The sequence below is a fragment of the Izhakiella capsodis genome, assembly GCF_900115045.1.
Classification (GTDB): domain Bacteria; phylum Pseudomonadota; class Gammaproteobacteria; order Enterobacterales; family Enterobacteriaceae; genus Izhakiella; species Izhakiella capsodis.
The window spans coordinates 1-57,671 of record NZ_FOVC01000013.1 but is presented as its reverse complement, the minus strand read 5'-3'; the positions used below and the strand labels follow the sequence as shown (position 1 = coordinate 57,671).

55 protein-coding genes and 2 pseudogenes (1 of these 57 running past the window's edge) are annotated in these 57,671 nt (G+C 43.0%); 19 read left to right on the top strand and 38 right to left on the bottom strand.

Features of this window, described 5'->3' with window-relative positions; genetic code table 11:
- On the top strand, window positions 1-1,863 hold the 3' portion of the coding sequence (glyS, locus tag BM191_RS14885) for a glycine--tRNA ligase subunit beta (RefSeq protein ID WP_092879550.1). The gene continues 207 nt to the left of window position 1, outside the view; 1,863 of the gene's 2,070 nt are visible here — the last part of the coding sequence; the start codon falls outside the window, past its left edge; it ends in the stop codon at window positions 1,861-1,863.
- Window positions 1,864-1,949: 86 nt separating this feature from the next.
- On the opposite strand, the gene BM191_RS17595 is transcribed toward glyS, so the two are convergent.
- The 22 genes from BM191_RS17595 to BM191_RS16855 form a co-directional block, all read right to left on the bottom strand.
- Window positions 1,950-2,111 (bottom strand): IS3 family transposase, encoded by a 162-nt coding sequence (locus BM191_RS17595; protein ID WP_407927885.1) that lies wholly within the window; start codon window positions 2,109-2,111, stop codon window positions 1,950-1,952.
- Between the two features lie 362 nt (window positions 2,112-2,473).
- Window positions 2,474-5,365, bottom strand: a complete 2,892-nt coding sequence (locus BM191_RS14875; RefSeq protein ID WP_092879547.1) for a hypothetical protein — start codon at window positions 5,363-5,365, stop codon at window positions 2,474-2,476.
- Window positions 5,366-5,884: 519 nt separating this feature from the next.
- On the bottom strand, window positions 5,885-6,145 hold the full coding sequence (locus tag BM191_RS14870) for an acyl carrier protein (RefSeq protein WP_092879545.1): 261 nt from the start codon (window positions 6,143-6,145) through the stop codon (window positions 5,885-5,887).
- A 338-nt stretch (window positions 6,146-6,483) separates the two neighbouring features.
- Window positions 6,484-9,342, bottom strand: a complete 2,859-nt coding sequence (locus tag BM191_RS14865; RefSeq protein ID WP_092879543.1) for an OTU domain-containing protein — start codon at window positions 9,340-9,342, stop codon at window positions 6,484-6,486.
- Between the two features lie 226 nt (window positions 9,343-9,568).
- Window positions 9,569-10,642, bottom strand: a complete 1,074-nt coding sequence (locus BM191_RS14860; protein WP_092879540.1) for an IpaD/SipD/SspD family type III secretion system needle tip protein — start codon at window positions 10,640-10,642, stop codon at window positions 9,569-9,571.
- A gap of 65 nt (window positions 10,643-10,707) precedes the next feature.
- Complete coding sequence (locus tag BM191_RS14855) at window positions 10,708-11,709, bottom strand: IpaC/SipC family type III secretion system effector (RefSeq protein ID WP_092879538.1); 1,002 nt, start codon at window positions 11,707-11,709, stop codon at window positions 10,708-10,710.
- 50 nt (window positions 11,710-11,759) lie between these two features.
- Complete coding sequence (gene sctE / locus BM191_RS14850; protein ID WP_092879536.1) at window positions 11,760-13,718, bottom strand: type III secretion system translocon subunit SctE; 1,959 nt, start codon at window positions 13,716-13,718, stop codon at window positions 11,760-11,762.
- 2 nt (window positions 13,719-13,720) lie between these two features.
- On the bottom strand, window positions 13,721-14,263 hold the full coding sequence (gene sicA, locus BM191_RS14845; protein WP_092879534.1) for a type III secretion system translocator chaperone SicA: 543 nt from the start codon (window positions 14,261-14,263) through the stop codon (window positions 13,721-13,723).
- A 129-nt stretch (window positions 14,264-14,392) separates the two neighbouring features.
- The gene (locus BM191_RS14840) at window positions 14,393-15,505 is read right to left on the bottom strand and encodes an EscU/YscU/HrcU family type III secretion system export apparatus switch protein (protein WP_092879532.1); all 1,113 of its coding nucleotides are present in this window, start codon (window positions 15,503-15,505) and stop codon (window positions 14,393-14,395) included.
- An 11-nt stretch (window positions 15,506-15,516) separates the two neighbouring features.
- Window positions 15,517-16,281 carry a type III secretion system export apparatus subunit SctT gene (gene sctT / locus BM191_RS14835; RefSeq protein WP_092879530.1) on the bottom strand — a complete coding sequence of 255 codons (765 nt, stop codon included), beginning with the start codon at window positions 16,279-16,281 and terminating at the stop codon, window positions 15,517-15,519.
- 12 nt (window positions 16,282-16,293) lie between these two features.
- Window positions 16,294-16,548: a type III secretion system export apparatus subunit SctS gene (sctS, locus tag BM191_RS14830; protein ID WP_092879528.1), complete on the bottom strand. Its 255-nt coding sequence runs from the start codon at window positions 16,546-16,548 to the stop codon at window positions 16,294-16,296.
- Entirely contained in the window at window positions 16,545-17,216 is a 672-nt protein-coding gene (locus BM191_RS14825; protein WP_092879525.1) for an EscR/YscR/HrcR family type III secretion system export apparatus protein, read from the bottom strand. The genes sctS and BM191_RS14825 overlap by 4 nt, the downstream gene beginning before the upstream one ends.
- Before the next feature lie 4 nt (window positions 17,217-17,220).
- Window positions 17,221-18,129, bottom strand: coding sequence for a FliM/FliN family flagellar motor switch protein (locus BM191_RS14820; RefSeq protein WP_092879523.1), 909 nt, complete (start codon window positions 18,127-18,129; stop codon window positions 17,221-17,223).
- Complete coding sequence (locus tag BM191_RS14815; RefSeq protein WP_143088845.1) at window positions 18,126-19,199, bottom strand: SpaN/EivJ family type III secretion system needle length determinant; 1,074 nt, start codon at window positions 19,197-19,199, stop codon at window positions 18,126-18,128. The genes BM191_RS14820 and BM191_RS14815 overlap by 4 nt, the downstream gene beginning before the upstream one ends.
- Window positions 19,200-19,463: 264 nt before the next feature.
- Window positions 19,464-19,820, bottom strand: a complete 357-nt coding sequence (locus tag BM191_RS14810) for a type III secretion system protein (RefSeq protein WP_230479609.1) — start codon at window positions 19,818-19,820, stop codon at window positions 19,464-19,466.
- Entirely contained in the window at window positions 19,804-21,099 is a 1,296-nt protein-coding gene (gene sctN / locus BM191_RS14805) for a type III secretion system ATPase SctN (RefSeq protein WP_092879518.1), read from the bottom strand. Before sctN ends, BM191_RS14810 begins: the two co-directional genes overlap by 17 nt.
- Before the next feature lie 17 nt (window positions 21,100-21,116).
- Window positions 21,117-21,524, bottom strand: a complete 408-nt coding sequence (locus BM191_RS14800) for an InvB/SpaK family type III secretion system chaperone (RefSeq protein ID WP_092879515.1) — start codon at window positions 21,522-21,524, stop codon at window positions 21,117-21,119.
- Between the two features lie 19 nt (window positions 21,525-21,543).
- Window positions 21,544-23,595, bottom strand: a complete 2,052-nt coding sequence (locus BM191_RS14795) for an EscV/YscV/HrcV family type III secretion system export apparatus protein (RefSeq protein WP_092879513.1) — start codon at window positions 23,593-23,595, stop codon at window positions 21,544-21,546.
- A 20-nt stretch (window positions 23,596-23,615) separates the two neighbouring features.
- Window positions 23,616-24,731, bottom strand: coding sequence for a type III secretion system gatekeeper subunit SctW (sctW, locus tag BM191_RS14790; RefSeq protein ID WP_092879509.1), 1,116 nt, complete (start codon window positions 24,729-24,731; stop codon window positions 23,616-23,618).
- Window positions 24,712-26,418, bottom strand: coding sequence for a type III secretion system outer membrane ring subunit SctC (gene sctC, locus BM191_RS14785; RefSeq protein ID WP_230479611.1), 1,707 nt, complete (start codon window positions 26,416-26,418; stop codon window positions 24,712-24,714). The genes sctW and sctC overlap by 20 nt, the downstream gene beginning before the upstream one ends.
- Window positions 26,419-26,467: 49 nt before the next feature.
- The gene (locus BM191_RS14780; RefSeq protein ID WP_092879505.1) at window positions 26,468-27,334 is read right to left on the bottom strand and encodes a helix-turn-helix domain-containing protein; all 867 of its coding nucleotides are present in this window, start codon (window positions 27,332-27,334) and stop codon (window positions 26,468-26,470) included.
- 597 nt (window positions 27,335-27,931) lie between these two features.
- Window positions 27,932-28,099 carry a hypothetical protein gene (locus tag BM191_RS16855; protein ID WP_177203356.1) on the bottom strand — a complete coding sequence of 56 codons (168 nt, stop codon included), beginning with the start codon at window positions 28,097-28,099 and terminating at the stop codon, window positions 27,932-27,934.
- A gap of 712 nt (window positions 28,100-28,811) precedes the next feature.
- Between BM191_RS16855 and BM191_RS14770 the strand changes: the two genes are divergently transcribed.
- The 7 genes from BM191_RS14770 to BM191_RS14740 are packed head-to-tail and all read left to right on the top strand — an operon-like array spanning window position 28,812 to window position 33,013.
- Window positions 28,812-30,089, top strand: coding sequence for a PrgH/EprH family type III secretion apparatus protein (locus tag BM191_RS14770; protein ID WP_092879501.1), 1,278 nt, complete (start codon window positions 28,812-28,814; stop codon window positions 30,087-30,089).
- Complete coding sequence (gene sctF / locus BM191_RS14765) at window positions 30,082-30,351, top strand: type III secretion system needle filament subunit SctF (RefSeq protein ID WP_092879497.1); 270 nt, start codon at window positions 30,082-30,084, stop codon at window positions 30,349-30,351. Before BM191_RS14770 ends, sctF begins: the two co-directional genes overlap by 8 nt.
- A gap of 22 nt (window positions 30,352-30,373) precedes the next feature.
- Complete coding sequence (gene sctI, locus BM191_RS14760) at window positions 30,374-30,694, top strand: type III secretion system inner rod subunit SctI (protein ID WP_092879494.1); 321 nt, start codon at window positions 30,374-30,376, stop codon at window positions 30,692-30,694.
- 2 nt (window positions 30,695-30,696) lie between these two features.
- A complete protein-coding gene (sctJ, locus tag BM191_RS14755) occupies window positions 30,697-31,464 on the top strand; it encodes a type III secretion system inner membrane ring lipoprotein SctJ (RefSeq protein ID WP_092879492.1) in 768 nt (255 codons plus the stop codon).
- Window positions 31,461-32,015 carry a type III secretion protein gene (locus BM191_RS14750; RefSeq protein ID WP_092879490.1) on the top strand — a complete coding sequence of 185 codons (555 nt, stop codon included), beginning with the start codon at window positions 31,461-31,463 and terminating at the stop codon, window positions 32,013-32,015. Before sctJ ends, BM191_RS14750 begins: the two co-directional genes overlap by 4 nt.
- Window positions 31,996-32,670, top strand: a complete 675-nt coding sequence (locus BM191_RS14745) for a type III secretion protein (protein ID WP_092879488.1) — start codon at window positions 31,996-31,998, stop codon at window positions 32,668-32,670. The genes BM191_RS14750 and BM191_RS14745 overlap by 20 nt, the downstream gene beginning before the upstream one ends.
- The gene (locus BM191_RS14740; RefSeq protein ID WP_092879486.1) at window positions 32,663-33,013 is read left to right on the top strand and encodes a hypothetical protein; all 351 of its coding nucleotides are present in this window, start codon (window positions 32,663-32,665) and stop codon (window positions 33,011-33,013) included. Before BM191_RS14745 ends, BM191_RS14740 begins: the two co-directional genes overlap by 8 nt.
- A 553-nt stretch (window positions 33,014-33,566) precedes the next feature.
- Here BM191_RS14740 and BM191_RS14730 read toward each other — a convergent pair.
- Window positions 33,567-34,031: pseudogene (locus BM191_RS14730) on the bottom strand (RNA-guided endonuclease InsQ/TnpB family protein); the annotation flags it as partial.
- Here BM191_RS14730 and BM191_RS14725 point away from each other — a divergent pair.
- Window positions 34,005-34,337, top strand: a pseudogene (locus tag BM191_RS14725) (transposase); the annotation flags it as partial. The pseudogenes BM191_RS14730 and BM191_RS14725 sit on opposite strands and share 27 nt — an antisense overlap.
- Window positions 34,338-34,389: 52 nt before the next feature.
- Here the strand turns inward: BM191_RS14725 and BM191_RS14720 are convergent.
- The 6 genes from BM191_RS14720 to BM191_RS14695 all read right to left on the bottom strand — a co-directional run bounded on the left by BM191_RS14720 (window position 34,390) and on the right by BM191_RS14695 (window position 38,595).
- The gene (locus BM191_RS14720; protein WP_143088844.1) at window positions 34,390-35,187 is read right to left on the bottom strand and encodes a hypothetical protein; all 798 of its coding nucleotides are present in this window, start codon (window positions 35,185-35,187) and stop codon (window positions 34,390-34,392) included.
- Window positions 35,188-35,201: 14 nt separating this feature from the next.
- Complete coding sequence (locus tag BM191_RS14715; RefSeq protein WP_092879477.1) at window positions 35,202-35,507, bottom strand: hypothetical protein; 306 nt, start codon at window positions 35,505-35,507, stop codon at window positions 35,202-35,204.
- 90 nt (window positions 35,508-35,597) lie between these two features.
- The gene (locus BM191_RS14710) at window positions 35,598-36,311 is read right to left on the bottom strand and encodes a hypothetical protein (RefSeq protein WP_092879475.1); all 714 of its coding nucleotides are present in this window, start codon (window positions 36,309-36,311) and stop codon (window positions 35,598-35,600) included.
- A 140-nt stretch (window positions 36,312-36,451) separates the two neighbouring features.
- Window positions 36,452-37,021: a hypothetical protein gene (locus BM191_RS14705; RefSeq protein WP_092879472.1), complete on the bottom strand. Its 570-nt coding sequence runs from the start codon at window positions 37,019-37,021 to the stop codon at window positions 36,452-36,454.
- A gap of 173 nt (window positions 37,022-37,194) precedes the next feature.
- Entirely contained in the window at window positions 37,195-37,854 is a 660-nt protein-coding gene (locus BM191_RS14700) for a hypothetical protein (RefSeq protein WP_092879469.1), read from the bottom strand.
- Window positions 37,855-38,232: 378 nt separating this feature from the next.
- Window positions 38,233-38,595 (bottom strand): hypothetical protein, encoded by a 363-nt coding sequence (locus BM191_RS14695; protein ID WP_092879468.1) that lies wholly within the window; start codon window positions 38,593-38,595, stop codon window positions 38,233-38,235.
- Between the two features lie 585 nt (window positions 38,596-39,180).
- Here BM191_RS14695 and BM191_RS14690 point away from each other — a divergent pair.
- Window positions 39,181-39,381, top strand: a complete 201-nt coding sequence (locus BM191_RS14690) for a hypothetical protein (protein WP_092879467.1) — start codon at window positions 39,181-39,183, stop codon at window positions 39,379-39,381.
- A 244-nt stretch (window positions 39,382-39,625) separates the two neighbouring features.
- On the opposite strand, the gene BM191_RS14685 is transcribed toward BM191_RS14690, so the two are convergent.
- On the bottom strand, window positions 39,626-39,916 hold the full coding sequence (locus tag BM191_RS14685; RefSeq protein WP_092879466.1) for a helix-turn-helix domain-containing protein: 291 nt from the start codon (window positions 39,914-39,916) through the stop codon (window positions 39,626-39,628).
- Window positions 39,917-40,466: 550 nt separating this feature from the next.
- Here BM191_RS14685 and BM191_RS14680 point away from each other — a divergent pair.
- The 8 genes from BM191_RS14680 to BM191_RS14645 all read left to right on the top strand — a co-directional run bounded on the left by BM191_RS14680 (window position 40,467) and on the right by BM191_RS14645 (window position 49,287).
- Complete coding sequence (locus BM191_RS14680; protein ID WP_092879465.1) at window positions 40,467-41,171, top strand: DUF3053 domain-containing protein; 705 nt, start codon at window positions 40,467-40,469, stop codon at window positions 41,169-41,171.
- A gap of 467 nt (window positions 41,172-41,638) precedes the next feature.
- Complete coding sequence (locus BM191_RS14675) at window positions 41,639-43,573, top strand: PTS mannitol transporter subunit IICBA (protein ID WP_092879464.1); 1,935 nt, start codon at window positions 41,639-41,641, stop codon at window positions 43,571-43,573.
- A 61-nt stretch (window positions 43,574-43,634) separates the two neighbouring features.
- Window positions 43,635-44,795 (top strand): mannitol-1-phosphate 5-dehydrogenase, encoded by a 1,161-nt coding sequence (gene mtlD, locus BM191_RS14670; RefSeq protein WP_092879463.1) that lies wholly within the window; start codon window positions 43,635-43,637, stop codon window positions 44,793-44,795.
- A gap of 69 nt (window positions 44,796-44,864) precedes the next feature.
- The gene (locus tag BM191_RS14665; RefSeq protein WP_092879455.1) at window positions 44,865-45,389 is read left to right on the top strand and encodes an MltR family transcriptional regulator; all 525 of its coding nucleotides are present in this window, start codon (window positions 44,865-44,867) and stop codon (window positions 45,387-45,389) included.
- Between the two features lie 85 nt (window positions 45,390-45,474).
- Window positions 45,475-45,837 (top strand): YibL family ribosome-associated protein, encoded by a 363-nt coding sequence (locus BM191_RS14660; RefSeq protein ID WP_092879448.1) that lies wholly within the window; start codon window positions 45,475-45,477, stop codon window positions 45,835-45,837.
- A gap of 340 nt (window positions 45,838-46,177) precedes the next feature.
- Entirely contained in the window at window positions 46,178-46,834 is a 657-nt protein-coding gene (locus tag BM191_RS14655) for a helix-turn-helix transcriptional regulator (RefSeq protein WP_177203355.1), read from the top strand.
- A gap of 18 nt (window positions 46,835-46,852) precedes the next feature.
- Complete coding sequence (locus tag BM191_RS14650; RefSeq protein ID WP_143088842.1) at window positions 46,853-47,344, top strand: hypothetical protein; 492 nt, start codon at window positions 46,853-46,855, stop codon at window positions 47,342-47,344.
- Entirely contained in the window at window positions 47,344-49,287 is a 1,944-nt protein-coding gene (locus BM191_RS14645; protein WP_092879435.1) for an FKBP-type peptidyl-prolyl cis-trans isomerase, read from the top strand. Before BM191_RS14650 ends, BM191_RS14645 begins: the two co-directional genes overlap by 1 nt.
- A 59-nt stretch (window positions 49,288-49,346) precedes the next feature.
- Here BM191_RS14645 and BM191_RS14640 read toward each other — a convergent pair whose 3' ends face one another.
- From BM191_RS14640 to BM191_RS14620, 4 genes are all read right to left on the bottom strand, one after another.
- The gene (locus BM191_RS14640) at window positions 49,347-49,625 is read right to left on the bottom strand and encodes a FaeA/PapI family transcriptional regulator (RefSeq protein ID WP_092879433.1); all 279 of its coding nucleotides are present in this window, start codon (window positions 49,623-49,625) and stop codon (window positions 49,347-49,349) included.
- A 509-nt stretch (window positions 49,626-50,134) separates the two neighbouring features.
- Window positions 50,135-50,752 (bottom strand): superoxide dismutase [Mn], encoded by a 618-nt coding sequence (gene sodA / locus BM191_RS14635; protein WP_092879432.1) that lies wholly within the window; start codon window positions 50,750-50,752, stop codon window positions 50,135-50,137.
- 441 nt (window positions 50,753-51,193) lie between these two features.
- On the bottom strand, window positions 51,194-51,970 hold the full coding sequence (gene fdhD, locus BM191_RS14630; protein WP_230479610.1) for a formate dehydrogenase accessory sulfurtransferase FdhD: 777 nt from the start codon (window positions 51,968-51,970) through the stop codon (window positions 51,194-51,196).
- A 603-nt stretch (window positions 51,971-52,573) separates the two neighbouring features.
- Window positions 52,574-53,020: a hypothetical protein gene (locus BM191_RS14620; protein ID WP_092879429.1), complete on the bottom strand. Its 447-nt coding sequence runs from the start codon at window positions 53,018-53,020 to the stop codon at window positions 52,574-52,576.
- Window positions 53,021-54,333: 1,313 nt separating this feature from the next.
- On the opposite strand from BM191_RS14620, the gene BM191_RS14615 reads away from it, so the two are divergent.
- Window positions 54,334-54,837, top strand: coding sequence for a winged helix-turn-helix domain-containing protein (locus BM191_RS14615; RefSeq protein WP_230479608.1), 504 nt, complete (start codon window positions 54,334-54,336; stop codon window positions 54,835-54,837).
- A 248-nt stretch (window positions 54,838-55,085) separates the two neighbouring features.
- Here the strand turns inward: BM191_RS14615 and BM191_RS14610 are convergent, their stop codons facing one another.
- Genes BM191_RS14610 through BM191_RS14595 form a run of 4 tightly spaced genes read right to left on the bottom strand, consistent with a single transcriptional unit; the run spans window position 55,086 to window position 57,454 of the window.
- On the bottom strand, window positions 55,086-55,568 hold the full coding sequence (locus tag BM191_RS14610; RefSeq protein WP_092879428.1) for a type VI secretion system baseplate subunit TssE: 483 nt from the start codon (window positions 55,566-55,568) through the stop codon (window positions 55,086-55,088).
- On the bottom strand, window positions 55,565-56,377 hold the full coding sequence (locus BM191_RS14605; RefSeq protein WP_092879427.1) for a type VI secretion system accessory protein TagJ: 813 nt from the start codon (window positions 56,375-56,377) through the stop codon (window positions 55,565-55,567). Before BM191_RS14605 ends, BM191_RS14610 begins: the two co-directional genes overlap by 4 nt.
- Before the next feature lie 14 nt (window positions 56,378-56,391).
- On the bottom strand, window positions 56,392-57,234 hold the full coding sequence (locus BM191_RS16630; RefSeq protein WP_143088841.1) for a TagK domain-containing protein: 843 nt from the start codon (window positions 57,232-57,234) through the stop codon (window positions 56,392-56,394).
- Window positions 57,191-57,454 carry a PAAR domain-containing protein gene (locus BM191_RS14595; RefSeq protein WP_092879425.1) on the bottom strand — a complete coding sequence of 88 codons (264 nt, stop codon included), beginning with the start codon at window positions 57,452-57,454 and terminating at the stop codon, window positions 57,191-57,193. Before BM191_RS14595 ends, BM191_RS16630 begins: the two co-directional genes overlap by 44 nt.
- Window positions 57,455-57,671: the final 217 nt, after the last annotated feature.

Genomic DNA, 57,671 nt, shown 5'->3' with positions numbered 1-57,671 from the left:
GTAGAAAAACGGGGCCCGGCCATCAGTGCCGCATTTGATGCTGAGGGTAATCCGACCAAAGCAGCCGAAGGCTGGGCGCGCGGCTGCGGCATTCGCGTTGATCAGGCTGAGCGGGTTCGCTCTGACAAAGGCGAGTGGCTGGTTTATCGCGCAGCGGTTAAAGGCGAGTCAGCACAGAAATTGCTGCCGGAAATGGTGAGCACGGCGCTGACTACACTGCCGATCCCCAAGCTTATGCGCTGGGGCGATAGCGACGTTCAATTTGTCCGTCCGGTTCATACGGTGACCCTACTGCTGGACGATGAGCTGATCCCGGCCACTATTCTGGGAGTTGCTTCAGATCGCGTCATTCGCGGTCATCGCTTCATGGGCGAACACGCGTTTACACTTGAGCATGCCGGAGACTATCCGCAACAGCTGCAACAACGCGGCAAGGTCATCGCTGACTTTGACACCAGAAAAGCACAGATTAAAGCTGACGCCGAAGCCGCCGCCCGCCGAATAGGCGGAATTGCTGATTTAAGCGACAGCCTGCTGGAAGAGGTCACCGCACTGGTGGAATGGCCGGTCGTGCTGACGGCTGAGTTTGAAGAAAAGTTTCTGGCGGTCCCCGCTGAAGCGCTGGTTTATACCATGAAAGGCGACCAGAAATATTTCCCGGTTTATGACCCGCATGGCAAACTGCGGCCACATTTTATCTTCGTCGCTAACATCGCGTCTAAAGATCCACAGCAAATTATCAGCGGTAATGAAAAAGTGGTCCGCCCACGCTTGGCCGATGCTGAGTTCTTTTTTAATACCGATAGAAAAAAACGCCTGGAAGACAACCTGCCACGGCTAGAAACGGTGCTGTTCCAAAAGCAGCTTGGCACGCTGCGTGACAAAACTAATCGTATCCAGGCTCTGGCCGGTTGGGTTGCTGCCCAGATTGGCGCAGACGTTAACCATGCCACGCGCGCCGGGCTGCTCTCCAAGTGTGACCTGATGACCAATATGGTGTTTGAATTCACCGATACTCAGGGCGTCATGGGGATGCACTACGCCCGCCATGATGGTGAAGCAGAAGACGTTGCCGTTGCACTAAACGAGCAGTACCAACCCCGTTTTGCTGGCGACGATCTTCCCTCAAACCCGATAGCGTGCGCCCTTGCAGTGGCTGATAAAATGGATACGCTGGCCGGGATCTTCGGCATTGGTCAACATCCTAAAGGCGATAAAGATCCCTTCGGATTGCGTCGCGCCGCGCTCGGCGTACTGCGTATTATCGTTGAAAAAAATCTGCCGTTGGATTTGCAAACGCTGACCCAGGAGGCGGTGCGCCTGTATGGCGATAAGCTGACCAATAAAAACGTGGTAGATGAGGTTATTGACTTCATGCTGGGCCGCTTCCGCAGCTGGTATCAGGAAGAGGGTCATCGCGTAGATACGATCCAGGCGGTTCTGGCCCGGCGGCCAACTCGCCCGGCGGACTTTGACGCGCGGATGAAAGCGGTGTCGCATTTCCGCACGCTTGATACAGCTCAGGCGCTGGCCGCGGCGAATAAGCGCGTTTCGAACATCCTGGCTAAAGCGACGGAACCTCTCAATGGAGAGGTTCAGGCTTCGCTGCTTAAAGAGAATGCGGAGATAAAACTCGCAACCTACGTCGCCGTGTTGAGCAGCAAGCTTGAACCGTTATTTGCCGAGGGGCGCTATCAGGAAGCACTCAACGAGCTGGCCCAGCTCAGGGAAGCTGTAGATAACTTTTTTGATAGTGTCATGGTTAACGCTGAGGATGCAGCCGTCAGGCTCAATCGTCTTACCCTGCTGGCTAAACTACGTGAACTTTTCTTGCAGGTTGCCGATATTTCGCTACTGCAATAATCGCGCAGATCTGGCCTGTATCGCGGATGGCCAGATATACAAAATCCACGCTTATGTCAGCTGCCCCCACAGGTTGGACAACGAGGCTAAGCGGCTAAATGGGGCGATGTTCGGTCTTTTACCGGATTCAGCCCTTTTAGTTTTAAACGCATCTGCTCGCCATTGTCGCAATGTAGGTACGCTGTAACTGCCTGTTTTAACTTTCTGACATTTTTATAGCGGATAAGGGAAAAGCATTCTGCTTTCAGCGTGCCGAAAAATTTTTTCGCGCCAACATTATCCAGACCGTTTCATCTGGATGACCTGCTTTTTAGAATGCCACGACTTTACAACTTCGTCTGATAACTACGCACCGGCTACTGCCCTTGCTAATCAGATATCTGTGATATGAAGATCAAGAGAGAGGGACAGCGACAACATTTTCGATGCCTGAACCCCCGGTAATTTAAAAAACTGTGTTTTTTAAAACATCGCGTAAACATACTTCTGGTTGAATATCTTTTCAAAGGGCTGAAGCAGCCCTTTCCTAAAAAATAAAGCATTTTTATTTATTCATGTAAGATGGTGATTTTCGATCAGTGCACATACTTCATATCTCACCACCTGATATTCAAGCCATTAACCCAAAAGCCGTTCTGATTTTACCTGGTTTCTCTTCTTGCAAGCTGGACAGGACATTTTTAAGAACGCTGTCGTGAATAATTTTACTGACTTCACTGATACTTTGATTTATTTCAGATGTGATATTTTCGACATAACTGGATTCATCTGCAGGCCCCTCACTGGGCGTTGAGTAAACATCAATACCGTATGGTGCGAGATCTGCTTTTATGGATTCCAGTAGTTTGTTAACCGCGCCCTGCACATTCGCTTTCAGCGCAGTAAAAGCATTGCTCAGTGTATGGGTATCCAGATGTCCGGTACAAACAGCGCTGGCGATAATATTCATTAGCTGGCCGCTGAAGCCCGTCAGCACGCCGACAAAATCACTGTCAAAGACGGAAAAGTTATCCTCCACCTGTTTCAGTATCGGTTGAAGCGCCTGCGGAAGCTCTTCCTGAAGAACTGCGGTAATTTTATTGCCCGCATAGGAGAGCAATTCCGCAATGTATTTTTGCTCAGATGCCAGCGCTTCGTGCCCGGTAGTTGCAACCACCGCGTTCATCAGTCTTTCAAGCGATCCCTGCAGATCTTCCTGCAGCTCAAAGAAGGCATTGCTCAGTGCATGGGTATCCAGATGTCCGGCACGCACAGAGTCGGCGATAATATTCACCAGATTGTCGCTGAAGCCCGTCAGCTCTCCGATAACGTCACTGTCAAAGGCGGAAAAGTTATTCTCCATCTGTCTCAGTAACGGCTGAAGCGCCTGTGGAAGTTCTTTCTGAAGGAGAGCGGTAATCTTATTGCCCGCGCAGGAGAGCAACTCCGCAAGGTATTTTTGCTCAGCTGCCTTAGCATCGTCTCCGGCAGTTGCAACCACCGCGTTCATCAGTCTGTCAAGCGAGCCCTGCACATCTTCCTGCAGTTCAATGAAGGCATTGCTCAGTGCATGGGTATCCAGATGTCCGGCACGCACAGAGTTGGCGATGATATTCATCAGATCGCCGCTGAAACCTGTCAGCACGCCGACGAAGTCACTGTCAAAGGCGGAAAAGTCATCCTCCACTTGTCTCAGTAACGGCTGAAGCGCCTGCGGAAGCTCTTCCTGAAGAAGAGCGGTAATCTTATTGCCCGCGCAGGAGAGCAACTCCGCAAGGTATTTTTGCTCAGCTGCCTTAGCATCGTCTCCGGCAGTTGCAACCACCGCGTTCATCAGTCTGTCAAGCGAGCCCTGCACATCTTCCTGCAGTTCAATGAAGGCATTGCCCAGTGCATGGGTATCCAGATGTCCGGCACGCACAGAGTTGGCGATAATATTTATGAGATTGCCGCTGAAGCCCGTCAGTACGCCGATAACGTCACTGTCAAAAGCGGAAAAGTTATTCTCCATTTGTCTCAGTAACGGCTGAAGCGCCTGCGGAAGTTCTTTCTGAAGGAGAGCGGTAATCTTATTGCCCGCGCAGGAGAGCAACTCCGCAAGGTATTTTTGCTCAGCTGCCTTAGCTACGTCTCCGGCAGTTGCAACCACTGCGTTCATCAGTCTGTCAAGTGAGCTCTGTACATCTTCCTCCATTGCAGTGAGGGCATTGCGCATCGCATGGGTATCCAGATGTCCGGCCTGCACAGAGTCGGCGATAATATTCATCAGATCGCCGCTGAAGCCCGTCATTACGCCGACAAAGTCAGTACTAAACTCGGCAAAGCATTCCTCGAAAGGTTGCAGCTGGATCCATAATTTCGTTGGCAAAACATCCTTAAGTAAATCGCTGATTTCTTTACCTAAGTTTGACAGTAATTCAGTCATGTATTTTTTATCAAGCTGAAGAACATCATCTTTAGCGGTAGTGAAAAGCTGATGCAGAAGATCACCGAGTTGCGAGCGTAGGCTATTTTTAACAGCTGCAAGAAGTTTTTCAATAGCGTCAGTTCCCATGCCCTGCTGGCTGGCAAAACTAAACACCATATTAATTACGTTGCCGCTAAATTGAGAAAAAGCCGCCTCAACATCTTGTTCAAAGGGTTGGAGTTGGTTACTAACACTAGCTGGTAATAATGTATTGATTTCTTTAAATACATCATCACTAATTGATCCTAAAATTTCACTGTCAGGCATGAAGTTTTGCTTTATGACTTCATAAACCTCCTCATAAACTTGATCGTCAATCAAATTACCCGATAATTGTAATGTAGCGATAGATATAGCAGCACAAATGATTTTAGCTAAATTTTCTGATACTACTTGTGCTGTTGGCTGACTAACGCCTAAATCAACCATAGCTTCGCTGATATATTTAGTCATATCATTAAGGAGAGGTTTTATCACATCACACTCTAACTTATCCTCTAATGAAACGCCCGTTATCATCTGTTGTATTTTATCAATTGCATCCGCTAATAGTAGGATAGAGCCTGGCGCACCCAATCCCAAACTTAACAAAGGAATAATATCTTTAAGAACTGGAGCCATTTCTTTTAAGTAATGTAACACCTTCGAGATTATGTTATCAGCTGGCGTTCCACTATTGGTATCACGAGACATTGATATATATTCAGCATTGCTTGCCTCTCTATTATTGATAATGTCAGAAACAGCTGAATTGGTTGCCACTTTATTAATCAGCAATAATATGTATAAATCACTATACTCAGTCGGGCAATCAGTTTTATTGGCTAAGCCTGAAGAGTTTGCCAGTTTAATTTTTAAGTTATTAATATCAACCTTCTCTGATTCAGGTTTGAAGATTAATGGGGCGCAACTATTGCTATGAAGATTAATCTCAGGGAGATCATCCAATCCAATGCTTTTAGCCAATCTATTAGTACATTCATTTTTACTGGAGTTTTTATTATCGTTAATTTTATTATCAATGTAATTTCTTGTTACAGCCCTTATATCTGCCATGTATCACCTCAATATATTATTTAGTTTTTCATTATGTACTGCGCAGTTAAAATTAAAGCCTATGAATATAATTAACCAGTAGCACTCGCTTAAAATAAGGACTACGAGCTACAATCAAAATATATCAACCACTCACTCTGAATGAACGTGTAGATAAATCATTCCTATTGAAATTTACACATTAACATTTAACACGTCTATTTTCTTAATTCTTATGACCATACATTCAAAATTTATTTTAAAAAAATACCGTAAAAACTTTCAATGAAAGAGCTAAGCCACAACGATGATAAAGTCAGTGAATGATAAATAATACAAAAAAACGATTTGCTTTAAATATATCTGGTCAGCTCTCTTACGTATGATTCTGGAATTAAAAATTTCTCAGGCGGCCATCGTTCCTGGAGTAAATATCCGCCTGAGCTGCAACCTAAGCATTAGCTGACACGGTAATAACTTGGAAAATCATTATAAGAAGATGATATCTATAATGAATTTTCGATAATTACATATTTTCTGTTAATCCTTGTTGTTAATTTTATCATTCACATAAAGAATAACATCTCCGACAGTAAGGTTACTACTGATATCGGATTCAGAAATAGTTACTCCTATTTCCTCTAGCCGCATCAAAAAATCAATAATTTCTACAGAGTCCATTGCCAGATCCTTGATTAAGCTATCCTGTTGTCGAATGTCCTTTGGCAGCGCGCCGTTAACTTGATAAATCAAATTAACGACCAGCGACTCAGCATCATTATTCATCTCTAACTCACTCATAGCTTAAAACTCCCAAGACTACTTTCAGTTATATCTTTAACGACTTCGGATCTATACGTTTTGCTGTTGCTTAACTGGCTGCCACTCTCCCCAGCCCCATCCTTTATTCCTACTATTTACTAAAGCCTGCTCACGAACAAGACTATCATTTTGTGAACTTAGGAAATAACGTAGCTCTTCTTTATCTTTGATTGCAAAGTATTTAAGTTTATATCCTTAATAAAATTACCATTAATTTCCTTATTGATAGCCTGAACATGTTTTTCAACACCTTAAATTTCATTATTTGTATTGAGAGCTATATATATTGGTACAACTTTATCAAGTGAGTCTATGATCTATTTCGATGATCTAAATTTATTTATAATAGTAGGTTTCTTTGCTGTGGAATAATTATTTAGCTCAGAGATCAATGAACTTGAACGCCCTAATTTAGGGTTCGGCACTCTGCGTTCCCACATGGAACTGGTCCTGTATGGTTTTATTTCTTTCGCTCTTAACGAGATAACGTTGGACAGCGACAATTGGTCCGTTATGGCAGAACCCTCTCTGCCTGCTGACTGATTCAGGGGGGTGCTCCCGTGAATATCCACCGATTCACGCGACTCGAGTGGATCGTCGTTCACTCGCACGACATTTTCATGATAGGAACTATCGAGCATATCCAATTTCTCGCGCGCTATATCAGGATCCTGCCCTAAATCAGATTGTGCTGATTCTGGCAGAGCCTCTTTTCTCTCGCTTTCCGGTGCGCCTGCCCCGTGGCGGTTTTTTATCAACCGACTGCGACCATCGCGTATGGCCTTGGTGAAGGAGGAAACACCCTGCAATGATTCGATATTCTCAGAGTCACGCGGCTGAGCCGGATCGTCGTTCACTTGCACTGCAACATCATGAAATGAACGCCTGGGTATACCCCATTTCTTCCGGGCCATATCAGGATCCTTAATAAAATCATACACCGCCTCTTGCAAATCACTTACAAAATGATGTTTTTCTGGCCCTGACGGATCCTCTGTTCTCTCGCTCTCCGATACACCTGCCACTCGAAGGTTATTTTTTAATCGGCTGTTGTCATCAATCATGGCCGCGATGGTAGGGGAGTCTGCCTGGGATAATTCAGCATTCTCAGCCTTATGCCCCTGCGCAGGTTCGGCACCGATTTTCTCACTGGCACCCATAGTCGCGGAGAGCGCGCTATTCTCCCCGAAAACAGAGGTGATCATGCCAACGGCCCTGTCATCTGCGGTCTGATCATCGATAGGAATAAAATTATCAATCTCAGAGTGGTTACGTACATAGTTGCCTACTTCATGGCGTAAATCCTGTATATCCTTATCAGAAGGATCTTTGCCGTGGTATGCACGATAAATACTGCGGAAAAAACAGTTTCCGTCACGCGCGACCTGTAATTCTCTTCCGTCAATGACCGGAGAGTAATGATCATTTTGCAGGTTAAGTTCTACTACCCGTTTAGCCTGGCCGCTCTCAGCATTAATCACTATCTTATTTAATACGTTCCCCGCCGCATCAAGGTTATTTACGATCAGGTTGACCGGATATACATTAATAATTATATTCGCGGCATAGTCACCACAGTTTCCACTCCAATTTCCATTTGTTTCAATCCATTGTGCCAGTTTTTCTCTAGTGGAAATGCCATTTATTTCTTCAGCCTGCATCTCGGAAGACATGTTATATGCTTCAGGGCGTTGTTTAATTAGACCTGCTTCCGACAAATCGGCTTCAGAATTCCCCAGATCCATTCCCTGCCTCAACGCGAGTTCAGACTGCACTGTCGTGTCTCTGCTTTTGCTGCCCGGTACATTAGCCCCTACGTGGTTGTTTTCTAATCGACTATGGTCGTCAGTTATGTCTGCCGTTGAAGGGATGTTTATCGGAGATAATTCAGCGTGCGCTGACGCACGCGACTGCACAGAGTCAGCGCTGGCTTTCTCACCGATAGCGGTAGCATCGGAGAACGCATTGTCCTCTCCGGATTTGGGGGCGCTCAGGCCGGTGAATTCTCTCGCATATGTTGACTCACGCGGCTGCGCGCGGACATCGATAATATCGCGAGCGGTGTCTTTCACACCTTCAACCTTCTCAACATGTTCAAGAATTAAAGATGTAAAAATTATCAGTTCATTCGGAGTCATCTTTGTTGAGCCGACGGCTGCTACAGCGAATGTAAAGACGTTATCCGTACTCTTTTCGCGAGGAACATTATGATCTTTGTGCACACACTCATTTGTGGAGCTGGATGAGCCGCCATGTGCTGTATTGTTTATAACTATGTCTCTATCGCCATTGGGTATACTCTGAGTATTTCTCGTCGTGTCAGAATACAGATGCGGTTTATCCTGATCTCTACCAACATTGCCAGCAGGCGTTGGCGTGATGTTTTCATTATCCCCGCCATTGTCAGAAACCGGGGGCGTTATGTCGGGTTGATCTGCCTTATGGAAGCGGATTGTTTGAGCGGTAGCCTGGGTCGCGTCCATAAAAAACCTCATAGTCTGGGCTATACTTGTCCAGCAGGCAGAGGATTTAGGTTTAACTAATGTTTGCAGATTGGTTGAGGCAGCGCGCTCGGTGCATATCTGTTCATCTTTAAACGTCTCCTTACCATCAACATTAATATTCCGTTCACTGTGGTAATCTTTCCAGGCTTCAGTACATTCACCATAAAAATATTTGTACAGCTCGCCTAAACAATCTTCTCCAAATGTGGAAAGTAGCTCTGATACCCCTTCGGCAATGCTATTCTGCATTTTAAACTCTTCTTTTGGCTTTGTTTTCCCCCTATTCTTAACAAGCGCCCTGAAAGTTAAGAAAACTTTCTCTAAGATTTCACGCTCTTGTACATATCCACTTTCGTCACTGTTGAAAGCTTTAGTTAAAGCACACAGGATTTGATAAAAAGCTGCATCATCACGACTTAGATTTTCAACGTCTATGCTTTCATTTTTTATAGGTCGATCGAATAACAAAGCCTGCACAAGCACTTTTTTGGCACGAATAACATTTGTAGGATCCTTTTTAAACATCTCCCGGGCGCTGTTCGTAATGCTTTGTACATTACCTAAAGAAGATGATTCGCAAGCCTCTTTCTCAAATCTGCCATTAATCCCTTGTAAGGGTTCATTAGATACAAGTGAAGATTGACGAGTTAGTATGGGTGATGAAAGAGACATACTCTATCCTTAATATTTTATAAATTCAACATTGATTGAAAGATGAAACATAATATCCATTTTAAGGATATATAATTATCGATAACTCTTTTCGTTTCCTGATACTTGCTGATCGTTAAGCTCAGCATATCCTAAAAAAGAGTCTCTAGAATTTCTTTTCAACCAGACGCTGGAATAAAAATTTGAACGTTACATCAGTTACTGGCAAAGTGACGTTATAGTAAACTTATAAAGAATCGAAAAATTGTTTTGCAATGTCTCCCATTGCAGAGATCGATGAGCTGATCAATTTACTTTCGTTATCAAAGGTACTATTCGCTTCGCTATAACGTTGAGAAAAAGCCTCCATATTGCTTTGCAGAGCCGTTCCATTCGCGTTAAACGTTGCAAGCCACGCCTGATAGCTGGTCGTGGAAATATCGGCCTCACCTTTTTTGTCAACACCAGCGGGCAATGGATTATTTTTTACCATAGCCTCAAATTGAGTTAGATTAATCGTGACATTACCATTATCATCAACATTAAAGGCTGGTTTCAACGAATCAGCCATTTCCTGTGCATCATCTGCCTTCAGATCAATTTTGTAAACAGAATTTGTTAACCATTTATTTTCGAATGTCTTATAAGCTTCAGATAAATTATCTTTGAAATGCACGGTATTACCATCTTTACCACCAGTGACACATCCCCCCTCCGCTTGCTGAATATTCTGATTATAATCCTGATACATCTCGGTGTATTGCTCCATCAATTTAGCATATACATCAAGATAGTTTTTCTTCATACTATCTACCGCATTGACTTCTTTATCCCAAAAATCTTTATAGCTTGGATTGTTTTCACTATCTTCTTTTGAAGCTTTAGCTATCATGGCTTTGTATTGTAAATACTTACAATTAGTTTTACTTACGGTGTAATCTTTATGGGTACTGATTTTCTCTAAAGACGTTTTGGTAGTATCCACCAGCGCCCGCTGATTGATAAACGTTTCAGCAAGATCTGTCGATGCACTCGCCTTATTCGCTGCCGCCTTAATTGTTGAAAGTGCAGAACTGAATTTATTTTTTTTATGATCATCCGCGCTGGTATCATAGCCGTATTTACTAAAGATGATTCTGCGCCCCTCAATGATGCTCCCTTTTTGAGGGTGAAGAGTTTCACTCAAAATTTCTTTGAACATGCTCACTTTTTTTTCATTGGGGGAGTCAGCCTGTGGGTGATTGGTTGATACGATTGGCTTATCAGAATAAGCGTGCTGATTATAGCGACTCACAGAATAACTATTTTGATTAATTTCCATTATAAAATCCTCTTATATAGCAGCGGACAGAATATACCCATCCGCAGATAAATGTTCTTTAAACCTTAGGTGCGATCTGCCATACCGGAGATCGCGGCGGAATTGTTATTTAATGCACTATCAATAGCATTATTCATTGTCGCTCTGGCTTCAGCAGCTCTCTTCGCAATTTGAGTCTGCACATCGGCCAGTGCATTGTTAACTTCACGGTCAGCTCGCGCCAATTCAGCCTGTTTCTGCTCACCTGCCGCAGAGACATTGAATCCTGACTCCATTAAACCTTGACCGAGTTTACCTCCTTGCATGAGAGCGTCAGCTTTGATGCGAGCCTTGTTTGTTTCGATCTGTATTTTGTTATGGGCATGCTCCATGGATATGCTCTGATCAATATCATCTGCATGGCTCTGGCTCATAACTGACCGGGTAGTGGGTGACAATGTCATATTCTCGCCAGGACTACTATCAATCACGTGTTCGTTGTTTGCCACACCCGTTTTAAGCGTTCTTGCAGGACCAAGGTTTCGCTCTATCGAACCAGATTCTTCATTCAAGGCTTTAATCGATTTATAGGAGCCTAAGCCTGTTGCACCTATATTCACGACACCGCCACTGATCACACCCGTTAAATTATCCTGAGCAGAACTGATCATTTTGTTACCGGCGCGACCTGCGGCATCATAGGCACGAGTAGAGTCCTCTGCACTCTGTAACATCTGCGTGCGTTCAATATTTTGCGAAACAATCGTAAAAATATTCTCGGCATCTATCATTTCTTCTGATCCAATCATGTTGATATATGATGAATGCTCAGAGTTGTTAGGAACATGATTCGCAGATGGATTGTTACTTATTTTTATCGATGATGAATTAGCAGGATTTGATGATTTTCCGGGTTCCCACGTCGCCTTTTGCATAGCAAAGAGATATGTGCATGCCTCGGGTGTAGTAGTATCAGCCGCCAGAGCTTTAACCGGCGTGTCTTCACGCTGATTAACCTTCGCTGTATTATTGCTCACATCAGCTAGTGATACACCGCTGAATTTAATATTGTTATTAACAATCTGCATGATTATTTTTCCTCGTATTAATTGATATATAATAAACAGCTATCAGACTCTTACATGGCTATGTGCCCCATCTTCCGGGTAATATATTTATCAGTTCGCATTTGATTTTGTGCAGCGGAGGACATGTTTTTAGTAATTTGATTGACCGCTTGTATTTGGTGCGTAAACATGTCAATAGACCGGCTCATCATTTCATTGATCAACTGTTGTAGCTCAATATCTTTCATTAGCTTCGCTTTAATCATGGCTGCATCCACCATCATCTGACTTGCTATAATATTGACTCCTACATTCAGACTAGAATTTACCGCTTGAGAAACAGTCACTGCTGTTTCGGTACGATTAGCTACCTGCTCTACCGTCGTCTCATCGAAGTCCAATGTGCGCCCCATTCCTTGACGAAGGCACTTGACTAGCGTGCTATTTACAATTCGCTGCATGGTATTTTTGGCTGCGTTTTCAGTGGCCGTTTGTGCGACATTCTCAGCCGCCTCTGTTGCCACGACGTCAGCGGCCTCCTCAGCAGCTTCACAGCTTAGACTTGATGCTAAAGACTCAATCGCGGTAGAAGCAGCCGAACGTACGGTCAGACATGCTACAACTACGGCGGCGATAACCGCCACCGCTGCTGTAACCGTACCGACAACACGCCCTATCATTTCAGCAGAATCTTTGGGTACATGACAATCTTCCAGAAATGCGGTGATTTTTCCTGCTATTTTATCCGCCAAGGGTTTAACCACATTATTCATTACCGCTTGCATTCCATCGGACATAAACGAATGACCGGTAACAGCCTGATCAATTTCGTCCGCGGCCATCAGCGCTAACCCAACGGCAGCCAATGCCAGACTAGCGCCTCCAGTGAACACCGCCGCAGCAACGCTCACTACGGTAATAACCCAGCCGGCTACTTTGCCTATGCAGCCCATAGTCTTTTGCATCTCTTCGGCTTTTCGCTGCTTCTCGTCAAATTCTTTGGCCTTTTTCTCGGCATCTTTCGCAGAAGATTTAGCTAACTCCTGCTTCAATGCAGAGGATGCCTTGAGATCCTCACTGGCACTTTTATCAATGAGCTGCGACATTACTGCCATCAGATACTCTAAGGACGACGCTTGATTATTATTCTGCTTAAATTGAGTTTCAATTACGTTATGCTGCTGGATCGTGAGGCTGTTAATAAGTGAATTCGACTCAGATATAGTTGCATCCAGCGCTAGTTTTGAGCTATTAAGCGCATCGATCGCCGGGTTCAATGTTTTATCTATAAAAGTTTTGCTGTTATTTTTAGCAGTCTCTAAACCTGTCTGGGCTTGAACTACTGCGGCTTGTGCTTTATTTATTTGATTCTGCAAATCAGATGGAACAGGATTTTTACCTGCGGCTTTGGCTTTCAGGTTGTCGAGCGTTTGTTGCGCTTCTTTTAGTTTCGACTGATTGTCAGTCACATCTTTGGACAGTTGACCGGCTTCTTTCTTAGCTTGATTACATGCATCACTAGCGCTGGCCCACTTCTTGCCTTGTTGCTCAAGCTGATCCACCAATGATGAGTAGGCCTCTTTCGCTCCATTCATCATACTGGTATAGCCTTTCAGCCTCGTTATCAGGCTAGTGATCGATGAATCTGAGCTAAGTGCATTAACTTTTCCAAGTAATTCCGTTAGCATCGCACAACTTGTAAGTTGATCTTCCTCGCTGCTTGTCACTGCTTGTGTATTACTTTTTTGCGGTTCCTTAAGCTGAGGTGTATCCTGAACATCGATTTTTGTCGTTGTACCATTACCACTTAGGGCTTGCCGAGTATTCTCTAATACTTTTAGCAACTGTTCTGGTTCAAGGGTCTGAAGAGCATTTTTGACTTTGTTTAGCTGAGGATGAGTCCTGTAATTTCCATTATCAATACGCTTAGCCTGAGCAGCCTGTTTTTTTAATTCTGCATTACCAGCATCAACATGATTAGTTTTCGCGATCTCCAGGGTATTTACGAAGCTATTTATCCGTACATTCATGATTAATCCTCATTTATATCTGTTTTTACACAACTCGCTTCCTTCTCTCTTTTTAATTTATCAAGCGCGGAGAGATAAGCTTTTGCCTTCTGACATAATAATTTGTCGCTGCACCGCTCCAGTACAATATCAAAGCACTTTCTCGCTTGAACTGATTGGCGCAGCATTAGGTTACATTGGCCCGCATAAAACATTGGTCGGTAATCATCATCTGATAATGAATAGGCGAGTGCGTAAAAATCAATTGCCTTCGCGTAATTTTTTTTCAGTTGATGTACTGCCGCTAAACCGATGACATATTCATAATTATAAAAATCATAAACACAAAGAAAACGAAACAGTGACTCTGCATCATCCAGCTTACCAGTATGATAAAAACTATAAGCCAGATTATAAACATCTTGCATAGTTTTATTGGGAACACCTTGAATATCCTTTAAGGTAGCTCCATTATTAATGGCATCCAGTAGATTTTCAGAATATGCATCAACATCTTCACCACTCTGAAATTTTTCTTCAAAAAAAGACTCATTCTTATCAGCCATCTAGACCTCTCAGCTAGCTCATAAAAAATATAAAAAATAGTTAACCCGAACGATAACAGTGAAGAAGACACTGGCATCATAGGGTTCCGTCCCGAAAGTTAATACAAAAAAACCGTACATCACTCGCTCTTAACTGCCGTTAGATATCTCTTCAGAGCTCTCCTGGGGAGAAACATTATCACTCTCTTCAGGAGGCGCTATTTCCGTCATGCCAGCAACTTCAACTTGCTTTAACCATATAAGTATTTTCATCACATCAATTAGCGCGTCATCGTTTACAGAAATGAAGTTAAACTGTTGATAATATTTATAAATTCTTCTAGTCAATAAAATATTACGGACGACAGGTATACCCATTTTTTCCGCATAAGCAATTGCAGCTTTCGCTTTCATATTGCTGCAACGCAGAGCAATGAATGGCAGCGCTGCTATGTCTGGATTGAAATAGATTGCGATAGCAATATGCGTAGGGTTCGCCAAAATCACTTCGGAGTTTCTAACGGCGGTCATTTCTTCAACGGAAAGAATTTCCAGATGAGACTGTCGTCTGGCACTTTTAATCTGGGGATTGCCCTCAAGCTCTTTATGCTCTTGCTTGACTTCATGTTTTTCCATTTTGATATCTTTAAAATGAAGGAAGTATTCAGCGATAATGTCCGCCAGTGTCAATAAGATCGACCATCCGATGAACAAAAATACGGTTTTTTCTGCCAATAACATCCAACAGTTAATTAGACCACTAATATTTGTGCGATAGAGGACTAGTATCTGTTTGAGATATAGATGAAATAGGCTGTAGCACGTTAAGACAAAGATAAGGAGATAACAGAGCGATCTCACCAACTCTTTAACGGTACGGATGCTGAAAATTTTCTTTATGCCTTCAACAAAATTTAGCGCTTTAAAGTTCAATTTAATGACTTCCGTCGCAACAGAAAATCTCGTCTGTAGCAGTGTGCTGGTGAATCCCACTAATACACACAGAGAAATGAATGGCAGCGAAAGAAGAATAAAAATATGAGTCAATTTAAGTAAAAAAGCATTCATACTCACTTGCGTGTTGCAGCGCAGAAGCATGGTATAAAATGAGACAAAGCTTTCTAAGCTTAAGAAGTGTGTAAGAAAATAAATACCGATTAGCAAAATAAGGGTGGTAATCAAATCTTTACTTTTGAATGTTTGACCTTTTTTCGCCGAGTCTTTTCGTCGTTTACTAGTTGGTTTTTCTGTTTTTTCCGCCATAGAATTCTTTCTCAGAAGATGAACTGCTGAAAAGCTGACAAGGAAAACATCTGGAGGGTTTTCTCAGAAAAAGCATCAAAACCATAGTAAATAAAAATAAAAAAAACGATAAAACTTTTTATGGTTAAGGACAAAGAAAACGCATTTAGTTGAGGACAATAGCGTGAGAATACACCGAGTAAAATTTCTGAAAGCATCATTGATAACATGACCGGGGCTGCCAGAAGGATACTGTTTTGCATAAGCATCTGTAATATTCGTCCAACCAGTGCCCAGTGAATGAGGCCTAAAGAACTACCAATTGGAAATACATGATAGCTTTGGCTCATAACTGCTATTACTCTCTTCATACCACCACTTGAAAAAAAAATTGCGCCAAGCGTGAAGTTAAAAAAGCCAGATAATATCGAACTTTGACTCCCATTTACTGGATCAATACTATCGCTGATAGTCGCACCGCGTTGATTATCCATTATCTCACCGAACCCCATAACGACCCAAAAAGGAATACATAGCGTCATCGCTAACATTAGCCCAATAATGCATTCTTTAGTAAGAAGAATAATACAGCTCTGTTCTACTATCATTACGGTTCTAATACATGGCCACAGGCCAATAATTGTCAAGGAAATGAGCATGTTTTTGATAAGGAAATTTGATAAAACTTGCCGTCCTAACACTGGCAACATATAAAATGCAATTGATAGCCGTGTATAGGCCAAAACAAAAATCAAGACACTATGCTGAAAATAAAAATAAGATGCTAAATAATGCATATTTATTCCGTATTAATGAAATGCCATATAGAAAGACTGTGTGGCGAAATTCATCATTTCGGCAGAGAACCATTCGATTAACATAAATATACTGGCAAATACTGCCAGCATCTTCAAACCAAATGGTAACGTTTGTTCCTGAATTTGCATGACTGTCTGGAACAGACCGACAATAACGCCAACAAGAGTAGCAAAACCAATAGGGACTGCCGTTAACTTTAAAACGATAAGCAGTGCAGAATTACTTATAAAAAGAACACTATTCATGATGTCATTAGATCTGTGTACTGTGAGATCATTCCTTTTGTTAATAAAGTCCAGCCATTCATTGCCACGAATAAAATAAGTTTAATGGGAATAGAGATCGTAACCGGACTCATCATCATCATACCCAGAGCCAGTAATATACTGGAGACCACCATATCAATTACCACAAAGGGTACGTAAAGGTAAAAAGCAATTTTGAATGCGCTTTGCATTTCGCTTAATGCGTAGGCAGGCATAAGCGTCATTAGTGGCAAATTCGCTAACGCACTATCTTTTATTTCGGGTATTGGTGTATTATTTCGCTGTTGCTGGATCTGATTAAAATAGCGAATGAGATTGTGATCTGAATAGCGTACCAAATAATCACGATATCCCCCTAAACCTTGATTTAAGAGCTGCTCAACGGAGGCACCATTATTAAAGTCAATATGGTTTGACTCAATATAACTAGATATTCGTTGGCATACAGGCATCATAACAAAGGCACTCAAAATTAGCGCAATTCCATTCAGGGTTAATGTTGAAGGAACCTGTTGAATTCCCAGGGCATTACGAACCATTACCAGTACGATGGAAAATTTAATAAAACAGGTACCCCCAGCGATAAAGAAAGGCAGCAAAATAAAGAACGACAAAACGAGCATTAACGAGATATCATTACTATACATTGAACTATTCTGCCTCTTCAATGAGCCCTGGATTGACCCGATTAATCTCTACGGCAAGGGGGCCATTTTCAAGTACCACTAGCTCTCCACTAGCAAAAAGTCTTTTATTCAAATAAATTGCGATTTTCTTTTCGGCATCATGACTTAATATCAGTGAAGTACCTGCTTTGATCTCGTCCAATTCGGACAAAGTAACAGTGCGGCTATCCAGTACGAATTCAATGTTTACAGGTAAACATCCCCAATCGTTCAACGTTTCTCCTTCTTGATATACTTCATGATCTTTTGTTAACTCATTTCCCACAATAATCTCCTGGTTAAGGCCATAACTCACTTCATAAAGACGACATTGTCCAATTGCTAAATGCGTGAACATCTGGGTGATCAATAACAAATCCCCGGGGGCTAAATCTGTCAGTTGGGACAATTTAATTTGGCTGTAACCAAGAATCACCTGCAGTCGGAATGGTATATGCCAGACTGTAATCATCGGTCCGAACTGCACACCTGTATGTCCCTGAGGCCAGTCAATACAAAACAGCGGACAGGGATCGGCAGGCAGCATAAGCACTTCTTCCGGCAGGGGCTGAATACACTCCGCTATTTGCGTCACTTGCCAATCTGTTTGGTTAACCAGAAAACTAATCTGAAAACTCTTTAACCAACGAATCAGATAACTAAGAGGAACTTCGAACCAAGGGATTTCGGGAAGATGAATACCCATCTTTTCTAACCAATCATCCACGTTGAACCATGCCAGCACCGAGCGGCCTTGCTCGTCACCTAATTGCAAATGTAGATAGCGTATTGCAGGATCAAGCTTCGCGATCTCGCTGCCCGGATAGCATGCACATAACTGTGTCAATGCTTGCCGTCTATTGCTTCTCAGGCGCAAATAATCTCGCAAACTCATTCTATCTCCTCATCCTGCTGTGGATGGTTTTGCTGCTGATTCTGCTGTTGCTTTTCATCTCCCGCCATACGTGGCGGCAAAAGCTCCGGCACTGGCCCCTTCAAATGATCCATATTGCGAAGTAGGATATCTGCTGCATGGGTGTCAGACGGCAATAGCGTGATATTTGCATCGTGCAAGGGTTGGGTCGGCACAGATACTTTGACCGATGGTGAACCTGACCAACGTTGAAATACGTAATCTACTTCTAGCGTTTTCCTCTCGCTATCTGGCTTAACCGTCGGCCTGGTCGAATAAATCTGTACCTTCAGTTTCTGCAAAGTCGTAGAGTCGTTTTTACTTTTCGCTCGATCATTCTCATTCATGTGGGATGAAAACGTCTGCAGCTTTGTGCCAGTCTGAAACCCGACAGCCGCCTCTCCAACTACCTCTTTATCATATGACTGCCGACTCGCTTGATTTTTAGCCTGAGGTAATACGATCTTTCCGTTGAGTGCTGCAAATTCTGAAGGTGTTATCGCTTTAGGTTTCTCTGCTGATATATGCTCTGCCGTTGCGTTATAACCCGCTGCTGTAACTGCGTTACTCCCCCGCGCTTCAGCAGGCTCTGGCGATGTGTTATTGCCCCCCGCAGTAACGTGCTCTGAGGCTGCGTTACCCCGTCGCGGGATAGCATGCTCTGGCACTGCGTTACTCGCCGCCGCTGTAGCACGATGCCCTGGCACTGCGTCACTCCCTCGCGCTATAGCATGCTCAGGCACTGCGTTACTCGCCGCCGCTGTAGCACGATGCTCTGGCACTGCGTTACTCCCCCCCGCTGTAGCATGCTCTGGCTTAACTTTATAATTCATTGCGGATGCATGCTTTATCACTCTATTATGATTGGTTGACACGGTATTCTTTGTCATTAGCAGGATGGATTGGTGGTGCAGATGATTACCTTTATCAGACAAACTGGTTCTGGTGCTGGCGCAGAATATGGCATCTGAAATGAGAATAGATTGTTTCTCCACCTTATCTTCATTTTTATGCAAGCCACTATTTGCAGCATGATATTTATCAAGCTGCATCAGTAACTCTTGAGGAAGGATTACGCGAGGAAGTGCATTTTCTACAGTGCATTTCTTTCTTTTTTGCTTATCACTCCATTTCGACGATACATAATGATCTAATGATGAATTATTATCCACCACGCTATCTAATGTGTTTTTTGATGTTTTTACAGTTGTATCAGATAGTTGTCTTAACATAATTAGCTATATCCTGAATTTCATTTTCAGCATTGTTATCGCCGCGGCGAATATAATTAATTCTTTTTTTATTCAAAGAGTCAGTCAACTTGTGATTTTTTTTTTCAGAGAGAATATAGAGGTATTACTTTGTTGAATTTGTTGTTCAAGCTCATATTTCTCACTTTCTAACTGAGTAATTTTATTGGATATAAGTTGTTTTTTTGTTAAAAAAATACCTTGTTCTCTTATGCTCTTATAAATATACTCCCGGCTAAGTAAACCTAAATCCATACAAGCTTTTATCTGTTGATTAATATCCTCGATCTCCTGCAAATGTAGCGCTATCATTCGCTTGACTTGAGTTAGCTGATTTTCGGATTTAGCTAAACTGTTCTGCAATAAGCACTGCTTGCGATCCAGCATGAGCACATACGCCTGCCCTTTACGCCAAACTTCCATTTAAACCCTCCAGACAGGCTAATATGTCGGTTTTTTCAGACATAGCTTGCTTAAGAAATGCTTCCATCTGCTCCCTGTGGTCAAACGCTGTGTCATTATCTGGATTCTCTCCCCGATGATATTCGCCAAGATCTACAAATAACTGCATCTCTTTTTGGCGGGCAAGATAGTCTCGGAAATGTGCAGCCATTTGCTGATGCTGTGGCATAGTTATCTTTGAAAATACGCGACTAATGCTTTGCATTACGTCAATAGCTGGGTAATGTCCTTTTGCTGCTAGTTTTTTATTAAGATAAATATGACCATCAAGAATTGAACACACCTCTTCACCAATGACGTCTGCCTCTTCTTCGTTTTCAATCAGTACAGTATAGAAGGCGGTGATCGAACCAGTTGAAAAACGCCCTGCGCGTTCCAGTAGCTTAGGTAATGCTTCAAAAACCGAAGCCGGATAACCCCGGCGAGCAGGGAGTTCCCCCATGCTCAGTGCTACATCACGCAGCGCCCTTGCATAACGGGTAATAGAGTCGATAAAAAGTAAAACATTTTTACCCTGGTCACTGAAGAATTCGGCTATCGTAGTGGCCACTTGTGCCGCATTGCAGCGCTCAATACAGGGTCGATCTGAGGTAGCGTACACCAAAATAATTTGCGAGCACCGCGGGGATCGTCTCAGAATATCCACGAATTCAGAGACTTCACGACCACGCTCACCAATCAGACCTATAACATAGATATCCACTTCAGAGTGATCAATTATCATGCTCATTAAGGAGGTTTTACCGCAGCCTGCTGCAGCCAGAATACCCATTCGTTGACCCTGACCGCAGGTCAGCAGACCATCAATAGCTCTAACGCCAGTGGCCATGATTTCTGTGATAGGTTTGCGATGTGTGAAATCACGAGGCGTTCCGTTAACATCTAAAGTTATTGCAGCATTCAACCGCGGCTGCTCAATATTATCTAATCGCCCCTTGATATTTCCAGCTGAATCAATAATAGCTCCAGCTATATTTTCCTGAACATTTATACAAAAGGGTTTTCCTGTTGGTAATAAAATATTTTCACGAGAGAGTCCATGATTATCATTTAGCAAACTTAACAACGTATGCTCTTTGTTAAAACCTATGACTAAAGCAAAGCCAATTGATTTAGGTTCCTGTAAGGATTTTTGAATCTCGCAAATCTCGCCTATTCGCGCCCCGGGCAAATGTGCCTCAATTACATTTCCCTGAATGCGTAACGGATGAGCGAGATGCAACAGACATTGCTTAATCATGAAGGCAGCCTCTGTAATTAAACGAGTGCTAAACGATAGCTCTGCAGTATATCCAGATAGCGATCCAGTATAAGTAAGAAATCATCTGCAGATTGCAGATGATTATCTTTTATCTGAGCACGTAGCTCAATAAACCCATTAATAGGATATAAGCATGGTTGACCAACATAGAAATAATTTTCATCATGTTCCATTATCAGGGGAATTAAATTTGCACTATTATAAGATAATATGGTTGGTATATTTTCCATAAGTTGCGCCCAGACCCAGACTTCGTCATCGGTATTGCTAATATATATAGTTGGAATATCATTTTTCATGTTGAGTGCGATAGTAGAATGATTACTTATCTCTTCATCTATAATATTATCCATACCAAGTTTTTTTAGCGATTCTGAGATAAGCTCTACTATATCGTATTTCATTTTTTATGCCTTATTTAATTTATAAAGAAGCAATGACATCTACACTCACACCGGAGGATATGTCTCCATAGGAAAGAACCTCCATTTCCGGATAGCTGACTTCAATAATTTTTTTTACAAATCTACGAATATCTAATGATACCATTAGAATAATGTCTCGAGCATTGACGCCATTTTTTTTAATACAGTTTTCCAAACTCTTTAAAATATCTTCAGTTTCAGGTGGAGAAATATTTATGAAAGTACCATTGGACGTTTGCCTTACCCCACTGCGAATAAGCTCCTCCATTTCATGTGACATGACAAGCGTGCGAATAAGTCCATTAGAAGAAAAACGATTAGATATATAACGAGATAAAACACCTCGAACATGCTCTACTAACATAATTGGATCTTTTTCTTTCGGTGCCCACTGAACCAATGCTTCAAGTATCAAACGCATATTACGAATAGATATCCTCTCCTGAAGGAGTCGTTGGAATACCTCAGTAATACGCTGAACTGTATTATTCCTGAAACATTCTTTAAGCAGCTCGGGATATTTTCTTTCTAAATCGTCAAGCAGAGTTTTGCTTTCCTGAATACCAAAAAATTCACAAATATTATGCACCAACAGTGTGGAAAAACAAAAGTAGAACTCATCAATTGCCGGCCGGGAAAAATATCCTAGATCGTGCGCAATTTCACTACGTTCTTCTGGAATCCAATACGTCACACCATGAGCCGCATCAATCTTTTGTACACTGTCATCAATGTTCTGTAATTCATCACCACGCATCAATATCTTACACATGCCGGGTAAGACGTCGTAAGAAGCTACTTTAATTTCATTGATCGCAATATTAAGCTTTCCACGTTCCATTTGCGGATCATAATTCATCAGAATATCAGGTAAACGCACTCCATATTCAATAAAAAAGTTTCGCTTAAGTAGTGAACATAGGTTGTTCTTATTGAAATAACTTTCATATCCTTGCCAGGCGGTAATAATGAGAGGTATCGTCTCAGGGATATACTCACCGTCAATCATTACAGGTTTACTTTTCGGCGTAGGCTGTTCTTTTCCATCATCTCCCCTTGGTATTGACTCTGAATCACTCTCTTTCTTCTGCTTCATCTTGTCATGAACGAAAATGCCTAATAAAATTGCAGCAAGCAAAACAAAAACCGGAAGTGGAAAACCAGGCAGCAAACCCATTGCAATCGCTAAAACAGCTGTAATCAAAAGAATAAATTTATTTGAAAACATATCCTGCAAAATTTTAGCACCAAGATTTCTATTCTCACTGTTATTAACCCGGGTGACAATAAGTCCGCCACTGATAGAAATCAATAATGCTGGAATTTGAGCTACCAGCGCATCTCCAATGGTCAATATTGTAAAAACTGACATGGCTTGAGAAACATCCATTCCATGTTGAAACACACCAATAGAAATACCACCTATGAGGTTTACAAAAATTATTATGATTCCAGCAATGGCATCGCCTTTAATGAATTTCATTGCTCCATCAAGAGCACCATATAACTGACTTTCGGCTTCAAGATCACTTCGTCTTTTTCTTAATTCTTTTTCATCAATTACACCAGCCTTAAGATCAGCATCGATGCTCATTTGCTTACCCGGCATCGCATCCAGGGAAAAACGCGCAGCTACCTCCGCTATACGCTCGGATCCTTTAGTAATAACAATAAATTGCACAATGGTGACGATAAAGAAAATTACAAAGCCGACTACTATATTACCGGAAATAACGAATTTACCGAAACTCGAAATTATCTCTCCCGCATCCGCATTTGTCAGAACCAAGCGACTAGTACTAATAGAGATAGCAAGACGAAAAACGGTAGTAATCAATAATATTGATGGAAAGGTCGAAAAGTCCAGCACTCTGGAAATATAGAAAGAGCCAAGAAAAATGAGTAATGCCATTGTCAGATTGAGGCCAATAAGAAAATCAACCACATATGTTGGCAATGGGATTATCAACATCACAACCACCATTATCATTATGCACAAAATAATGAGTTCAGGTCTTTTGCGAATTTGTAGTGCAAGTTCATTAATCATTATTTAAACCTTTACACCGACTAAGAGTGCTGCTCATATTTTTCATTCCAGATACCTACACGCCTCTCTTTTTCATGTATTTTTAGCAGTATAAAAGCAAGATGTTCTATCGTAGCCTCATAATAGTATGAGTCGATAAAAAGAAATTCAGGGGTTAAACTAAAAATACTACGCAGCGATTGTATTACCGTACCACGATGTTTAACCAGTAAAAAGGACATGAAATTTTTACTAAAAGAATCCAGCATGGATTTAAATTTAACTAAATCTAATAATCCATAAATGTAAAGTCCAACAATATCCGCATCAACCAGCATTACATCCTTATTTCTCATCTGATCGCGAAAGGGAAATTTGGAAAATTTTTCATTTAAAAGTAGATCCAGTGTGTGAAGAGTACGTGCATCAGTAAGTTTGGCGCTAAGTGGCCCAAACTCTGAATATTGAATTCCCGGTTGATTGGACTTAATATCAGCCACTAAAGCTGATAAAAAAAAGGCCAACAAACGGGTTCTGTTCTCAAAGCCATAATCATCTATTATTTCCTTATAGATAAATCCTGCAGGCCTCTCCTGCTCCAGGAAATTAAGATAACTGTTTCGCAGATCATGCGCACTGAGTGATTTATCGCTGAAACGTCTGGCCGAACGCCCAACATTTATACCTGACCTCATTTTTCTTATATCGCTAAACTTCTCTAAATCAGCAATAGCTTCTCTTATTTTCTTTTTTTTCAACTCCGAAAGCATTCGACTGAGCAACATTTCTCGCAGCGCCAGTATCAAATCACTATCATTAATAAAATATCTACGAGCACAGTTTAATAAGTTATTTAAAGTAGTAAGCTTAAGTTTAGCCACCTCTTGTATCAGTGTAATTAATTTTTCATCGGCTTGATCGTCAACCATCGACGAAACAAAGTCGTTGTCAGTATCGTTATTTTTACGCCCTAACTTTCCAGAGCGTCCAAATTCGGAAAGTAGTTCCGCCATTTCATTACTGGAGCTGAGCATCTCCTCCAGCAAATTGAGTGACTGAACATTTTCTTCAGCATCCGTCGCAGGTTGTTCCTTATAGCTTTCTGACATGAAAACTCTTTGTCGATAATCGATACCTTCAATTCGACGGATGTCCATAACTGTCTCTTTCTTTATTTATCCCTATAGCGCTTCGTAGCATAGCAACCGTTGACTTTAAGGTTACTAACCCACCACTCACTGTACGACCTAATACTGGATTCGATTCATTAGTATCGTTCCATGTATCATCGTTTCTCAGTAACTTAGGCTGGATAAGAAAAACACGTACCATCTTTTGATGGCTGGTGTAACTATAATTAAACAATCGTCCCAGGTAAGGAATATCACGGAGTCCAGGTATCCCAAAATCGTGATGCTCATCCTCATCGCGACTATAACCGCCAACCAAAAGACTGTAATTATTGGGTACGCGGGCTTCTGTGCTTATTTGGGTGTTGCTCACTACAGGAAGTTGGTCAACATCTTGCGTATCCCCACTGTTATTTTGTTCAAGGCCGCCATCTTGAATATTGAGGATCATTTCAATTTCGTGCTGGTCCTCTGCTAAACGTGGCAGAACGCTTATCATCGTGCCATAAGTTATTGTCTTGAGCGATGCAGTACGCTCTGCTAACAGTTTGGCATAGAAACTACTGTTGTTATCAAACAGGGCTGGCACATTATCCTGGGTAAGAATTTCTGGTCTTGAAACTATTTGAGCATTACCTTTTTGGGCAAGTGCGGATATGTCTGCCAGAAAATGAATGCTGTTTTCTGGTGTCAGCGAGCTGGTATTAAACGTTACACCGTTGTTGCTAATCTTTGCTGCTCCCTGCCATTTAATCCCCAGTTCGTTAATATCTTCCTTTGAAATATCGATAATCCACAGTGATAACTGAATCTGTCTCTTAGGAACATCAATGGCTCTTACAAGATCTTCAACAAAACTAACCTGCCGTTCTGAACCCTCTACCAACAAACTGTTGGTGTCTGAATAGCCGACGATATTAATCGACTGATCAGAAGCGTTATTTTTTTCGAAAGATTTTTTTGCTACAGGTGCCTGATTTAGTGAGGACAAAAATGGAAAGCTATCACTCCGCGGCGCGGCGTCGGTCTCCTCTATTGCACCACGCGTATCATCATCAACACTGATCGTCGCGTCCGCCGGTTCATTATTTTGACCGTTGGCATGGCCAATTAATTGATTCAGTACCGTAGCGACACCGGGTATCGTGATAGTTTTACCACGCTGAGTATACTTACGATCGTTCACAAACGTATTTTTGAGTTTAATAACTCGAATAGTGGTCTCACCAGATTCCGGACGCGCGTAGGTTGCATCCATATACTTAGCTGCCGCTTGCACCAATTGGACATAAACTGGCGGTCCAGAGACATAAAATGAACCTGAATCACCATCAGAATCAGATCTCACCGGAAAGCGTTTATCATACAAACCAGTTGATTTTAAATAACCTAAAAGCGCATCAAACGGTGCATACATCAATCGTACGATGCTACTTTGTATCTCACTGGCATCATATACATATATAGCACTGCCATCGTCATACCATATCAACCCAGTACGCGTAGCCACCATTTCGAATAGCGCTGCAGGTTTACTGAGATCAAAATTACCAGATACCTGCTTTTCCGCCGCCTTACTGCTAACAATAAAGGGCTTATGCAGCTCACCGCCAATAACAAAGAAGAGCTGCTGAACACTGTTATCCTTAGCAACATAAATATTTTCATTGTCATGGAGTGACGCGTCAGCTAAAGCGGACGAGGGTAACAGCATACATAACCCCAGAAAGAGTATCTGACAATTAATAACTTTCGCCAAAAAATTATTCATGAAATAAAAAATCCAGTTTTTTAAATTCTCTAGGTGTCATACCAAAAAAAGCTTTTATCTCACTGGAAAAGTGAGATGACGAAGCGTAACCGTTATTTCCCGCAATAGTGGATATCGAACTTTCTTTATCGATCAATTGTAATACGCTATTGGCAGCGCGCCAAAGGCGTAATTGCTTCTTCGGCCCTCTGGTAAAGGCTTGCTGGCAGAGTTTTCTAAAGTAGGACTCTGAGACACCATAAACTTTACTGGCATTGTATATTTTAGTTGTGTCACTCTCTTTAAAATCATTCATTATCTGAGATAATAAAAAGTGTGAAATCCAGTAACTTTCCTGGCTTCTTACAAATGAAAACAAACCCTCTAATTGGGCATTTTTTGAATAAAGCTTAGAATAAATAAGCATATCCATAAAAGTCTTATTTTCCTGCTTGAGTGTTATAATTATGTTGCGATCATTGTGAAATTCTGGTGTACAGGCATCATCACCGGAAGATTTAACAAGAAGAGTGCTTTTTTGATCGGATTGAAAATCGAGGAAAGAAAAGAGCGTACTCACCTGCGATATAGTAATAATTTCAACCGACCACTCACCACAAAAAGATACGTCCACTCTATCCAGAGTAGCTAATAAAAAAGGCTGTCGAATACTCTCTTTTTCCAACATGCTCATGTTGCTCCCCTGAACAGGGGTGAAGGTAATTGCAGAGTCAACCGTCAATGGCCTGGCAAATAGCACGGCGTTATTTATCTCACTAACCTCACCATTTACCTTCAATTGTTGGGTAATTAGTCCAACATCATCATTGCGCTGACAGACAACTCTTTTAAGATTATGCTTAATATCGCTAACAGACATTAATATCGCTCCTAAGCAAATCGCAGGTACTACTTAGCTAATAGCAAAATTACAAACTTCCTTCAAACTAAACGCTATATGATATTCCTTCATCCTTCTTATACGCTAGATAAACAAATTAATATTAAATTGCTTATATTCTCTATTAATAATGGGGCAAAGATCATAATAAACAGACAATACATTAGATGCGAAATAATATAATGCATTACGCCCTCTTCGTAATATTCGAGCATTGGTTTAATTAATAAACCAGAAATAATTAATAAACCAATATATTTTTTATGGCATAATACAACACAGTACTCTTTCTGGGTGAAATTCGCGCATTGGCTTAATTTAAACTCGGTCTTACACCTTTCCCCATTAACTTCCGCTCATCACCAAACTGATATTGCACGTCAATGACACCGCGATAAACGTGGCAATATCATCAGTCATTTTTACCTGTTCTTGCGGTTAAGTGCTGCAGGCTTTCAACCTATCGCCCCGCATATCGATATTTCCGTGGCCCACTGCGATCTTCACTTCAAGCATCAAACCAACACGTACTGCACTTCAAAAAGGGCCGAGCACGCGCCATCCGGCCTGTTGCATTCACCTGTTGTCCGGCAGGCACAGTGGTATGAGCTTGGTCTGCTGTCGGATCAGTGCATAGCCGGGATGAGCGCCAGTACCGGCGTAAACCTGAAGCTCCAGTTTGGCGTCATTCAGTATGGGGCACTCCCCTATGACGATTAATAAGTCAGGCGCCGAATCAGCCACACGGCACCGCAACATATTGAGATCATGCGTTAATCGGTATTTCTGGCCAACTGCAAGCGGCGAACCCGACTCCTGGCGTCCTTGCAAATGCCGGGGCAAAAAAAACCGCTATTAGCGGTGCTAATGAGGGTTTTCTGTGTGAGTACCGGTAAAATACATTCGATGCCGGAACAGAATGTTTTAGTCGGCACTCTGACTTGAAGGTGTGCACCGAAATTACGTTCGCATAGATTACAGAAGTAGTGAAAAAGTGGTGGGTGCGGATACCAAAGAATCAGGTCCGGCACGTCTGAAAAATAAATTAGAGCTTAAAAGTACGCCACATCACTCTCCCCAGAATCACATATTGGTCAGAGTCATCACTGGTATATGCTAGCAAGAGAAAAAATGTGATCTGGTGATTATCAACACTAACAGAATTAAACGTAACTATTGAGATTTTTATACGATTAATAAACGGAATCACGAAACACATCGCTTTTTTTATAATTCATAGTCATGATTCGCCGAACAGATTCCACTATTTTCCATTGATGACAAATAGCAAAACCTTTGAAGCGACATGCTGGTTAAAATTAGGGGAAATACTTTGAAGCTTAATTATAATAATAGATAACCATGTCGATTAACACAGACTTTTTATAATATTTAAATTTATCATCATTAACTGCCTTAAGATAAAAACTTCGCAGCCTAAATATAAAATAGTGATATGAATGAAATAAACGATACTAAGCCTATCCCAGATGAGCCAAAAGCGTACACTCTGAAGATTCTTTTTGGCCCCATGTTCGGCTGTGAATTGCATCTTCCAGTAGGCGATTATTTTTTAATTATTACCCCTGCATTAACTCTGCAGGATGTCGACGCCGATAATATGCTTAATTTTGTCGGTGAGCATGCTGTCAGCTATACACATAACACGCTCTATATCCCTGGTAATACACCTTCACCAAATCTTGTTTTACGTCTCTCCGCCCCCATAGAGGAAGAGGAGGAGGGCAAATCTAATAGTAGCTATAATGTCGACATACTGAATGAGACAGAGTGTCATTCAACACTGCTACGCATAAACGAAGTGTTTGTGTATGAACACATCCGATTCGCTATTAAGGCAGACGATGACGAGTGGTCGGAGGATATCAAGAACTTTGTACTTAATCCTGAATTGAGTGCAGGTGACAGCCAACAGGCAGTAAAGCGTAATCATAATCTTAAAAAGCATTATATCTTGGTTGTATGTTCGATAACGCTGTTCATCGTGCTACTGGTCTCAGCAATTATGTTATATAAAATATCAGAGAGAGATCACCAAATCTTGAACCTGAACAACGCATTAAGCGGTTCGCCTACGCCCCTTGATATCGTCCGTGGGAGGAATGATAAACATCTTTATATACTGACGAACGATTATCAAACAATGGAGTGGATTCAGGAGGGGCTTTTCAGGCTGGGAAAATATCATGATGCCATTCCTGTTTTACTTTATCATGAGAAAAACGAGGTGGTTGACCAGCTAAATAATGCGGGTTATCCGGTATTGGAGATCGATTATACGCAGCCGCAGCACCCAATCATCGCGCTCTGGAAAACGTTATCAATTAAACTACAACAGCAATTAATAGCCATGACCATGCAAAAAATTCCCTTTGCTGACACTGTTAAAACAGTCGTCAAAACAAAAGCGCAGCTGTTGCAGTACGCCCAAGAGAGTCTGGCGCGTCTACACATTGATTATCGCCAGCTAAATACACCCGGAGGGTACGCTTTCATCATTCGTGGTTCCCTTAGCGATACCTCACTCACTGCATTAAATAATTTTATTACTACTTTTAATCAGCAATGGGGCAACCGTATCATTAACTTTTCCATTAATATGGATGAAAACTGGCTTGAGAGTAAATCATATCTTGACTCATCAAATGGGTATCTTTTCATAAACCCTTTACACTGGTACTTCCCTTTAAAACATGGAGATATAAATGTCTAGCATACTAAATGCAACTACATCAGCAACTGGAGATGGTTATTATTTGGGTGACGTGTCAGCTAATTTCGAAACAGGCGCTGTTACTATGATGGGCAACCTTAAATCGGCTCTTACAGACATGGAGAATGACCCTTCAGATCCCACGAAACTGGCTAAATATCAGGCCTGTCTGCAGGAGTATACGTTGTTCCGTAATGCGCAGAGTAGCACCATTAAAGCCTATTCAAGTATCGGCGCAACTATTATTCAAAACTTCCGATAAAAACTAACGACGTGGAGAAATAATGAGCCAGGTAATTAATGCGTTATCGGCACTGACCAAACTGACACCAGACAATATCGAACCAGAGAATGACTCATCCGTCATGGTTCACGATCAAAGTTTCAATAATCTGGTGTCCAGCACATTCAATAAACTCAGTGCGACGGACTCACATTTTAAAGATGTGATTAACACCCTTAGTCAAGCTCAATTTACCAGCGATCCGGGGGCACTGGTTAAGCTACAAAGTTATATCGGTGAATACAGCAATTATGTTTCCTTAGTAAGTTCGGTGATGCGTAAAGGCGTAAGCACGGTTGAAACACTGGAAAAGTCGCAATAATTATGTATAAGCATTCGCGCCCACTGATTGTAACATTGTTTAGCTTGATACTCTGCGCCTGTCACGATGAGACATTATTATCTCATCTGACTCAGCAGCAAGCTAATCAGGTACTTTCTGTACTGCAAAGAAATAATATTGTGGCTCAGAAAGATGGCTCTTTCAAAGAGGGCTATACAGTCACAGTAAATAAATCGGAAGATACGGCCGCGCTTTCCATCATTAATCAATATCAGCTGCCCTGGGCAGCTGAAGTACAAATAGCGCAAGCATTTCCAACCAATTCTATGGTGGCATCTCCTGGCTCTGAGCAGGCTCGGGTTCTCTCTCTGCAAGAGCAGCGGCTTGAACAATCTTTACGAATGATTTCTCAGGTAGCCAATGTCAGCGTTAATGTCAGCTACCTTCCTTTTAACGATGATACCACCTATCAAAAACCTGAAACCCACGTGGGAGTCCTTATTACTTATGAGGGACATATTGATGATGACCTGTTTATCTCGCAAGTTAAATCATTAATCAAAAACAGTTTTAATGATGTGCGCTATGATAATATTTCAGTAGTGCTGTTTCCAGCACCGAAGATTCAGTATGCTCCCCCAACTCAACTATCAACCCCTATCTCTGTTCTGTGGACATCTATTATATTCGGCTTAGTTCTGTGCCTCGCTTTTGCGGCGGGCTATATATTATACAAGTTCAAGTTTCAATCTCCAGAGAACAAGCAAAAGACATTAATCCAGGAGGATGAGGAGCCGATCGAATTATGATTGAAGTAGAGCAGCGTATAATGACCATTTTATATGCCCCAGCGTACTATACGCACGAAAGCTACTTGCCAGAAACATTTCTGAAAGATGATATATGGGAAGGCACGCTGATTAACTGGTGGCTATTAAAACATCTCAAGCTCAGTAACCTACCCAATGCATGGCAGCCCATCGACACTATGTTATCGCAGTTGATCGCTCAGTGGCATCTGATCCCGGCAACTGCCCATTTAATTGGTGGTTACCTGTTGAGAAACCATCTACCTAAACAAGGCGCAGTGATAATGTCAGATCCGCGTCTATTGGCATTTATCTCTCTCCCCTTACTACATCAGATAACCCTGGATGACGCATTTACCAGCCCAGACACAGTTTCTTTCGGCATAACATTTATTCTTGGGCAGTTCCCTGAACTACCTGTCGCGCTTCGTCAACGTTTTTTGTTGCACTTTCCTTCCGGGATGAAGCTTCCTCAGTTTCCCGCCCCCAAAACGCTAAATCATATTAATTTACTAAGAATGGCTTTGGTGTATGCGCACAATTACTATTGATAAGTTACCCCAGGACTTACACCATCAGGTGATAATCAAAACAGGTGAGCGCACTCGCTATCAGCGAATGGCTCAAGCGCTGGAACGCACTTTAAGTCGCTGTAGAGAAATTAATGCAGAAAATGAATTACAAATTATTGACCTGCGAAAGAAATGTGAGAAACAAGGTTTCGAGGCTGGTTTTCAGTTGTTCTTTTCCCAACTGGTGACGATGATAGATGAATATCAGCAGAAGCAGAATCAACGTCAGGAACAATTCCAACAGCATGTTATTAAAGCCATAAATAAATCGTTAAATGATCCAATAATTGTAAACCGCATTATCCATCAACTGCAGGAGCAGTGCGGTCTTCAAAAACCTCTCTATATTACTATTCCCTCCTCCGTAAAATTGCCGGACGGAGCTGATACATTAAACTATCAGTATACTGACGATAATCATATTACCGTCGAGAGCGATAAGGACGTCATTCGCTTTCCCAGTGATTCGCTCTGTCAGCAATGGTTGCAACATGCTGAAGAGAATGTCATATCGTTAGATGACGCAATTAAAAGTCTCAGCGCCGAAGTACTGCGGGATATCGCCAGAAAACTGACAGATATGAGCAACCAGTTATCTGCAACCCTTAATAAATTGGAAAATAAGTATGACTAATATCAATGGTATCGCTGTTATTCATCACTTGCAGTCATATAGCAAAAGTGATCAATCAGATCCAAATTTTAATGATAAAGTATTAAACTATATTGAAAAATATCAACCTCACTGTTCGCTTAATGACTTATTGAAACAGATCAAACAGCTTTCGCCAGACAAAAGAAGTATCACTCTGCAAAAAATGATTAATGCATTTACGTATGCCGACATCAACCTTAGAGAAGATGGAAAATATAAGAATTACACCGAAAGCACACTTGATAAATTCACTTCACAGCTATTTGATCTTAACATGCTATACAATCAGATGCTGTCAAAGGATGTTGATCAAAGCGAGTGATTCTTAAATTGATTTATTCTTGCGTTGACTCTTTAAATTTTTTAATTACCGCTGGCTCTATAATTGCACTGGCATCATTAGTTTACAATCTGAAAGGTCTGCCCATTCTCGCTGCCGCGCAGGCCGCAGCATTTTCTACATCACTTGCTCATATTTTTATTGCACGTATTTTGTGAATGAGTTCGGTCCCTACGTCTTTACACAGACTTAAAGACGATGGCAAGTGAGAACGAGGCAGGTAATACTCAAGAAAGAGTAAGGTCGAAATTAACAACATACCTGACCAGTTCATTTTAATAGTTTAAATTTAACTTTTATCACTTATGGATATCAGAGTAATCCCCATCGATGAATGTGGCTGAGGAGTGAGTTACACATAAACAGTGAGATATCTCACCCACCTATACACTTACAATTGGAGAAAATAAGTTTTATGTTCAGTTGTGTTTTATAAGAATATCATTGATGCTTTCATCAAAAATCACATATTGCATTGAATATAAGGCTCATGTGACTGCTCCCCGCCGTAAACGACGAGGCTTCCTCTCACTTCTCAGGCCGCAACCGTCTTTGTGAAGGATTTACGCTGGGCTCTATGGGCAGAGACGACGAAACCCGCCGCCTGTAATGCCAGTATCCCCTTCTGTCGGATATCGCGCGCCGCACTGATATCGTGGTCATGTTCAACTCCGCATTCGGGACATTGCCTTATACGCTTGTTCAGTGCCATTTCCAGCATTTTGTGATCACAGCTGTGACAGGTTTTCGGGCTGACGAACCCTTGATCCTGTTTCACCACATGAACACCTCTTTCTGTCGCTTTGTATTCCAGCTTTGAGATAAATCCGCGCCATCCAGCATCGCCTGTTGCTCGTGCCAGATGGTGATTCTTCCTCATATTTGCCGATTTCAACGTCTCTACAATTACCGCCTGGTTTTCGTCAACAATTGTACGTGAGAGTTTATGCTGGAAATCAGCGCAGGCGTTGGATACCCGTTGGAGTACCGTCGTAAGCTGTTTGACGGGCAGATGATCGCTCAGCTACGTGATGCTTTTGGTTCGGTTGCAGCAAAGCTGGGGGGCGAATGAGATCAGGTCCATTTGCTGATAGCGTATTCGCTAAAGCTAGCTGTCAGCGTGATGACCATTAATTTAAAATCGGTATCGTCACGCCTGCTCCGTCAGGAAAATACCCATTTGCGGATGCAGAGCAAAACCGGGCTGCTGCGGTCTCGCTCTTACTTTGCCTGTCGCGCAGGTGGTGCCACAATAGAAACGCTCAAAGCGTATGCGCTCAGTCAGATAGTTTCATCTCACCTCTGAGTCTATTCATGGTCTGAAACGCATCCAGACCATGTTGAAACTCTGGCGAAAATCACATCAGGATCATGACCTCTTCTCCGGTATGTATATTCTTCGCGATTCTGTCTGCAGGAAGTGGGGCCTCTTTAAGGACAACGACTATCCTCCTGGGTACAAAAGGAGTATCAAATTCAGGGGTTACTGCATCAGAAATCGCAATATGTTTAACCTCAAAAGTCATATCACGCTGGTAAAGGTTCTCCAGGTCTTCATTAAGAGATGCAGCTCCTTTTAGCAGAGGCTTTGATGATTCCGTATCTTCGAATTTGTAATAAACATAAGTCTTCGTCGGTAAAGGGCTAACACCTCCCTGCTCAAGATAATCGGTTGTTGAGGACACACTCATATAGCGAGGATAATTAGTCACTATATCTTTCGGTCTTATATTAACGTCCCATGGTGTAATGCTTTCACTATATTCTGAAATTCTGACGAAATCTCCATGTTGGGAGGGTAATTTGTTTAATGCTGAATCGAGAATTCTGACCATATTCCTTTCATCCTCATTAAGAGTTCCAGGATGGTCCAGTTTCATATTGAGTTCATAATTCTTATCACTCACTCCAATTGTCTTTAATTGTCTCATGCCATCACTAAAAGATTTAATATCAATTTCATCGTCAATTGCCGTCCAGCGCCTGATAGCAAGCTTTTCATTTTTGGTAAGTATAGATCCACTCGCTCCGATATCAGACTGATCAGTAAAGACACGCTCAGATTCAGAAACAAAAATATCTTTGTCGGCAAAAAGCTTGTCATATTTAGTTGCTTCAATAGGATTCTGTGTTAAGCTAACATCCCCATTTTTCATAAAACATAAGATCATCAATATTTTTTTTTGACATGTAAACGATGGCCAGTATCCATACCACCTAATCCTTTAATTTTGACATCAAAGTTTTTTGCTTTTGCTTCTCCATCTAATAAAACATTATATCGATAAACGACTGTTTCATCACTAAAAGAAGGACTCCCTGCGCATTCAACCCCTGGATTGACTAATAGTCGTCGACCGAACACACCGGGCAGGCACCAAGTGTTATCAAGGTACATTGACTGACTTAATTCTTTATCTGAAATACGATCAATAACCTCGAATTTACGGCTGCCAGCCTCTTTCTCCAGAATCACTGTATTATCTTTGCTTCCTGCAGAATAGTATTTATCGCGATAAATTTCTGTAACGGGGATGCCTGTATCTTCTCTTATCAGGTAGAGCTTTCATGTAATTTTTCCGCTTGAATCAAGCGTTGTACTAAACCCTGAGTGATGGGAGGTTACTTCTTTTAATGTTAACTCTTCATGATCAAAGGATCTCCATCTCTCCAGGCCTTTGACGCGGGTTTCAGGGTATTTCACTTTTTCTGCTCTGTTGCTCAGTTCGATGAGCTCACCTGGCTCATTTTTGATATACCGCCGCCCATAACGTTCCCCTGTTTCTGGGTTCACGCGCACGTAAACTGGCTCACCGTGAATTTCGCTAATTTTCACGGTGGGAACTTTAACTTCTGTGTGGGAAAGTTTGAGCATCTGAATTTCATCTTTTAGTATTTCCGGCAACCGGTTCAACTGAACCGAAGAGGCTATCTTATTCACCAGAGCGGCGTTTTTGTTTTCTCCGGACAGAAGTTTGACGACGCTATTGCCAAGCGTTTTACTGAAACCCGCTACGAGTTCAAGACCGGGATCCATTGATCTCAGCGTGTTTTTTCCCAGCGACGCCAGCTCAGCGGTTGTTGGCAATTTAATCCTCTCAGCGAGAGCCCTGGCCGAGGACTTAATGCCTTTCCTGCCCGCGATACGCACGCCACTGTTAAGCCCAAGAGCGAGTCCCTTGCCAAACTTTGCGCTCAGACCCACAGCCTGACCTACAGCGGGCACTAATGCAATGACATCAAGAACACATGCAGCTACGCGCTCCGAGTTTTCTTTCATGATTTCTTTAACACAGTCATGAAAAGGTATTAAACTCTTCGCTAAACTCCATACTTGCTGTATATCAGACTTATCGTTTCCTTCTATGTACAGTACATTATATAAATTATCACGATGAATTTTACCTACTGATTCACTTATTATACTGCTAAATTCTCCACTACTCGGCCAGGCAGCACTATTAACATCGATTTCAATTTGAGTAGATGACTTAATTCATAATCATTATCCCAGTTAATTTTGTATCCAGTAAGAGCGTCACCAAACAATCCGTTAGTAACATATCGTTTAACATCCCTGTCCACCCTGATAATCTTGTAACCATCATTCATTTCTTTCCCAGATTTAAGGGCATAAATTCTCTCTTCTCTATACAGTTTTACGGCAAAGATATCCGTTTTCTCCAAAAAATGCCTGGGCGGCACAAAGCGTGATTTCTCCTGATACAGATCTATAAAAGCGTTTGCAGGATAGATCTCTTTATCTGCTGACTGGATAAATAACCTTTCATTTTCCGGTAATGACCTGATTGCCGCTAGAATAATATATTTATCAACTTCAAAAAAACTATCAGCTTTATTGGCTACCAGCCTACGGTATTCATTATCTAAACTATCCGGTGCTTTTTTACAGGGTTTAGCGATGCCATTCAGATACCTTTGCCTGGCATACTCCTCTCCCTTTTCTCTTTGCTCTGCTGGAGTACGCAAAATATCAGCCCGGTCGACCAATCCAAGAGTAAGAGAAGGGCATTTTGAAATAATCTCATCGGCAATTTCTCCTTTACTGCGCCACGCTTTAGCTGCTGAAAGATAATTGTTGATTTTTATTTCGATATCCTTCTTTATTTCACTGGCTTTATGGTGGTACTGCAGATATCTGTTTAAATATAAAGGTCATTAGCGTCTTGGTTTATGTTACCTTTTTCAGTTGCGGAAGAATAAAGCGCGGGTGCAAGATAGAACCTCATCTCACTCTCTGAAATACCCTCTGTTGCAGCTGACGCCCACATTTCCTCACCCGTTAACATAGCCTCATCAAAAGTAAAGTTATCTCCTACGGTCTCTTTAAGAAAGCGAGCGCCTGCATACAGATTCGCAAATGCATAACCATTTAATGGCATTTTTTTAACCTGGGCGTTACTGAACGCAAGGAAGGACATTTGCTCCATCATGCGTTTTTTCCATATTTTACTCAATTCTGTGCGCTCAGCGGCCGTCAGCCTGACAGGACGAAAGCCTTTGATATCAGGTAACTTGTCCATCGGCAACATGCCCCTGATATCTTCGATGGTATAGCTTTTAGATTTATCCTCCTTAATTTTACTTTCAATATATTTTTCAGGACTATTTCGAAGGATATTTTCAAACACCCAATGACGAATGACATTACTGGCCTGTTCACTGGAAATATCTTCATCCTTTTCCCCACCATACAGACCGCGCCCCGAAAGTATTGCCCGTGCCAACGATTTCAACCTGTAGTCCTGCTCCACAGAACCTCTGTCGCCATCAAAGAGATAGGCAGAGGCAAAATAGAGCATTTTTTCCCTATGGTGCAATTATCTCGTTTTCTGTTATGCCCTCACGATAAAGCAGCCTATTTACACGTTCATCCGCACGATGGAGATGAGTTTTAACATGGCTTTCTTCGTGTGCCTTCCTATTATAAGGGGATCGCGACAGAAGATGTCGCCGATGGCGGCCCACCTCTTTCGGATAATCCCCATAACTAACATCACGTTCCGGCAGCCTCTCAGGACTTACGCCATTGTCGTCGTCTATTTCTACAAGAGCTGCCGGTGCAGATGGAGAGGACGGTGAGTCTGCCCCGGCTCCGGTTGGTGTGCTTCGGGTAGTGGAGTACTTAGATACAGTGACCCCCAGGGCGCTCAGAATACCGGCCCCGATCAAGGAACGCTTCAGGAGGGGCCTTTCCATCCATGTGGCACGGGCTCTTCTTCGCGCGTGTCCCTGAGTGCTATCTCCTCCAGGTATGCCTCCGCATCGCGGCGCAGAACCTCACCTGTCGCATAAACTTCCGTCGCTGCGGGTTGCTCATCATCGTTGACATAACCTGTGAAATATTTTACGAAGCTTGAGCACCTCCCGGAAAAAAAATCAAGTATTTGACTTTTGGACATGGAGAACATCTGCGCACTGTTTTTAACTGACCGCACAGATGACCGTATGGATGAATCACTGCTTTCCTGAGCAATATCATCATCCACATCATGGCTGATGACTGGATTGTAGGAAGGATGGTTTACGATGCCACCGGGCATAAGCGTATATCTCTGAGTGAGGGGAACGGTTCTTTTGGATGAAGAAAACATTAACCATTTTGATTGCAAGTTATATCAATTAACGCTCATTTAATATCGATCAGCACCAACAAGCCGGGTCTTGCTACATTAAAAAGAGGCTTAATAACACCCTGTTTACAACATAACTATGGCGCGAAAGCCTGCGGTGCTGAGTATGGAGGGATGCTGCAGTCAGATCGCCCATTGAAGCAGAAGATCATCGAGGCGAGTTCAGGTTCAGGTTCAGGTCTTAACACTATAGCGATCGCCGATCCTTAAGACGTGTAATAGTGTCAATGATTAATTTTGTTCTGTTTTAATAAATATGAAATGTTCCCTTTTACCCGTCGGCAGAGTTATTTTCAGGCTTAATTCTCCACCTAATGGTGTTACAAAGCATTTGAGCGCTGAGAATTCAGAATACTTGTTAACCTGCTCCATGCAGGCAACAGAAGGTTGTCAGATCCCCATAACAGAGGTCAGTTCGGTTTGGGAAATATTAGAGAGGGTTGAGAATTCTGGGCCACGTTAAAATTTCTACAGCGTCACCACACCAGGAACAAGGTGTTAGTCCCGGCCCAAGTTGTGGTTGTGGTTGTGGTTGTGGGTATAGCAGACCCCGGCAATTTTTCGCGTCAATTGCCACCTCACGATGTTTTTAATATCGCGAAGGTTATGATCCTGACCACGGCGAAGGCGGACGCACTTTATCCCGTGACGAGAGCGGTGCGTAAATCGTTAATCCTGACGTTCAATCAGCTGTAGTAGTTGAACAGCAACATCACGGCGATGCAGACGCTTTTCGACTACAGTCTTAATAGAGTTAACCCGGCTTAACTCTTAATCTAACATTGTCACTAGAATCAGGATGTCCTTACCACGTCAGAAAGATGCGATCCTTTATGCCGTGAAAAGTGACACTATGCTATGAGTTCTACATCTTTAGTGCGTATAATTTACGATCCGGTATATTGAAAAGGGCGCCGCCAGGCGATGTAGTCGCATCGAATTAACTGACCAGCTGCTTATAAAGAAGGGGGTTAGTATGCAACAGCTGCAGCAGTTTCTGCGCCGAACCGGAAGGACGGGCGGCGTGTGATTCCCAGCGCCTCACTGAGGAAACGCTCACTCCCAGTGCCGAAGCAAATTGTTCAACTTCCATGCCGCTTCTCTCACGGATCTTTTTGGGTTCCGGCATTACAGTTACATGAACAGCTTCCGGTAACGTTTTATGCTGGTGACTCAGGACAATTTGTTCAAGGCTGCTGAGTAACTCGGCAATCGGTTCTCTCGTTTCCACGCGGCACTCCTCACTAAAAGAATAGTCAGCGGAAAGACCTGATACAGGTCCAGATAATACTGGTCGGGATCGTGCACGGAAGCTTGCCAGAACAGGCAGTGCATAGATGAACGCCAGACTTTAATTATGAGTCTGATACATCATTCTTGCGCCACTTTTTTATACCTTTTTTGCCAGTCAGAGCAACCTCATGAATTAGCGGAAAATTACTCACATCGACCTCCTTTTAAAGAAGGCCCAGCTTATCAACACGAGGTGGCAATCCAAATAAATCACATGAAAGGTCGATATCATGACAATAATCCGGATATTCGTTTTATTAAGATAGAAGTGTCGCTCGCAGTCATTTTAATTATATAGCACTACCAGTATCACTGCGCGCCGATGCATCCTGTGCTATCACCCTGCCATTTACGAGCAGCACCGGCATCCTGAACCGGGCTGGCACTTAATTGATGCGATATTCAAACTGTTAATTTTTCGTGATTCCGTCTATTCTTCAGGCAAGTTTTATTCACAAATCAGACTGATAGTTTAAACAGGAGTATTCATGAATACGGGGATCTCACGCCTATGTTCGGCGTTATGGTTACCACTGATCATCTTTTTTTCGGCGACAATATTAACCGGATGCGGTGACAAAACGGCCGATCAGCGCAAAGCTTTCATCGACTTTCTGCAAAATACCGTAATGCGCAGTGGCGAGCAAATTCCCGCGCTAAGTGAAGATCAAAAACAAAAGTTTGGGCCTTATGTCAATGATTACGCCATTCTGTACGGCTTTACACAGCAGGTAAACCGTGCAAAGCAGGACAGTCTTCAACCGATCATTTCCGATCTTAGCGCTGTTCGTATGCCACAGGATTATATAACGTACCGTGATAGCCTGCGTCAGGAGAGTGGTTCGCTGGGCGTGCTAATCCAGCAACTACAAGCTGCAAAAAATCAGGCTGATAATAGCAAAGCAGGATTGAAGCAGCCCGAAGACCTTAAAACGGTTTACGACAAAGCCTATACCCAGTTGGTCACACAACCAGCCAACCAGCTGTTATTGGTACTGCCTGCATTGCAGACCCTCAGCCAGAACGCAGTGCTAGCCGGCGATCTACTGCAGCAGCAAGCCGCAAACGTCACCATTAACGGAATGAGCGTTCAATTCACCACTCAGCAGCAAGCCGATACCTATAATGGTTTAATGAAGACGTTGTCACAAAACAGCACGTCATTAAGCCAGGCACAGAAACTGCTGCAATAACGCCTGCTCTCATGTCGGGCTGGCTTGCGTCAGCCCAAGGCTCATTACAGTTATCTCCCTATAACATCATCACTCAAATAAAAATGCGTAATACACATCTGACCTCAGGATAAAATGTGGTCAGATGCAGATCTCCTACAAAAATATCTTGTGATTTAGATCACAATACAGAAATAAAATAGCAACATGAAAAGGTGACTTTGATCACAACACACGATGATTACTACGGTTTTTTTTCTTTTTTTAGCCTATTTCACACTAACAGTGTGATCGGAATCACTAAAACCTCCCATTCATGCCACCATATTAAGTGACATGCATCACATTTCATTTGCAGTATTACGCAGTGAGATACTCACATGATAAAGTCCGCGTGCATACAGTAATACGAGTGCTCTGCACTGTAAGACTCTCACGAATTCACGCGCTCTCTTATTTCTCAGCGCGAACCAATAAGGGGTGTGTTTATGTCCTCAACAGTCAAGATCAAAGTTCAGAGCTTTGGTCGTTTTCTGAGTAACATGGTGATGCCAAACATTGGCGCTTTTATCGCCTGGGGTATCATTACCGCGTTGTTTATTCCTACGGGATGGACGCCAAATGAAACGCTGGCCAAACTGGTCAGCCCAATGATCACTTACCTGCTGCCGTTGCTAATCGGTTATACCGGAGGCCGACTGGTAGCTGGCGACCGCGGCGGCGTTGTCGGTGCCATTACCACCATGGGTGTGATTGCCGGTGCCGACATGCCGATGTTTCTCGGTTCAATGATCGCCGGCCCGCTGGGCGGCTGGGCAATTAAAACCTTCGATCGCCAGGTTGAAGGCAAAATTAAAAGTGGTTTCGAAATGCTGATTAACAACTTCTCTGCCGGTATTATCGGCATGCTGTTGGCTATCCTGGCATTTCTTGCTATCGGTCCATTGGTAGAGAACCTGTCGCATATTCTGGCAACCGGTGTGAACCTGATGGTGAAGAACAATCTGCTGCCGCTGTCTTCCATTTTTGTTGAGCCGGCAAAAATTCTGTTCCTGAATAACGCAATTAATCACGGCATTTTCTCGCCGCTGGGTATTCAGCAGGCCAGCGAACAAGGTAAATCTATTTTCTTCCTGATCGAAGCTAATCCTGGCCCAGGCATGGGCGTACTGATGGCTTATATGTTTTTTGGTCGTGGCAGCGCCAGACAATCTGCCCCTGGCGCAGCTATCATTCACTTTTTTGGTGGTATCCACGAGATTTATTTCCCGTATGTATTGATGAGCCCACGTCTGCTGATCGCGGTTATCCTCGGTGGTATGACCGGCGTATTCACGCTGTCCGTTTTGCACGGAGGTCTGGTTTCACCTGCCTCTCCGGGTTCAATTATCGCCGTACTGGCAATGACGCCAAAAGGTGCCTACTTCGCTAACATCGCAGCGGTAGTTGCTGCCTTTGCCGTCTCCTTTGTGATCTCAGCCATCCTGCTGAAAACCAGCAAAGCGAAAGAAGACGATGACATTGAAAGCGCAGTGCGCCGCGTGCAGGATATGAAAGCGCAGTCCAAAGGTCAGTCATCAACCACCAACGCAACATCAGGAACCAACGTAAAAGAGGCCGATCTTAGCCATGTACGCAAAATCATCGTAGCGTGTGACGCCGGAATGGGTTCCAGCGCGATGGGCGCCGGTGTACTGCGTAAAAAAGTAAACGATGCTGGCCTGAGCAATATCTCAGTAACCAATGCCGCTATTAATTCCCTGCCAGGTGATGTGGACCTGGTTATTACCCATCGCGACCTGACCGAACGCGCTATTCGCCAGGCACCACATGCGCAGCACATCTCGTTAAGTAACTTTCTCGACAGCAGCCTTTACAGCGATCTGACCGCCCGTCTGGTCGAGACTAATCGTTCCGAGTTACACCGTGAGAAAGTTAACGAAACGCTGGCTGATAGCTTCGATAACAGCGGCAAAAACCTGTTTAAGCTCAGCGCAGATAACGTATTCCTTAGTTTGACCGCCAGCGATAAAGAACAGGCTATCCGCTTTGCCGGCGAGCAACTGGTAAAAGGAGGTTATGTTCAACCGGAATATGTTGAGGCGATGCTGGCGCGTGAAAAATTAACCCCTACCTACCTGGGCGAGTCAATCGCCGTACCGCACGGTACGGTGGAGGCAAAAGATCGCGTACTGAAAACCGGCGTGGTGTTCTGCCAGTATCCAGCAGGCGTTCGCTTCGGTGAAGAGGAGGATGAGATTGCCCGCCTGGTCATCGGCATCGCTGCACGCAATAACGAACATATCCAGGTAATTACCAGCCTTACCAACGCCCTTGACGATGAGCACGTGATTGAGAAGCTGGCAAATACCACCCATGTCGATGAGGTAGTGGAGATTCTATCCGGGGCCCACACGGCTTAATCGACGGGGCCTGCTCATTCGGCCCCTTTTTTATCTACGGATTATTTATGAAGGTAGCGTTATGAAAGCATTACATTTTGGTGCCGGTAATATTGGTCGCGGTTTCATAGGTAAACTGCTGGCTGATGCCGGTATTCAACTCACCTTTGCCGATGTTAATCAGGCAGTACTGGATGCGCTGAATGCGCATAAAGAGTATCGCGTTAAGGTTGTTGGCGAGGATGCGCAGGTTGAGATGGTCAAAGGCGTTGATGCCATCAATAGCACCAGCGAAGCAGTTATCAGTAAAATAGCCCAGGTTGATATCGTTACCACGGCGGTTGGTCCGCAAATTCTGGAACGTATCGCTCCGGGAATTGCTAAAGGGCTGGCCAAACGTAGTGATAGCGGTAACACCTGTCCGCTGAATATTATCGCCTGCGAAAATATGGTACGCGGTACCAGCCAGTTAAAAATGCATGTTCTCAAAGCCCTGCCCACTCAATACCGTGATTGGGTTGAAGCACACGTCGGTTTCGTTGACTCAGCGGTCGATCGAATTGTACCACCCTCGGAATCCATCAACAGCGATCCGCTGGAAGTGACGGTAGAAACCTTTAGCGAATGGATCGTCGATAAAACGCAGTTTAAAGGAAAATTTCCGCAGATCTCCGGTATGGAGCTGACGGATAATCTGATGGCATTTGTCGAACGTAAGCTTTTTACCCTTAATACCGGCCATGCCATCACAGCCTACCTTGGGCAGCTTAACGGTCATAACACTATTCGCGATGCCATCCTGGATAACAAAGTGCGTGCTATCGTCAGAGGTGCCATGGAAGAAAGCGGCGCCGTGCTGATCAGGCGTTACGATTTTGATCCAGCGAAACACGCCGCCTACATCAAGAAAATCATTAGTCGTTTTGAAAATCCTTATCTGATTGATGACGTCGAGCGCGTTGGCCGTCAGCCGCTGCGTAAACTCAGTAGCGGCGATCGTTTGATCAAACCCATTTTGGGGACACTGGCGTATCATCTTCCACATTCTAATCTGGTAACGGGTATCGCCGCTGCGATGCATTATCACAGCGATCAGGATCCCCAGGCGCAGGAGCTGGCCTCATTACTGGCTGAAAAAGGTCCGCAGGAGACGATAGCGCAGATTTCAGGTCTGGATAGTAAAAGCGAGGTGGTTACTGACATCGTTAAAGCTTATAAGGCCATTAACAAGTGCGCTCCCTGACTTATCAGGTAAACAGCAAGGGCTCCGTCAACTGGCGCCCTCTTTGGTTATAAAAAGTTGTGGGCAGTTATGGAACAACCCCAGGCATTCGAAAATAAGGCTCTCGAACGTCTTAATGACGGCAGAACAGTGCGGAGCTTCTTGATCGCCATCGAGGAATTACTGGCTGAAGCGATCAATATGCAGGTTATCAAGGTGTTTCGTAAAGACGACTTCGCGGTGAAATATGCCGTAGAACCCTTGTTACTGGGCAGCGGCCCTCTCGGCGAACTTTCAGTTCGCCTGAAACTCATTTACGGCCTCGGAATTATCAGTCGCCATGAGTATGAAGACTGTGAACTACTGATGGCATTACGTGAAGAGATGAATCATGATGGTAATGAATATCGCTTTACCGATGATGAAATTATCGGACCATTTGCTGAGTTACACTGTGTAAACACATTGCCGCCCCGCCCTCAGATAATTGAGAAAGACGCGCAATTACAGACAATGCAACAACAGCGCTATCTGCAGATCGTGCGTTCGACTCTGGTGTTATCATTGACCGAGCTGATCGCCCGTATCAGCATGAAAAAAGCCTTCCAGAAGTAGACGGTTTTCCCCGAGTTCATCCTTTTAATGTATCCTTAATCCGGTAAAGAGTTTTTGTTACAGCTAAGAATCACCGGGTGCCAAAATGAAAGAGCAGGAAAAAGCAGAAATCAGACGCCTCAGCGACCAGCTGGACGCGCTAAATCGTAAAGAGTCAACGCTACTCACCGCCGGATACAGCGAAAAATTAGGTGAGTTACTGGCAGAAAAAGATACGCTTGAAGCGGAAATCGACCGCTTACGTGGTGTGCGCGAGCAAAAGCTAAGTAAGGAAGCGCAAAAATTGAAGAAAATGACCTTCAGCCGGGCAATAACTCGTAAAGAGCAAGCCAACATGGGGGGGCTGAAAAAATCGGTCAGAGGATTGGTGATTGTTCATCCTATGACCGCGCTGGGGCGGGAAATGGAACTGACCGAGATGACCGGTTTCGCTAATAGCACGTTTTAATCCTTTGGCAAGTCTGCTCGCCAGGCTTGCTTCATTATTCAGCACCCAAATTTCCTCTATTCTTAATCAGTCAGGCATTACCCCTACGATAAACATCAATTCCCCCCAATATTCTTTAATATATATCGCAGTAAATGAATTTACAGTTGAAAATGTCGCATTTTTAACACCACGACGCCCTCAGATTATTTTGCGGTATATTAGTGATGGCCCTTAGAGGATGGGCTTCGCTACACATTTCTCGAAGGAAACGACTGGCTAGTGGCCGCTACAGAACAACATCAGGATACTCTGGTTGCGCGGAACATTGCGCTCGAAGATGGCTAACAGGGAAGTAAAAATGAAAAAAAATCTCTCGGTACTGATATGCGACGACGATCGTTTTTATGCATCAGGCTTGCAGACGCTTATATCCACGTGGGCTTCCGAGCGTAAACTCAACGTCAATTTCGCCGATCAGTTTCAGCTACGCGCGCGTAGCGAAATTATCTTCATCAGCCAAAGCGAGCTGTCGTCTTATCGCCTGCACGCACTGCGTATGGAAATAACCGCCTTTCGTCGTTATGTATTTGTTATTCAGCAGCAGGAAAGCAGTAACCGGGACGATTTGAACTCGTTGAAGGAGAATTTCGCCATGATACCACGACAGGCTCAGCCTGCTGTCATTCAGCGATATCTGGAAACCGCGCTACGTAAACTGGAAAGCTTCGCCGCCTCATCTCCACAAACAGCGGGCGCCATCTCGGTCAGTTCTCCGCTGACATTTCGTGAAACCCAGATACTGCGCTTTCTGGCACGCGGCATCAGCCATGCGACTGTAGCCCGCTACTTACAAATTAGTGAAAAAACCGTCAGCACGCATAAACGCAACATTATGACCAAACTCAATATCAGCCGAACCACCGAATTGAACTATTGGCTTATTGACGAGGGTTTTTTCCGGTCGCCACCGTCATTTAACGCTCTTGCGAATAATAGACATTCAACTAATACCTAGATCTTCAGGAAGATGTATATGAAATCCCTTTGGTGTCTCATAATGGCTCTACTAGTGAGTAGCTCACTGGCAGGTTGTCAGAGTATGTTCAAAAATCAATCGGTTAATAAAACGACCCAGGCGCCCCCCATAAAAATGTCCACAGCGCCTGTAGCTAATGACACCAATAATAAAAAACCTGAAAGCCCGCAGCTATCAGGCCCATCTAAAGTTGATACAGTGGCGGAAAACAGCACTAAATCCGACAACAGTGTGATGGCCAACATGGAACGCTGCAAAGCGCAATTGGATGCACTTAAAACTCTGGCTCCGGATAAATATCCCCGCCTCAACAACGCGTTTCGTTATATTATGCGCGGTGCTGCCAGCTATGCATCGGTGCGCCCGGAGATCTCGAAGGAAACGCAGGACACCATTGATGCTCTTTATCATTACCGCTCCAACCTGATCTGCGCGCAGATCAGCCAGACCATGATGAACACCCTGAGCCTACATGGAGCCATGCCGTAATGCGGGCAACGCTTTATTTGAGTATCGCTGCCAGCCTCTCCCTCAGTCAGTTATCGCTGGCAGCACAAGCTAACTCAACGCTGCCACCACTACTACGTTTTGCTGAGCAATATGCGGCTGAGCATCCCCCACGCCAGCCAAGACCCTCAGCCCACAAAGCCCCTGCCCCGAAAAAAGCGCCTACGGCAAAACGTCGTGAAGATGTCAGCCAGAATCAGGACGTATTACAGAGTAATCAACGTCTCCAGCAGCAAGCAGAAGAAATAGACACGTTGAAGAGAGCGCTGGCTAAAGCACAGGAAAATCAGCGGCTATCCACACCCGTAAGGCTGGATTTGAGTGCAATGGCTGCGGGTATTCAGAAATTGCGCCAGCTTTCAGGAATGACCAGTGACGAAGCTCAGACCCGGAAAACCATCGATGGACTTTCGCAACAGCTGGCGCAAAGCCAGCAGCGCATCACTGAGCTTACCGCGAAACATGTTCAGCTGATTGATCAACGCAACATGCTGGAAAAAGAAATAGAGGCGTTTCGCGAGAAAATTAATCAGCAACATGCTGAAAAAGATACGCAACTGGCACAGTCAGCAAAACTGAAAGAGCTGGAGCAGCAGCTGATTCAAGCACAGGCTGACGTTAAATCAGCAGAATTGGCTCGTCAGCAGCAGGATGGGACAGTAAAAGCGCTTCAGGAACAGCTCAGAGAGACCCGCAGTCAGCTTGCGCAGCTGCAAGCCATCAAAGAGAATAGCCCCGAAGACCCGTCCCAAAAGCAAGCCGCAGCTGAAATCGGAAAAATACGTGAACAGCTTGAGGCCGCAAATCAGCAGCTGGCACGCTTACGCACAAATGCCGATCTTATACAACAAAGATCGACTCAGGCATTAAAAGACGCTCAGGAAAAACTAGGAAAACAACTAGATACGGCAAATAAGAAGCAGAATGAGCTGCAAGCACAGCTAAAAATGAGCAATAAAGACGCCGAATTAGCCGTCGCACAACGCCAGCAAACTGCGGAGGAGCTGAATACAACGCGCGGCAGGCTCCAGCTGCTACAAAATCAGCTGGATATGCTGCGGGCTACGAATGCGAGCAATCCAGTAAAAAACAATAGCAACCAGAAGTCGGATAGTTCAGACGAACTGCAGAAACAGTTAGATCAGGCACAAGCTAAGGTAAAAGAGTTACAAAACCAGCTTAACGCTCTACCGCTCAAAGGACTACCAATTTTAAATTCACAGATTTTGCAAAATCCTACCGTTCGTCAGGGCTATGCTATTGGGGTTTCGTTGGGCGCGGAAATTTTGCTTTTGCAGCAAACACATCAGGCAGAAGGCAATAAGGTAGATAAAAACCTTATCCTTGCCGGTATTATCGACGCCTTCGATGATCAACCAAAGCTTGACGAAAAAAGCCTGACTAAAGCGCTGGAAGAGGCGAATCAAGCAACCAATGGACATCTGCCAGTGGCAGCTAAGGAATCCGCTTCTCGGGCTCCATCATTGCCGGAGCCGGGCTTCAAACCGACCATCCGCAAGCAGGATCGAGGCTTTATGGACGCCTATCTCAAACGAAAAGGTGTCAAAAAGTCATCTCACGGATTCTGGTATGAAGTGACTAAGCCGGGTATTAAACCATTGAAACCCGATGACACGGTCGCAATCGTAGTCCAGGAGAGTCTGACAAACGGCACGGTTATCAACGATATGGAAAAGACCGGGCGGATGCTGAGCGAAAAGCTGAGTGACTACCCCCCGCTCTTTCAGGAAGCGCTGTCGAAACTACGCAGCCAGGGTGAAATGGACTTAGTTGTACCGCCGGAGTTAGCATATGGGAAAAAAGGGATGCCGCCTAAGATCCCGCCGAATGCCACAATGGTTTATCATGTCCGTATTGTCGCTGTCTGGCCGAAAGGGAAAGCACCAGCGCCATCAAAAAATTAATGTGAATACGTTGTCGCTAAAAAGAAAAAAACCATCTTTACTAAGATGGTTTTTTTCTCTCAGTGCTTCAAGCCTGGACTATCAGTTCGCTTCCAGTAAAGGTGTTTAGCATGCTTGCCCTTAACAGAATCAATTAAACCTTTTTCCTGTAGCAGCAAAAGGATATGGCGTGTTGAGTAAATACTTAAGCTACATCGATCGGCGATATCGCGCGTGCTGGGAAATAAAGAAAAATCAGCAAGGGAATGACCAGATGAGCTCATCATTTCTTCGATAGTCTGTAATACCTCGACTATAGTATCCAGTCTTTTGCTACTGCGAACATTAAATCTTTCCATGTTAGTTGCTCCCTAGTGATGCTTCAGCTATCCATTGCCAGACCGCGAGAAATATTTGCGACCCCGTTAATCTTATCATGACTAAAACAAATGCAAATATGCCAGAATATGAGTAAACAACAAAGCTATGAAACTCATTAACACTATCTTGTTTAAAGTTAATGCATGTTTTCAGTTATCCAATGTTCATTGGATAACTGAAAAAATTTGAATTAAAATTAATTTCTTTCAATTAAAAACAAACATTTAGCAACGATAATAGCAACTCCCTTACACAAATTAACTGAGAGTGAGTCTTAATTAATTAAAAATAAAAAGCCAGACAAGTATATACAAAAAAACATGAGCATTAATTCTTCAGACAGATAGCCAGAAAATTTAGCAATATGATAACAAAATTTTCTGCTAGTAAATGCGCTGTTTTGCGAATGATATGCCCATCGTCAGGATGCAGATACAACAAAGCCGACAAACGTAACATTTGCCGGCTTATGATCCTAAAGACGAATTTATTTCGCTTGATCGTAACGGTTCGCCGCTTCATCCCAGTTAACTACGTTCCAGAACGCTTTAATATAGTCAGGGCGCTTATTCTGGTATTTCAGGTAATAAGCATGCTCCCAAACATCAAGTGCGATGATTGGAAAGCCGGAGACGCCGCTGACAGACTCGCCCATCAGCGGACTGTCCTGGTTCGCGGTGGAGACAACCGCCAGCTTATCGCCTTTTTTCACCAGCCAGGCCCAACCGGAACCAAAACGGGTAGCGGCGGCTTTCTCAAAGGCTTCTTTGAACTTTTCAACGCTACCAAAATCCTTCTCGATAGCAGCCTTAAGCGGTCCCTGCAAAGTAGTGCCGGTTTTCAGGCCTTTCCAGAATAAGCTATGATTTGCATGGCCGCCTGCGTTGTTACGAACGGCTGTCTTCTTATCAGCAGGGATTTTATCCAGACTGGCAATCAGTTCCTCGACCGGCAGGTTAGCAAATTCAGTGCCTTCAACCGCAGCATTAGCATTGTTGACGTAGGTCTGATGATGTTTAGTGTGGTGGATTTCCATCGTCTGCTTGTCGAAATGCGGCTCAAGTGCGTCGTAAGCATAAGGCAAGGATGGCAGTGAATAGCTCATGTTTCATCTCCATTTTATTGATAAGCGAGAGGGGCCAGCACGCTGGCCCCTCTCTGCGTAAGCAGTGTGGTCATTATAGTTGAATTCAACACATGGGAAAGGTAGATCAATGTCTTACAACTATGAATAAATGCGATCTGCTAAAAAACGCTGCGTCATTTCACAGTAAACTGAGCTTGCTGATACGATTTTCCTGGAGATATATAACGATAAAACAACGCCATTCGGTCGTTTTCAAAAAACTACAGACTCTTGATATCAGCGTTGAAATACTCATCAGACTTAGCTGAAACAGAGCACAAATAGTCACAGCAGAACCTTCATGATCGCACGTGAATTATACGATTTTTTAGTGTCGTTTAAGAATCTTCTGCTTTTTGATAATTTCATTGGTATGTCATCCAATCAATACCGAGAACGATTTATCCTGATTGTGCGCCCTCAGCGCAAACGCTGCGGATGAGAATAAACAGTCGCACGGCCTGGCTGACTAAAACCGACCAACGTCAGATTACTGCGCTCTGCCACTTCAACAGCAAGACTGGTTGCCGCAGAGACGGCAAACAGAATTTCTACCCCGCACATCGCAGCCTTTTGCACCATTTCATAGCTGGCGCGGCTGGATATCAGCGCCGCACCAGACTGCCATTCAGGCTGATGACTGCGTGCGCCAAGCAGCTTATCCAGCGCCACATGGCGGCCAATGTCTTCGAATCCGTTGATGAGTTGACCATCTGGCATGATCCAACCGGCAATATGCGTGCATCCGGTCATTCTTCCCACCGGTTGGCATATTTTCAACTGTTTTAGCGGCGCATCAAGCAGTGACAGTTCGAAAGATTGCGTAAAGGGTAACGGCTCAACAGGCTTACCGATTTCAGCCAGTTGCTCCACACCGCATACACCGCAGCCAGTGCGCCCTTCCATCGCACGGCGGCGCTCTTTCAGCGCCATAAACCGACGGCTGGAAAGCTCAATCTGCACCTCGATTCCCTGACATACGTCAACGATATCAATACCATAGATATCCTGAGCCGATGCGATAATTCCCTCTGAAAGCGAGAAGCCAACCGCCAGATGCTGCAAATCGCCAGGCGACGCCATCATGACTACGTGAGAAATGCCGTTATAGACCAAAGCAACCGGTACCTCCTCCGCCAGCCAGTCGGCAACAGATACATTCAGCGCCTTTTTTGTCCAGATCGGCTTACTGACCACACCGGACGGAATACACCGCGCCTCATTCGGGGGTTGCTTTTCAGCGTTCAACGATGCCACCTTTTTCTCAATCCTGCGAATCTTATAGTAATGACTTAACTTTATAGCATGATTAAACCATTTCATTTCGGCGCTATGAGACTTACGACAAGATGGCGGATGCAAGCTGTTAGTTATCGCGCGCATTAAGGCTATTTTTATCTGAGCAGCTCACTCAGCTCTATGGACTTAAAGGACGACGATGTTCTACGCATAGCATAAACCACATTGGTCAAACCCCGCCATTTTCGCCCCGTGCGGGCCAGCCGACAGCAGATAAACGTAGTAAAACAAAGATTTACGTTATCTGCACTGCAAATTTGTGAAAACGCATAGTATATCACGCGTGCAAAAAATGATGCTGAATGTGCTGATGGAACAAGAGGGCTTTTTCTTCAGCTATCTCAGGGCGTTTCTTCCCACAGGAACAGCTTTCATGATTGCGACATCTCTCACAGCAGTCGCCTTTAAGGATAACATTTGTCCAGTGTGCAACGATGATAGTAGCGAAAATGAATCACATAACGTTATTAACATCGTGCTCACCTTCATGCGTAGACTGATTTATTGACCGGTTTTCGAAGAGGATACACTATCACCATTTTCAACAATCCTTACCTTGTCTCTCACCAGCTGATAACCTTTATATTTGATCTCTTCGCACAGCGTGTTCAGTTTCATGCTGAGTGAGATTGAAAGAATAGATCTGGCATCCGGGTCCATAATATTTTTATTTTTATTGAGAAAACTATACACGCTACTGATTCTGCTATATCTCTCCTCAAACTCCGAGTAATCATCCTGACTTGCGCTTTTAAGAAAATTGAAGTTGTCGATACAGGTGTTATTAGAGGAAGGGAGCGAACTCCAATATTTTTTTGGGGTTTTACGCACCTCTTTAGTCGATATTTTATGAAGAGCCTTAACTGTATTCGCTGTATTTTTAGCATCCGGATAGACATCAACGTCACCAGAGGAAAAAACCGAGCAACCAGTTAAAGATAAAAACATTAAAATAAGAAAACCATACCTGACTACCACTATCCGAACTCTCCATATTCTCAATGGTAGACACTCAAGGAAGCCAACCATTATGTCTGACTGAAAATTAAAATACCTACTGCAAGCTTATCCCTTGCAGCAGAATCTTGCGGATGCTGCAATTAAGGATAGATTGGTAATCTGGAGCCCCACGTTAAATAGTAAAACTCAGAATGATTTGACTAGCGCATAGTTCTGTAAAATCAATAACTTACATACTCAACAAGAATTTATATTTATTCAAATAGATATAGCTATAGTAGAGTTAAAATTGAGCAAAGAGCAATAGTAGAACTGCACTACAAAAGAAATATAAACACAATTATATGATAAAAGATAAAAACTATGATTAATGACTCTTTAAATCCACACGCTAGCAGATAATTTCACATTATTTTTGTAAGGCGTTATCAACTGAATAAAACTCTATTGCCGCAAGGTTCATTATCAATGCAGTAGGCTGCTGCCTTAAAAAGCCACAATTCTACCCAAATTTTCAACATTGAACATGACAATATGGCCTGTTTGAGCAGCTCATAAAGTGCACAAGCTAAAGAATGCTTTATCATTTCAGATTTTTCTCTCACAGAGATATCCCAACAGAGAGAATGATACGTTTTACATGAAAAACATCATTAAAATTGGTAGATTATTGATAAAAAAAAATGATCAACACGGATATTTTTTCATTAAGATTAAAAATAAATTATGAGTATGTTATTCATTTCGTTTAATCCAACTAAATATTATTATGATTAAGTTGCTTATTTTTTGAATTGCTTACAACGATCGATTCAAACAGTTTAATTGTTTTAATCTATTTAACTTTTCCAGTTTTTTACTGTAGTGTAACAATTGCTTATGTATGATCTATAACTACTGGCATAGTCTTCTGGTTAGAATTTTAATGGTGGTTTTTTATGTTTATTTTTTTTTTGAAACTAAAAGCAATGGCATGGATAGTTCTCTTTCATAAAAAAGTGCAAAAAAAGAAAGAATGTAATTACTGTTATAATCAGCTTTTGCATTTTTATAGCCGCTTTAATGACTGAGGAAAAGCATACCTGCTTTCAATAATAAATTCACAGTTATCACTGCTGGCTCTTTTATAACATTCTCACACACATCAAAGTCCAAGCAAAATGGTAGGACTTTGTATATTTATGGTATTAATTTATTATATTAGATAATTTCAACCACACACAGATTTTAAAAAGCATGGTTTTTTAGTTTCACAACCAAGTTGTTGTGATAACCACTTTATATTCAGGATAAAAAGTGAGATGGATCTTATGACAGTCAAAATAAATAATGAAGTTGAGTATGATAAGGATAAAAAAATGCTTAAATCTGATTTTACTAGCTACGATATAAGTACACCTGCATCATACTGCCTAACTTTATTAATAGAAAAGAGAGATAATCTTGTCAGCCATGAAGAATTGTACGAATATGCATGGCGGCGCTTCGGCATGGAAGTCACAGCAAATACTCTTTATCAAAATATATCCGAACTCAGAAAAGCATTGAAGTCCTGCGGCATTCAGGAAAAATTAATTCAAACGATTCCACGCAGAGGATTCACACTTTTATCGGATCAAAAACAGGCGTCTTTAAAAAACGAAATAAACAATGGAATAGTTAATATAAACCCTACAGAAAAAATTAAAAAAAATAAACTCTCATCAACACCTTCAGATAAAAACATGTGGAGAAAATTAAGCTATGTTTTATTATTGATGATAATATTTAATATCTTAATTACATTATCACTATTCATAATGTGATATAAAGCTAACAACAATAGATTAAGAAAAATACAACCTATGAGAACTCATTAAATTAAAACATAGAAATCATACAGCAATCTTATTCATTAATACCTCGAACTCTTTTGTTTAATCATATCAATCGAGTGAATAATAACGTAAAGCTATTATTTATGAAATGACAGACCGGTCTCTATTCGCTCAAAAAATGACAGCTAATGCTGCTTTCTTATTCGATTTTATGCAGCATTAACTTTTTAAAAAAACTATACTAAATTGGCTCTGTCAGTCTCAACTTCGTAAAGTGCCTTGAGCGATAAATCAATAGGATGTGGATGCCATTCTATTAAGGCATTTATTTCGAAATTGATGATGCCATTACACGACGGCGACTGCCGGTTACCTTCAAAGTTAATAACTATAGAATCAGCGATAAGTCTGGGTTCAAACCTGATAAGAGCATTGCGCACTTTGATCTCTAATGAATTCCAATTATGTGATGAGGCATATCCGCCAATAAGTGGTGAGATGCCATAGTTCAATGTTGATGCCATAACCTCTTTGTGACGCATAGCATCAAGGCTACCTTCAATATTGGTGGTATTAAGCAACTCGGCGATACTACGTTGGACAACAGCCCGCATTGTGCGGGCGTCATAATGGTATTTATTCCATTCTTCTGACTGAACTCTTGGTTCGTCATCCAATAATCGCTCCAGTAGCCCCGGAGGAAATGGATTGTTTCTCATTGCAAATTATCCCGTTTGCTGAAGGTAAGCTCACCTGTTTCGAAAAGCGAGTATTCTCCAAGGTTAGTTATCCACATCTTTCTTCCCAACCCAATATAACGTCCCCCTTCCTGCCGCTGCCACTCGGTTTTAGAACCGACCTTCAAGCTTTGCTCACTGGTAATGGACAATGGATATCGAGCAGGTAAATAACCTTTCCATGTTTGCCCGTCGATCACTATTTCAGCTGGAGCCCAGATTAGATCACTTATGCCCTGAGGTTCATTAACCAGCAGGGATTGTATGTCAGCAACAGGAACCCAGCGATAAGCACCAGCACTGATAAATTCACAAACGGGTCCCAGACGATCATCGCCATCGGCCAGCCACTCAAACTCGCCAATAGTTGAACTATAACCTGGCTGCGCACTCGCAGCTTCAATACACTGACCGCGAACTCGCTCTCCCTCAACGAACTGGCCTGCAGCATATAATGCATTTGCCTTCAGTAAATCATTAATCCAGACTGGCTGTTTATTTCCAACTAAACCTGCCGCTCGTTCACCTAAAAGTACGGATTCGCGCATGCGTTCACTGTAAATCAGATTGTTATATAATTCACATTGTTGCTGCACCGCCGGTTCAATCTTCTGCAGTGTTACCAGCTGGTGCAGAGCATTATCCCATTTGCTTTGCAAACAATAAAGTTTGATTAATGTCAGACGGTTTTCGAAATCTTTTGGGTTAGTTTTAACAGCATCAACTGACTGAGCGATCATCTTATCAATTTCAGCCATTTCCGTAATTAGACCTGTTTTTCCTGTGCTCATTTAACTATTATCCTTCAGAGGTGGCTATCCAATCCTAATTTATAAAGTTCACGATAAAGTAATTCTGGCAGAGGATGCTTTTCAACTCTGGCCATATTTTCAGGCGCTAACACCGTTAATAAGTCAGGCAACCTTTCTTCTGTATCTTCCAATTGATTCATTGACATAAGTTCATCAATCACAAGATTAATCAGACTTTCATTATCAAAAATACACTCGGTAATAGTTCTGTCTTTTACGTTGTCGGTTACTCCATCGAGAAATTCATCACGTTCAGGTAGATAATTTTCATCCTTTTCTTCATTTTCATAGTTCCTCTGAATATTATGCCCCCACAGTAAAAAATGCTTATATTCATATGCCAAATTTTTCAGTACATCATCCTGATGTGTTTCCGATTCCACCCAAGGTATAAAATGCCCTCCATGCGATATAACATCATCTAATTCGGGCAGCTTCTCATGATCTCCGATAATATCCTGAGAGAGGATAGTGTCATCTTCATCTGACATGATGACGCCTAATCTGAATACTCCTGCCTGAATTGTTATCCCACTTTGTAGAGTAGTAACATCGTCTGGTCTCTGAGCATGTCCATTAACCAGGCAGACGTGCTCATGACAATGATTATTCATCACAGGAACAGTATCCGCCCAGCTGAAGCATAAATAATCCTCTCCTGTCGGTGGGGGGCTAAGGCTGGTTCCGGCTTGACTCAAAACAAAATACAACCCGTTACCATCCTTATTTCTCCCCCCATCGACAAAGAAGGGGGGCAGGTTCGGCGGCCAACTAATGGTAAGTTGAATGATATTAGCCGATGAAAACATCACCGGAACCACTTGTAATTTCGGCACCACACCCTGTTGAGTCCCCTATACGTGCAGCTGGCTGTTGATTGATGAATACCGTTCCTGACCCACAGGTAATACTCGCCGCGCCGTGTAATAAAGCGCAAGTCACTACACTAACGTTTCCAATTGCAGCGGGTTTGCTGTTGATAAATACAGTACCGGAACCACTGACTATAGTTCCCCCATGACTGCTGCCATCATCCAATCTTGCTGCAGGTTGCATTTTCAGTCCTCTCTAACGAACGTCAATTTTGTCCGGGTTCAAAACCAGTATGGTTTTCCACTTGATTAAGATTCATTGTCTGACTCATCGTCGTCGTTCACGGCTACGGCGGTCACGGCGGCGGCGGCTATCGCTACAGCTGCTGCTGCGTAAGCGGCCCCGGAGCCATGAGAGCCATGAGAGCCATGAGAGCCATGACCGTGAGTACCTTCACTCG

What these genes read in the sequence shown, in the direction of transcription:
- BM191_RS14650 (WP_143088842.1), top strand. Translation starts at nt 46,853, where the DNA reads ATGAAATCCCTTTGGTGTCTCATAATGGCTCTACTAGTGAGTAGCTCA.
- BM191_RS14710 (WP_092879475.1), bottom strand. Translation starts at nt 36,311, where the DNA reads ATGAAAGAAAACTCGGAGCGCGTAGCTGCATGTGTTCTTGATGTCATT.
- BM191_RS14675 (WP_092879464.1), top strand. Translation starts at nt 41,639, where the DNA reads ATGTCCTCAACAGTCAAGATCAAAGTTCAGAGCTTTGGTCGTTTTCTG.
- BM191_RS14780 (WP_092879505.1), bottom strand. Translation starts at nt 27,334, where the DNA reads ATGTCTGTTAGCGATATTAAGCATAATCTTAAAAGAGTTGTCTGTCAG.
- sodA (WP_092879432.1), bottom strand. Translation starts at nt 50,752, where the DNA reads ATGAGCTATTCACTGCCATCCTTGCCTTATGCTTACGACGCACTTGAG.
- sctC (WP_230479611.1), bottom strand. Translation starts at nt 26,418, where the DNA reads ATGCTGTTACCCTCGTCCGCTTTAGCTGACGCGTCACTCCATGACAAT.
- BM191_RS14615 (WP_230479608.1), top strand. Translation starts at nt 54,334, where the DNA reads ATGGATCTTATGACAGTCAAAATAAATAATGAAGTTGAGTATGATAAG.
- BM191_RS14680 (WP_092879465.1), top strand. Translation starts at nt 40,467, where the DNA reads ATGAATACGGGGATCTCACGCCTATGTTCGGCGTTATGGTTACCACTG.
- BM191_RS14655 (WP_177203355.1), top strand. Translation starts at nt 46,178, where the DNA reads ATGAAAAAAAATCTCTCGGTACTGATATGCGACGACGATCGTTTTTAT.
- sctE (WP_092879536.1), bottom strand. Translation starts at nt 13,718, where the DNA reads ATGAATGTACGGATAAATAGCTTCGTAAATACCCTGGAGATCGCGAAA.
- BM191_RS14870 (WP_092879545.1), bottom strand. Translation starts at nt 6,145, where the DNA reads ATGAGTGAGTTAGAGATGAATAATGATGCTGAGTCGCTGGTCGTTAAT.
- BM191_RS14695 (WP_092879468.1), bottom strand. Translation starts at nt 38,595, where the DNA reads ATGCCCGGTGGCATCGTAAACCATCCTTCCTACAATCCAGTCATCAGC.
- sctW (WP_092879509.1), bottom strand. Translation starts at nt 24,731, where the DNA reads ATGGACATCCGTCGAATTGAAGGTATCGATTATCGACAAAGAGTTTTC.
- BM191_RS14795 (WP_092879513.1), bottom strand. Translation starts at nt 23,595, where the DNA reads ATGATTAATGAACTTGCACTACAAATTCGCAAAAGACCTGAACTCATT.
- BM191_RS14770 (WP_092879501.1), top strand. Translation starts at nt 28,812, where the DNA reads ATGAATGAAATAAACGATACTAAGCCTATCCCAGATGAGCCAAAAGCG.
- sctI (WP_092879494.1), top strand. Translation starts at nt 30,374, where the DNA reads ATGAGCCAGGTAATTAATGCGTTATCGGCACTGACCAAACTGACACCA.
- sctJ (WP_092879492.1), top strand. Translation starts at nt 30,697, where the DNA reads ATGTATAAGCATTCGCGCCCACTGATTGTAACATTGTTTAGCTTGATA.
- sctN (WP_092879518.1), bottom strand. Translation starts at nt 21,099, where the DNA reads ATGATTAAGCAATGTCTGTTGCATCTCGCTCATCCGTTACGCATTCAG.
- BM191_RS14800 (WP_092879515.1), bottom strand. Translation starts at nt 21,524, where the DNA reads ATGAAATACGATATAGTAGAGCTTATCTCAGAATCGCTAAAAAAACTT.
- BM191_RS14665 (WP_092879455.1), top strand. Translation starts at nt 44,865, where the DNA reads ATGGAACAACCCCAGGCATTCGAAAATAAGGCTCTCGAACGTCTTAAT.
- BM191_RS14855 (WP_092879538.1), bottom strand. Translation starts at nt 11,709, where the DNA reads ATGCAGATTGTTAATAACAATATTAAATTCAGCGGTGTATCACTAGCT.
- BM191_RS14860 (WP_092879540.1), bottom strand. Translation starts at nt 10,642, where the DNA reads ATGGAAATTAATCAAAATAGTTATTCTGTGAGTCGCTATAATCAGCAC.
- BM191_RS14700 (WP_092879469.1), bottom strand. Translation starts at nt 37,854, where the DNA reads ATGCTCTATTTTGCCTCTGCCTATCTCTTTGATGGCGACAGAGGTTCT.
- BM191_RS14750 (WP_092879490.1), top strand. Translation starts at nt 31,461, where the DNA reads ATGATTGAAGTAGAGCAGCGTATAATGACCATTTTATATGCCCCAGCG.
- BM191_RS14720 (WP_143088844.1), bottom strand. Translation starts at nt 35,187, where the DNA reads ATGAAAAATGGGGATGTTAGCTTAACACAGAATCCTATTGAAGCAACT.
- sicA (WP_092879534.1), bottom strand. Translation starts at nt 14,263, where the DNA reads ATGGCTGATAAGAATGAGTCTTTTTTTGAAGAAAAATTTCAGAGTGGT.
- BM191_RS14810 (WP_230479609.1), bottom strand. Translation starts at nt 19,820, where the DNA reads ATGGAAGTTTGGCGTAAAGGGCAGGCGTATGTGCTCATGCTGGATCGC.
- BM191_RS14820 (WP_092879523.1), bottom strand. Translation starts at nt 18,129, where the DNA reads ATGAGTTTGCGAGATTATTTGCGCCTGAGAAGCAATAGACGGCAAGCA.
- BM191_RS14815 (WP_143088845.1), bottom strand. Translation starts at nt 19,199, where the DNA reads ATGCAGCTTGATAAATATCATGCTGCAAATAGTGGCTTGCATAAAAAT.
- sctF (WP_092879497.1), top strand. Translation starts at nt 30,082, where the DNA reads ATGTCTAGCATACTAAATGCAACTACATCAGCAACTGGAGATGGTTAT.
- sctS (WP_092879528.1), bottom strand. Translation starts at nt 16,548, where the DNA reads ATGAATAGTGTTCTTTTTATAAGTAATTCTGCACTGCTTATCGTTTTA.
- BM191_RS14825 (WP_092879525.1), bottom strand. Translation starts at nt 17,216, where the DNA reads ATGTATAGTAATGATATCTCGTTAATGCTCGTTTTGTCGTTCTTTATT.
- BM191_RS14660 (WP_092879448.1), top strand. Translation starts at nt 45,475, where the DNA reads ATGAAAGAGCAGGAAAAAGCAGAAATCAGACGCCTCAGCGACCAGCTG.
- BM191_RS14595 (WP_092879425.1), bottom strand. Translation starts at nt 57,454, where the DNA reads ATGCAACCTGCAGCAAGATTGGATGATGGCAGCAGTCATGGGGGAACT.
- BM191_RS14605 (WP_092879427.1), bottom strand. Translation starts at nt 56,377, where the DNA reads ATGAGCACAGGAAAAACAGGTCTAATTACGGAAATGGCTGAAATTGAT.
- sctT (WP_092879530.1), bottom strand. Translation starts at nt 16,281, where the DNA reads ATGCATTATTTAGCATCTTATTTTTATTTTCAGCATAGTGTCTTGATT.
- BM191_RS14640 (WP_092879433.1), bottom strand. Translation starts at nt 49,625, where the DNA reads ATGGAAAGATTTAATGTTCGCAGTAGCAAAAGACTGGATACTATAGTC.
- BM191_RS14610 (WP_092879428.1), bottom strand. Translation starts at nt 55,568, where the DNA reads ATGAGAAACAATCCATTTCCTCCGGGGCTACTGGAGCGATTATTGGAT.
- BM191_RS14865 (WP_092879543.1), bottom strand. Translation starts at nt 9,342, where the DNA reads ATGTCTCTTTCATCACCCATACTAACTCGTCAATCTTCACTTGTATCT.
- mtlD (WP_092879463.1), top strand. Translation starts at nt 43,635, where the DNA reads ATGAAAGCATTACATTTTGGTGCCGGTAATATTGGTCGCGGTTTCATA.
- BM191_RS14740 (WP_092879486.1), top strand. Translation starts at nt 32,663, where the DNA reads ATGACTAATATCAATGGTATCGCTGTTATTCATCACTTGCAGTCATAT.
- BM191_RS14840 (WP_092879532.1), bottom strand. Translation starts at nt 15,505, where the DNA reads ATGGCGGAAAAAACAGAAAAACCAACTAGTAAACGACGAAAAGACTCG.
- BM191_RS14645 (WP_092879435.1), top strand. Translation starts at nt 47,344, where the DNA reads ATGCGGGCAACGCTTTATTTGAGTATCGCTGCCAGCCTCTCCCTCAGT.
- BM191_RS14875 (WP_092879547.1), bottom strand. Translation starts at nt 5,365, where the DNA reads ATGGCAGATATAAGGGCTGTAACAAGAAATTACATTGATAATAAAATT.
- BM191_RS14745 (WP_092879488.1), top strand. Translation starts at nt 31,996, where the DNA reads ATGCGCACAATTACTATTGATAAGTTACCCCAGGACTTACACCATCAG.
- BM191_RS14620 (WP_092879429.1), bottom strand. Translation starts at nt 53,020, where the DNA reads ATGTTTTTATCTTTAACTGGTTGCTCGGTTTTTTCCTCTGGTGACGTT.